This is a genomic window from Comamonas sp., from assembly GCF_036643215.1.
GTDB lineage: Bacteria > Pseudomonadota > Gammaproteobacteria > Burkholderiales > Burkholderiaceae_C > Comamonas.
In genome coordinates this window covers 1-54957 of sequence record NZ_JAVXSJ010000014.1, presented here as the reverse complement: position 1 = coordinate 54957, position 54957 = coordinate 1, and the positions used below count along the sequence as shown (strand labels likewise).

General features: G+C 60.2%; 58 protein-coding genes and 2 tRNA genes (1 of these 60 only partly in view). 31 read left to right on the top strand and 29 right to left on the bottom strand.

What is annotated here, in order from left to right:
- Together RSF91_RS11485 and RSF91_RS11480 are read left to right on the top strand one after the other, a co-directional pair.
- Positions 1-813, top strand: the 3' portion of a protein-coding gene (locus tag RSF91_RS11485) for a LysR family transcriptional regulator (protein WP_332568545.1). 120 nt of this gene lie to the left of the window's left edge; 813 of the gene's 933 nt are visible here — the last part of the coding sequence; its start codon lies beyond the left edge, outside the window; the stop codon is at positions 811-813.
- Positions 814-890: 77 nt separating this feature from the next.
- Complete coding sequence (locus RSF91_RS11480) at positions 891-1262, top strand: polyhydroxyalkanoate granule-associated phasin (protein WP_332568544.1); 372 nt, start codon at positions 891-893, stop codon at positions 1260-1262.
- A 16-nt stretch (positions 1263-1278) separates the two neighbouring features.
- Here RSF91_RS11480 and RSF91_RS11475 read toward each other — a convergent pair whose 3' ends face one another.
- Both RSF91_RS11475 and RSF91_RS11470 read right to left on the bottom strand, forming a co-directional pair.
- Entirely contained in the window at positions 1279-2754 is a 1476-nt protein-coding gene (locus RSF91_RS11475; protein ID WP_332568543.1) for a SulP family inorganic anion transporter, read from the bottom strand.
- A 91-nt stretch (positions 2755-2845) separates the two neighbouring features.
- A complete protein-coding gene (locus tag RSF91_RS11470) occupies positions 2846-3295 on the bottom strand; it encodes a MaoC family dehydratase (RefSeq protein ID WP_332568542.1) in 450 nt (149 codons plus the stop codon).
- A gap of 119 nt (positions 3296-3414) precedes the next feature.
- On the opposite strand from RSF91_RS11470, the gene RSF91_RS11465 reads away from it, so the two are divergent.
- A complete protein-coding gene (locus RSF91_RS11465) occupies positions 3415-3816 on the top strand; it encodes a hypothetical protein (RefSeq protein ID WP_332568541.1) in 402 nt (133 codons plus the stop codon).
- Between the two features lie 53 nt (positions 3817-3869).
- Here RSF91_RS11465 and RSF91_RS11460 read toward each other — a convergent pair whose 3' ends face one another.
- A complete protein-coding gene (locus tag RSF91_RS11460; RefSeq protein WP_332568540.1) occupies positions 3870-4130 on the bottom strand; it encodes a hypothetical protein in 261 nt (86 codons plus the stop codon).
- A gap of 63 nt (positions 4131-4193) precedes the next feature.
- Here RSF91_RS11460 and RSF91_RS11455 point away from each other — a divergent pair, with 63 nt between their 5' ends.
- Positions 4194-4640 (top strand): hypothetical protein, encoded by a 447-nt coding sequence (locus RSF91_RS11455; RefSeq protein ID WP_332568539.1) that lies wholly within the window; start codon positions 4194-4196, stop codon positions 4638-4640.
- Between the two features lie 129 nt (positions 4641-4769).
- On the opposite strand, the gene RSF91_RS11450 is transcribed toward RSF91_RS11455, so the two are convergent.
- The 3 genes from RSF91_RS11450 to panB all read right to left on the bottom strand — a co-directional run bounded on the left by RSF91_RS11450 (position 4770) and on the right by panB (position 7165).
- A complete protein-coding gene (locus RSF91_RS11450; RefSeq protein ID WP_332568538.1) occupies positions 4770-5132 on the bottom strand; it encodes a hypothetical protein in 363 nt (120 codons plus the stop codon).
- 246 nt (positions 5133-5378) lie between these two features.
- The gene (gene panC, locus RSF91_RS11445; protein ID WP_332568537.1) at positions 5379-6218 is read right to left on the bottom strand and encodes a pantoate--beta-alanine ligase; all 840 of its coding nucleotides are present in this window, start codon (positions 6216-6218) and stop codon (positions 5379-5381) included.
- 77 nt (positions 6219-6295) lie between these two features.
- Positions 6296-7165 (bottom strand): 3-methyl-2-oxobutanoate hydroxymethyltransferase, encoded by an 870-nt coding sequence (gene panB, locus RSF91_RS11440; protein ID WP_099735862.1) that lies wholly within the window; start codon positions 7163-7165, stop codon positions 6296-6298.
- Between the two features lie 208 nt (positions 7166-7373).
- Here panB and RSF91_RS11435 point away from each other — a divergent pair, with 208 nt between their 5' ends.
- The 6 genes from RSF91_RS11435 (at position 7374) to yiaA (ending at position 11750) form a co-directional block, all read left to right on the top strand.
- Positions 7374-8105, top strand: a complete 732-nt coding sequence (locus RSF91_RS11435; protein ID WP_332568536.1) for a Crp/Fnr family transcriptional regulator — start codon at positions 7374-7376, stop codon at positions 8103-8105.
- Positions 8106-8234: 129 nt separating this feature from the next.
- Positions 8235-8528: a DUF4148 domain-containing protein gene (locus RSF91_RS11430; RefSeq protein WP_332568535.1), complete on the top strand. Its 294-nt coding sequence runs from the start codon at positions 8235-8237 to the stop codon at positions 8526-8528.
- Between the two features lie 154 nt (positions 8529-8682).
- Positions 8683-9867: an aminodeoxychorismate synthase component I gene (pabB, locus tag RSF91_RS11425; RefSeq protein WP_332568534.1), complete on the top strand. Its 1185-nt coding sequence runs from the start codon at positions 8683-8685 to the stop codon at positions 9865-9867.
- 3 nt (positions 9868-9870) lie between these two features.
- Entirely contained in the window at positions 9871-10500 is a 630-nt protein-coding gene (locus RSF91_RS11420) for an aminotransferase class IV (RefSeq protein WP_332568533.1), read from the top strand.
- A 50-nt stretch (positions 10501-10550) separates the two neighbouring features.
- Positions 10551-11123 (top strand): DUF4274 domain-containing protein, encoded by a 573-nt coding sequence (locus RSF91_RS11415; protein ID WP_332568532.1) that lies wholly within the window; start codon positions 10551-10553, stop codon positions 11121-11123.
- 108 nt (positions 11124-11231) lie between these two features.
- The gene (yiaA, locus tag RSF91_RS11410; RefSeq protein ID WP_332568531.1) at positions 11232-11750 is read left to right on the top strand and encodes an inner membrane protein YiaA; all 519 of its coding nucleotides are present in this window, start codon (positions 11232-11234) and stop codon (positions 11748-11750) included.
- Positions 11751-11768: 18 nt separating this feature from the next.
- Here the strand turns inward: yiaA and RSF91_RS11405 are convergent, their stop codons facing one another.
- The 3 genes from RSF91_RS11405 to panD form a co-directional block, all read right to left on the bottom strand.
- The gene (locus RSF91_RS11405) at positions 11769-12449 is read right to left on the bottom strand and encodes a tRNA-uridine aminocarboxypropyltransferase (protein WP_332568530.1); all 681 of its coding nucleotides are present in this window, start codon (positions 12447-12449) and stop codon (positions 11769-11771) included.
- Between the two features lie 132 nt (positions 12450-12581).
- A complete protein-coding gene (locus RSF91_RS11400; protein WP_332568529.1) occupies positions 12582-12947 on the bottom strand; it encodes a 5-carboxymethyl-2-hydroxymuconate Delta-isomerase in 366 nt (121 codons plus the stop codon).
- A gap of 32 nt (positions 12948-12979) precedes the next feature.
- A complete protein-coding gene (gene panD, locus RSF91_RS11395; protein WP_099735871.1) occupies positions 12980-13360 on the bottom strand; it encodes an aspartate 1-decarboxylase in 381 nt (126 codons plus the stop codon).
- A 351-nt stretch (positions 13361-13711) separates the two neighbouring features.
- Here panD and RSF91_RS11390 point away from each other — a divergent pair, with 351 nt between their 5' ends.
- The gene (locus RSF91_RS11390; RefSeq protein ID WP_332568528.1) at positions 13712-14737 is read left to right on the top strand and encodes a porin; all 1026 of its coding nucleotides are present in this window, start codon (positions 13712-13714) and stop codon (positions 14735-14737) included.
- A gap of 188 nt (positions 14738-14925) precedes the next feature.
- On the opposite strand, the gene RSF91_RS11385 is transcribed toward RSF91_RS11390, so the two are convergent.
- The 5 genes from RSF91_RS11385 to RSF91_RS11365 all read right to left on the bottom strand — a co-directional run bounded on the left by RSF91_RS11385 (position 14926) and on the right by RSF91_RS11365 (position 17709).
- Positions 14926-15297, bottom strand: coding sequence for a 6-pyruvoyl trahydropterin synthase family protein (locus RSF91_RS11385; RefSeq protein WP_332568527.1), 372 nt, complete (start codon positions 15295-15297; stop codon positions 14926-14928).
- Position 15298: 1 nt separating this feature from the next.
- Positions 15299-15937 (bottom strand): 7-carboxy-7-deazaguanine synthase, encoded by a 639-nt coding sequence (gene queE / locus RSF91_RS11380; RefSeq protein WP_332568526.1) that lies wholly within the window; start codon positions 15935-15937, stop codon positions 15299-15301.
- 111 nt (positions 15938-16048) lie between these two features.
- On the bottom strand, positions 16049-16906 hold the full coding sequence (locus RSF91_RS11375) for a segregation and condensation protein A (RefSeq protein ID WP_332568525.1): 858 nt from the start codon (positions 16904-16906) through the stop codon (positions 16049-16051).
- Between the two features lie 72 nt (positions 16907-16978).
- Positions 16979-17185: a DUF3460 family protein gene (locus tag RSF91_RS11370; protein WP_332568524.1), complete on the bottom strand. Its 207-nt coding sequence runs from the start codon at positions 17183-17185 to the stop codon at positions 16979-16981.
- A 62-nt stretch (positions 17186-17247) separates the two neighbouring features.
- The gene (locus RSF91_RS11365; RefSeq protein ID WP_332568523.1) at positions 17248-17709 is read right to left on the bottom strand and encodes a hypothetical protein; all 462 of its coding nucleotides are present in this window, start codon (positions 17707-17709) and stop codon (positions 17248-17250) included.
- Between the two features lie 107 nt (positions 17710-17816).
- Here RSF91_RS11365 and RSF91_RS11360 point away from each other — a divergent pair, with 107 nt between their 5' ends.
- Both RSF91_RS11360 and RSF91_RS11355 read left to right on the top strand, forming a co-directional pair.
- A complete protein-coding gene (locus RSF91_RS11360; RefSeq protein WP_332568522.1) occupies positions 17817-18323 on the top strand; it encodes an outer membrane protein assembly factor BamE in 507 nt (168 codons plus the stop codon).
- 335 nt (positions 18324-18658) lie between these two features.
- Positions 18659-19342: a YitT family protein gene (locus tag RSF91_RS11355; RefSeq protein ID WP_332568521.1), complete on the top strand. Its 684-nt coding sequence runs from the start codon at positions 18659-18661 to the stop codon at positions 19340-19342.
- A gap of 71 nt (positions 19343-19413) precedes the next feature.
- On the opposite strand, the gene soxZ is transcribed toward RSF91_RS11355, so the two are convergent.
- The 11 genes from soxZ to RSF91_RS11300 form a co-directional block, all read right to left on the bottom strand.
- Positions 19414-19743, bottom strand: a complete 330-nt coding sequence (soxZ, locus tag RSF91_RS11350) for a thiosulfate oxidation carrier complex protein SoxZ (protein WP_332568520.1) — start codon at positions 19741-19743, stop codon at positions 19414-19416.
- Positions 19744-19906: 163 nt separating this feature from the next.
- On the bottom strand, positions 19907-20395 hold the full coding sequence (locus tag RSF91_RS11345) for a thiosulfate oxidation carrier protein SoxY (protein WP_332568519.1): 489 nt from the start codon (positions 20393-20395) through the stop codon (positions 19907-19909).
- Positions 20396-20619: 224 nt separating this feature from the next.
- Positions 20620-21972: an FAD/NAD(P)-binding oxidoreductase gene (locus RSF91_RS11340; protein WP_332568518.1), complete on the bottom strand. Its 1353-nt coding sequence runs from the start codon at positions 21970-21972 to the stop codon at positions 20620-20622.
- 425 nt (positions 21973-22397) lie between these two features.
- Positions 22398-23420 (bottom strand): YeeE/YedE family protein, encoded by a 1023-nt coding sequence (locus tag RSF91_RS11335; protein WP_332568517.1) that lies wholly within the window; start codon positions 23418-23420, stop codon positions 22398-22400.
- A 163-nt stretch (positions 23421-23583) separates the two neighbouring features.
- Positions 23584-24861, bottom strand: coding sequence for an NAD(P)/FAD-dependent oxidoreductase (locus RSF91_RS11330; RefSeq protein ID WP_332568516.1), 1278 nt, complete (start codon positions 24859-24861; stop codon positions 23584-23586).
- On the bottom strand, positions 24862-25212 hold the full coding sequence (locus tag RSF91_RS11325; RefSeq protein ID WP_369826789.1) for a c-type cytochrome: 351 nt from the start codon (positions 25210-25212) through the stop codon (positions 24862-24864). It lies immediately after the preceding gene.
- Between the two features lie 411 nt (positions 25213-25623).
- On the bottom strand, positions 25624-26082 hold the full coding sequence (locus tag RSF91_RS11320; protein ID WP_442878844.1) for a hypothetical protein: 459 nt from the start codon (positions 26080-26082) through the stop codon (positions 25624-25626).
- Positions 26082-28229 carry a methionine--tRNA ligase gene (gene metG / locus RSF91_RS11315; protein WP_332568515.1) on the bottom strand — a complete coding sequence of 716 codons (2148 nt, stop codon included), beginning with the start codon at positions 28227-28229 and terminating at the stop codon, positions 26082-26084. Before metG ends, RSF91_RS11320 begins: the two co-directional genes overlap by 1 nt.
- A gap of 218 nt (positions 28230-28447) precedes the next feature.
- Entirely contained in the window at positions 28448-30229 is a 1782-nt protein-coding gene (locus RSF91_RS11310) for a sensor domain-containing diguanylate cyclase (RefSeq protein WP_332568514.1), read from the bottom strand.
- A gap of 39 nt (positions 30230-30268) precedes the next feature.
- Positions 30269-31567: a patatin-like phospholipase family protein gene (locus tag RSF91_RS11305; RefSeq protein ID WP_332568513.1), complete on the bottom strand. Its 1299-nt coding sequence runs from the start codon at positions 31565-31567 to the stop codon at positions 30269-30271.
- A 63-nt stretch (positions 31568-31630) separates the two neighbouring features.
- Positions 31631-32200: a restriction endonuclease gene (locus RSF91_RS11300; protein WP_332568593.1), complete on the bottom strand. Its 570-nt coding sequence runs from the start codon at positions 32198-32200 to the stop codon at positions 31631-31633.
- 123 nt (positions 32201-32323) lie between these two features.
- Here RSF91_RS11300 and apbC point away from each other — a divergent pair, with 123 nt between their 5' ends.
- The 8 genes from apbC to RSF91_RS11260 all read left to right on the top strand — a co-directional run bounded on the left by apbC (position 32324) and on the right by RSF91_RS11260 (position 41626).
- Positions 32324-33415, top strand: a complete 1092-nt coding sequence (gene apbC / locus RSF91_RS11295; protein ID WP_332568512.1) for an iron-sulfur cluster carrier protein ApbC — start codon at positions 32324-32326, stop codon at positions 33413-33415.
- Positions 33415-34353 (top strand): LysR substrate-binding domain-containing protein, encoded by a 939-nt coding sequence (locus RSF91_RS11290; protein WP_332568511.1) that lies wholly within the window; start codon positions 33415-33417, stop codon positions 34351-34353. The genes apbC and RSF91_RS11290 overlap by 1 nt, the downstream gene beginning before the upstream one ends.
- 112 nt (positions 34354-34465) lie before the next feature.
- Positions 34466-36598, top strand: coding sequence for a formate dehydrogenase subunit gamma (locus RSF91_RS11285; protein ID WP_332568510.1), 2133 nt, complete (start codon positions 34466-34468; stop codon positions 36596-36598).
- 12 nt (positions 36599-36610) lie between these two features.
- Positions 36611-39511, top strand: coding sequence for a formate dehydrogenase subunit alpha (fdhF, locus tag RSF91_RS11280; protein ID WP_332568509.1), 2901 nt, complete (start codon positions 36611-36613; stop codon positions 39509-39511).
- Positions 39511-39747 (top strand): formate dehydrogenase subunit delta, encoded by a 237-nt coding sequence (locus RSF91_RS11275; RefSeq protein ID WP_332568508.1) that lies wholly within the window; start codon positions 39511-39513, stop codon positions 39745-39747. Before fdhF ends, RSF91_RS11275 begins: the two co-directional genes overlap by 1 nt.
- 115 nt (positions 39748-39862) lie before the next feature.
- Positions 39863-40795: a DMT family transporter gene (locus RSF91_RS11270; RefSeq protein WP_332568507.1), complete on the top strand. Its 933-nt coding sequence runs from the start codon at positions 39863-39865 to the stop codon at positions 40793-40795.
- Between the two features lie 126 nt (positions 40796-40921).
- Positions 40922-41158, top strand: a complete 237-nt coding sequence (locus RSF91_RS11265) for a DUF333 domain-containing protein (protein WP_332568506.1) — start codon at positions 40922-40924, stop codon at positions 41156-41158.
- 138 nt (positions 41159-41296) lie between these two features.
- Positions 41297-41626 (top strand): hypothetical protein, encoded by a 330-nt coding sequence (locus tag RSF91_RS11260; protein WP_332568505.1) that lies wholly within the window; start codon positions 41297-41299, stop codon positions 41624-41626.
- Positions 41627-41634: 8 nt separating this feature from the next.
- On the opposite strand, the gene RSF91_RS11255 is transcribed toward RSF91_RS11260, so the two are convergent.
- Together RSF91_RS11255 and RSF91_RS11250 are read right to left on the bottom strand one after the other, a co-directional pair.
- The gene (locus tag RSF91_RS11255; RefSeq protein WP_332568504.1) at positions 41635-42000 is read right to left on the bottom strand and encodes a hypothetical protein; all 366 of its coding nucleotides are present in this window, start codon (positions 41998-42000) and stop codon (positions 41635-41637) included.
- Positions 42001-42104: 104 nt separating this feature from the next.
- Positions 42105-43175, bottom strand: a complete 1071-nt coding sequence (locus RSF91_RS11250) for an adenosine deaminase family protein (protein ID WP_332568503.1) — start codon at positions 43173-43175, stop codon at positions 42105-42107.
- 107 nt (positions 43176-43282) lie between these two features.
- On the opposite strand from RSF91_RS11250, the gene RSF91_RS11245 reads away from it, so the two are divergent.
- From RSF91_RS11245 to RSF91_RS11225, 5 genes are all read left to right on the top strand, one after another.
- Positions 43283-45820 (top strand): ABC transporter permease, encoded by a 2538-nt coding sequence (locus tag RSF91_RS11245; protein ID WP_332568502.1) that lies wholly within the window; start codon positions 43283-43285, stop codon positions 45818-45820.
- Positions 45821-45958: 138 nt separating this feature from the next.
- Positions 45959-46363, top strand: coding sequence for a group II truncated hemoglobin (locus RSF91_RS11240; protein ID WP_332568501.1), 405 nt, complete (start codon positions 45959-45961; stop codon positions 46361-46363).
- A 94-nt stretch (positions 46364-46457) separates the two neighbouring features.
- Entirely contained in the window at positions 46458-48545 is a 2088-nt protein-coding gene (locus tag RSF91_RS11235) for a bifunctional 2',3'-cyclic-nucleotide 2'-phosphodiesterase/3'-nucleotidase (RefSeq protein WP_332568500.1), read from the top strand.
- 97 nt (positions 48546-48642) lie between these two features.
- A complete protein-coding gene (locus RSF91_RS11230) occupies positions 48643-49230 on the top strand; it encodes a LemA family protein (RefSeq protein ID WP_332568499.1) in 588 nt (195 codons plus the stop codon).
- A 3-nt stretch (positions 49231-49233) separates the two neighbouring features.
- Positions 49234-50262, top strand: a complete 1029-nt coding sequence (locus tag RSF91_RS11225) for a M48 family metalloprotease (RefSeq protein ID WP_332568498.1) — start codon at positions 49234-49236, stop codon at positions 50260-50262.
- Positions 50263-50329: 67 nt separating this feature from the next.
- Here RSF91_RS11225 and RSF91_RS11220 read toward each other — a convergent pair whose 3' ends face one another.
- Positions 50330-50986 carry a Smr/MutS family protein gene (locus RSF91_RS11220; protein WP_332568497.1) on the bottom strand — a complete coding sequence of 219 codons (657 nt, stop codon included), beginning with the start codon at positions 50984-50986 and terminating at the stop codon, positions 50330-50332.
- Positions 50983-51663, bottom strand: a complete 681-nt coding sequence (gene radC / locus RSF91_RS11215; protein WP_332568496.1) for a RadC family protein — start codon at positions 51661-51663, stop codon at positions 50983-50985. Before radC ends, RSF91_RS11220 begins: the two co-directional genes overlap by 4 nt.
- A 119-nt stretch (positions 51664-51782) precedes the next feature.
- Here radC and RSF91_RS11210 point away from each other — a divergent pair, with 119 nt between their 5' ends.
- From RSF91_RS11210 to RSF91_RS11190, 5 genes are all read left to right on the top strand, one after another.
- Positions 51783-52265 (top strand): FKBP-type peptidyl-prolyl cis-trans isomerase, encoded by a 483-nt coding sequence (locus tag RSF91_RS11210; protein WP_099735906.1) that lies wholly within the window; start codon positions 51783-51785, stop codon positions 52263-52265.
- A gap of 1 nt (position 52266) precedes the next feature.
- Positions 52267-53256, top strand: coding sequence for a 4-hydroxy-3-methylbut-2-enyl diphosphate reductase (gene ispH / locus RSF91_RS11205; RefSeq protein WP_332568495.1), 990 nt, complete (start codon positions 52267-52269; stop codon positions 53254-53256).
- 183 nt (positions 53257-53439) lie between these two features.
- Positions 53440-54756, top strand: coding sequence for a serine--tRNA ligase (gene serS, locus RSF91_RS11200; RefSeq protein ID WP_332568494.1), 1317 nt, complete (start codon positions 53440-53442; stop codon positions 54754-54756).
- Positions 54757-54787: 31 nt separating this feature from the next.
- Positions 54788-54877 (top strand) — tRNA-Ser (locus RSF91_RS11195).
- Positions 54878-54880: 3 nt separating this feature from the next.
- Positions 54881-54957 (top strand) — tRNA-Arg (locus tag RSF91_RS11190).

The following is a 54957-nucleotide window of genomic DNA, read 5'->3' as shown; positions in this document are numbered from 1 at the left end:
GTGAGCCGCGAATTGGCGCGTATCGAGCAACTGCTGGGTTACACCCTGTTTGAGCGGGTGCAGGGCCGCCTGCGTGCCAATGCACGGGCCTTGTTGCTGTGGGATGAAGTGCAGCGCAGCTGGCAGGGGCTTGAACGGGTGATTGACCGCGCGGTAGAGCTGGGCCGCCCGCAGGGCGCGCGCATCAGCGTGCTGTGTCTGCCTGCACTCAGCCACGCTCTGCTGCCTGGCGCGTTGGCCCGGCTGCATGCCAGTCATGGCACGGTGGCCGTGAGCGTGGCCACGCAAGAAGCACCGCTGCTGCAGGAATGGATGGCGGCGCAGCGCTTTGATCTGGGTCTGTCTGAACTGGCCGATGCCCCGCCCGGCACGCGCAGCCAGCCGCTGCCCGCCATGGATGAGGTGGCCGTGCTGCCAGCCAGCCACCGGCTGGCGCAAAAAATGCAGCTCACGGCGCAGGACTTTGAGGGCGAATCTTTTATCAGCCTAGCGCGAGACGATCCTTACCGCACGCAGATTGATGCCGTTTTTGCCAAAGCCGGTGTGCAGCGCCAGCTGAGTCTGGAGACGGCCAGCGCCGTGGCAGTGTGCGCCATGGTGCAGCATGGGCTGGGCGTGGCCGTCGTCAACCCGCTTACAGCGCGGGCCTGCGCCGGGCCGCAACTGGTGGTGCGGCCACTGGCGTTTTCCATTCCGTTTCAGGTGCACATGCTGCTGCCACTGCACCGCCCCGGCGATGTCGGCGTGCCTTGGCTGATGGAGGCGCTGCTCCAAGAAGCCCACGGGCAGACCTTGGCGGATAGTGGTTTATAAAGTGAGTGCATGCACTCATTTATGTTGCGGTGCACAATAAGTTGTTTTTTGAGTTGCGCTTTGAGCAAAAAACCTGCATGACCGAATCCGCCATTCCCCACCGTACCGCCAGCGAACTGCTGGAACTCAGCATGGCTGTGCCCCAGGTCATCAGCCACAGGCTTGCGCGCATGGCGCTCAGCGGCCCCGTGCTGTCCCAGCGCGATCAGCGTGAGTTCACGCGCATGGTGGTGGAAAAGCAGGAGGCCTTCAACCAGTCCTGGCTGACCATGGGAGCTGAGATGTTCAAGGTGCAGCAGCAACTGTGCCAGGCATGGCTGCAAAACCCCTGGACGCTGGGGCAGAAGCTGCCCGCCGTGGCAGACAAAGTGGCTGCCAAAAGTCTGGCCCCCATCCGCCGCAAGGCCGTGGCCAATGCCAAGCGCCTGTCTAAAACCAGCTTGAAATAAGGCCAGACCTTTGAGGTCAGACCTTCAGTCTTTCAATCAACCGCAGGCTGCTGTCATCCAGCCCGATCAGCTCCACGCTGCAGCCATGCTGGCGCAGGCGCTCCATCACCTTGTCCAGCGCACCGACGGCGGTGATGTCCCAGAAGTGCGCCGCGCTCACATCAATGCGCACAGGTTTGCCAGCGGCAGCGAGCACATCAAACGCCTCTATCAGCGCATCGGCTGAGGCAAAGAACACCTGGCCTGTCACTGTCCAGATATAGGTATCCTGCTGGAAATGGCCCTGCACCTTCAGCATATTGGCCACCTTGAAGGTAAAGAGCACGCCCGACAGCAGCACACCCGCAATCACGCCCATGGCCAGGTTGTGGGTGGCGATGGTTATGACCACGGTGACCAGCATGACCGAGCTGGACAGATGCGGGTAGCGCACCAGATTGCCCAGCGACTTCCAGTCAAACGTCGATACCGACACCATGACCATGATGGCCACCAGTGCAATCACCGGCACCTGCGACACCCAGGGCTTGAGGGCGACCATCAAAATCAGCAAAAACACCCCGGCAAACAGCGTGGACAGGCGACCCCGGCCGCCGTATTTCACATTGCCCACGGCCTGACCGATCATGCCGCAGCCCGCGATGCCGCCAAACAGGCTGGCCGCGACATTGGCCACGCCAAGGCCTGTGCATTCACGGCTCTTGTTGCTGGGCGTTCCCGTCAGATCATCGACTACGGCGGCGGTGAGCACGGACTCCAGCAGGCCCACCATGGCAATCGCCAGCGCGGGCAACGCGATGATGCGCAGGGTCTCAAGGCTGGCAGGGATTTCAGGCAGAGCAAAGAACGGCAGGCTGTCAGGCAGCTGGCCCAGATCAGCCACGGTCTTGAGCGGCAGACCCATGAAGCTGCTGAGCAGCGTCAGCAGCAGCACGCAGATCAGCGGTGAGGGAATGGCCGTCAGCGCTTTGAGCTGCAATCTCTGCCCCAGCCAGGGCAGGCCGTAGATCAGCGCCAGACCCAGGGCCAGCATGGCCCAAGTTGCCGTGTTGCCCCCTTGCAGGTGTGGCAACTGGGCTGAAAAGATCAGAATGGCAAGCGCATTGACAAAGCCCGTGCGCACGGAACTGGAGACAAAGCGCACCAGGCTGCCCATCTTGCACAGGCCAAAAGCGATCTGCATGGCCCCGGCCAGCAAGCCTGCCGCCAGCAAATATTGCAGCCCGTGTGATGCGACAAGAGGCGCAGCCACCAGTGCCACCGAGCCCGCAGCGGCTGAGATCATGGCCGGGCGTGCGCCAAACACTGCAATCACGATGCTGATGATGAAGGATGCGTACAGCCCCACAGCCGGGTCTACCCCCGCCACAAAGGAAAAGGCAATCACTTCGGGAATCAGCGCAAACGTGGCAACGGCACCGGCCAGCAGTTCACGCGGCACGCTGGGCGCCCATTCAGCGCGCAGACGGGTCAGCAGGGGGGATGGATTCATATCGCAGCAGCAAGTGATGCGCTGCCTCTGCAGAGGAGGCAACGCCAGTGGGCGATGTTACGCAGTGCCCTTGACTTTTGCTGCGCGAGGGTCAGGTCGGGCGTTTGAAGCAGACCATCTTGGGCCTGAAGCGCTGCAGCACCTCGCCGCGCTGGTTTTTGGTGTGGGCCAGAACGCGCACCAGAGCGCGATTGGGTTTGGACTGGGAGGGAATGATTTCCACAATCTCGGACTCCACCTGCAGCACATCGCCGGGGCGCGTGGGCTGGGGCCAGGCCAGCTCCTCCATGCCGCCGCCAATCACACCATCGGCCAGCGGAATGCTTTGCGTCACCAGCCGCATGCTGATCGCGGCCGTATGCCAGCCGCTGGCAGCAAGGCCTTGAAAGAAGGTGTTCTTCGCAGCCTCTGGATCGAGGTGAAAGACCTGGGGGTCGAACTGCTGAGCGAAGGCGATGATCTGCGCTTCATCCAGCGGGTAGCCCTCGCTCACAAACTTCTGACCTACATACAGATCGTCCAGATACAGCTTTTCGCTCATGCTCGCTTCCCCTTTTGTCTTTGCATTAGAGACGAAGCAGTATGCGCGGGCCTTTGCCAAGCAGGTGTTGCGCAGGTGCCAGCCAGCTCCCGTTCTTGCATCCCGTTATGCTTGGCTGCATGATTTTTGAGTTTGAAGATTCCGAGGTCGCCGAGGTCACGCAGCAGGGCGATGCGCTGCATATTCGCTTCTCGGCCGCCCGCTTATATGACGCAGGCCGCACCGGTGCAGGTCAGGGATTGTGGCAGCCTTTGCTATTGATTTGCAAGCAGGTAGCGCATGCCAATAAAGCGCCAGAGCCTCATTTTTCTGAAATATTGACCGCCATAGGCCGTGTGCATCGGGCGGAACTGTTACTGGGCAGCCAGCGCCTGCGCAGCCTGCCCATGCCGTTTGAAAGCGATGCGGCCTTTGCGCTGGAGCTGGAATTTGCCAGTGGCCTGTTTTGCGAGCTAAAGGGCAAAGGGCTGGAGTTGCGCTCGCTGCTCAGCCAGTGCTCCGTGGATTCATATCAGTGCTGACCAAGGCCGGGCGAGGGCCCTCTCGCGGCCGTAAGCCGCGACAGTTGGCGCGGCTAGCTACGGGTGTCTTTCAGTATCAAATATCCGAGGAAGGCGAAGCCTGAGCCAATCAAGATATCCAAACTCCTTTCAATGAAGTTTCCCATGATGGGATTAAAGACTTCGGAGATAAGAAGTCCAATTCCGCATATGGCTTTGCAGCTAGTCTGATTCGCTTGAAAGTCACCGCCAGCCCAAATGATGCAACTAATTGCAATGCTGGTGATACCAAGAATCAGCAGAAACCAGCCAACAAATTTTGCTTCACGGCGCATTTCTCAACCTACCCGGTTTATCGAATTTTCATTCTCCACCATGGCCTCTAAAAGAAGCAATGAGTGCCCGTCGCTGGCACAGTGATGCTTAAATATGGAGTCGATCTCATCAATCCGAACTTTGAAATGAAAATACTGCTTCTTGCAATCTCAGCGATTGCCTACTGTGGCGTTGCGCATGCTATGTCCTATTCAGAAGCAGTCCAAAAAATCCTGTATTTTGAGGTTGCTAGGCACAGCGCTGTGTATTGCGAGAAGCAAGGGGTATCTACGAAAAAGTCCTATGACAACTGGGCTAAAAAGAATAGCGGGGGCGCTTTTTCTGGAGCGCTGTTAGCGATTCAGAAGGATGCGAGCAAACACGCAGCATCAGAAGACGATCAGATAGTTGCCAGTGCGCTCATCGTTAAGGAAATATCTAATAGAGCGCAGGAGTACGTATCAAAGAGTGGAATTGCCTGCGCCAATTTCGATTCAATCTTGCTGGAGTATTCGCGCCTCTTGAAGTAAAGGTTTGGTTAGATCGTTGGATGCGTCAGCATCTACATAAAAGTACGCAGTGCTTGGGTGGCTTCTTCTGGCTGGCTCAGGCTGTCGCAGTTCGACCCTGAATAGACAGTCGCCAATAGACTAGCTGGGTTAGTTCTTCCTGAAGGCGCTTGGACTTTTTTCATGAACCCAAACCCGCCACGTGAACCCACAAGCGAAAATAAAGCCGATAGCGACTGATAGACAAGCACCAATGACTGATACCCATCCCAAGCCAATATCCCAAGCCGCGACCCAAAACACCGGGAAGGTTGAGTATAGGTAGTTGGCGAACAGGGTCACCGCCAGCCAAATTGGGAGCACTGATACAGCAAGGGCCAGCCAATAGATTGCGATGACCCCGAATGCGTTAACGCGTTGGGCCACTATCGTGGCAAGTAAACCGCGAAACAAGGCCAAAGCCAGCGCTGTAAATGCCAGTAGTCCAAAAATCAATGCACCCCAAGCAACCATAGATTCCTAAACAGATTTAGATACGACACTGCCGCTCGGATCACCGTCTACGACTAGCATACAGATCAATAGTTGAGTGACGGCTACTGGCAGATAGCAGGCTGCAGGCAATTTTTCATGGGTGCAGAGAGTCGTTCTATTTAAGGCAGTGCACCTACTTTGGTGCACTACGGCAGCGAAGATGTCGCCCCTCCCGCGAAGCGAGAGAGGGGAAAGGCGCAAAGCACCTCAAGGGGGGCCTGAAGTCTAGAACTCCAGGTTGTCGATTAGGCGAGTGCTACCCAATCGTGCCGCGCCCAGTGCGACCAAGTCGTCGCGGGTTGCGTCCGCTGGCGTCAGCAGGTTGCTGCGCTGGCGTACTGTCAGGTAGTCTGGCTCCCAGCCTTTGGCGCGCAGGTCGGCCATGGCTTGGGCTTCAAGCTCGGCCAGATTGCCGCCTTGGCGTGCGGCATCGGCCAGCGCCTTGAGTGCTTGCGACAGCGCCATGGCCTGCACGCGCTGCTCGTCGCTGAGGTAGCCGTTGCGTGAGCTGAGCGCCAGACCGCTACCCGCGCGGGTGGTGGGGCAGCCAATGACTTCAATGGGCAGCGCAAACTGCTGCACCATGCGGCGAATGACCATGAGTTGCTGATAGTCCTTTTGCCCGAACACGGCCACGCCGCCGCCGGTGGTGGCAAACACGACCTGAAACAGCTTCATGACCACGGTGCACACACCGGTGAAGAAGCCGGGGCGAAAGTGCCCTTCCAGAATGTCGGCCAGCTGGGCGTCGGGCTGAATCTTGAAGGTTTGCGGCTCGGGGTACAGGTCTTTTTCCTTGGGGGCGAAGACGATGTCGCAGCCTTGGGCTTCCAGCTTGGCGCAGTCCGCGTCAAACGTGCGTGGGTAGCTATCAAAATCTTCGTGCGGCAGAAACTGCAGACGGTTCACAAAGATGCTGGCTACGACCACATCGCCATGCAGGCGGGCTTGCTGAACCAGAGAGAGGTGGCCTTCATGCAGATTGCCCATGGTGGGCACAAAAGCAGGGCGGCCGCGGCCCGCAAGGGCTGCGCGCAGGTCGGCGATGGTGTGAACGATTTGCATGACTGAAACAGAAGTCGGGGAACAGAAGTCTAAAAGCAGAAAAAGTGAGCGCAATGCCCTTGAGTGGTGCCCTTGATTTACCAGGCGTGCAGCGCGTTGTCGGGGAAGCTGCCGTTTTTCACAGCCTGTACATAAGCTTCCATCGCGCCCTTGACGCTGCCAGCGTCGGCCATGAAGTTGTGGACGAACTTGGCCATCTTGCCCAGGTTCACGCCCAGCATGTCGTGCAGCACCAGAACCTGACCGGCCGTGCCGTTGCCCGCGCCAATGCCTATGGTGTGGCAGTCTTTCAGCTCTTCGGTGAGTTTGGCAGACAGGGCGGCGGGCACCATCTCCAGCACCAGCATGGATGCGCCAGCATCTTGCAGCTCCAATGCGTGCTGGCGCAGGGTGGCTGCGGCTTGTTCGTCCTTGCCCTGAACGCGGTAGCCGCCCAATGCGTGCACGGTTTGCGGTGTCAGTCCCAGGTGGGCGCAGACGGGCACGCCACGGTCGACCAGAAAACGAACGATGGGCGCAGTCCAGCCGCCGCCTTCCAACTTGACCATGTGGGCACCGGCCTGCATCAGCTCGCAGGCGTTGCGCATGGCTTGCTCGGGGCTTTCGGCATAGCTGCCAAAGGGCATGTCGGCAATCACCCATGCGGTGGCCTGAGCACGGTGCAGGCCGCGGGTCACGCTAGCGGTGTGATAGGCCATGTCGGCCAGTGTCACGCCCACGGTGCTGTGCAGGCCCTGGCAGACCATGCCCAGTGAGTCACCGACCAGAATGCACTCCACACCGGCGGCATCGGCCACGGCGGCAAATGTGGCGTCGTAGGCGGTGAGCATGGTGATCTTCTCGCCCGCAGCACGCATCTGCGCCAGGCGCGGCAGGCTGATGGGGCGGCGCTGGGGCTGGGGCGAAGAGGGAGGGATGGTGCCGTAAGGTGTTCCGGTGGCGGTCATGGTCTTGTCTCCTGATGATCTGTTTATGGTTCAGCGCGACAGACAAGTCTGTGTGCCAATTTGCCCGCGAGTCTATGCCATGCTGCGGTGCAGCGCCAAGTGCAAACTGGGTATGGCAGCCGTCAGCGCCCGTACTATGCTGGTCTGCTTGTGCATGGCGTAGCCGTGCGCGTTCTGCTGTTCCTATTTCATCCGCGCAAGGTAGTTCATGTCCATGGCCGAGTCCCCGTTTCCGTTCGCTTCTGCGCCTGCACCATCGGTGGCCTGGCAGGGGCTGCGCGGCGTCAGCTGGCTGGATTCGTTGTCTGACGAGAAACTGGCGGTGCTGGCCGGGCAATGTCGCTGGCACAGGCTGGAGGCAGGGCAGGTGTTGCAGGGGGCCTATACCGACCGGCGCATTTACATGTTGATCAACGGGCAGTTGAGTGTGGCAGGGCACAGCGTCAGCGGACGGGCCATGATTGTGGGGTATCTGGGGCCGGGCTTTTTCTTTGGCTCCTTTTCCGCGCAGCCGCCCCGCAATGTGGCGGTAGAGGTGCAGGCCACAGAGGCCAGTCTGGTCGCTTCGCTATCCAATGCAGAGCTAGAAGCGCTGATCATGAGCGACGTGCAGGTCATGCGCGCGGTGATTCAGCGGCTGAACGAGCTGACGGGCGTGCTGGCCCGGCGCGTGGTCAGTCTGGGGACTTTGTCGGTGCGTGGCCGTCTGCAGGCACAGTTGCTGGAGCGGGCCGAAACCGTGGGCGTTGATGACGATGAGGCGCTGCTGTCCCCAGCACCCCGGCAAAACGATCTGGCACTGATGCTGGGCACCAGCCGCGAGGAGGTGGCGCGCGAGATGTCGCGCCTGACACGCCTGGGCTTGCTGCAGCGCGAGGGGCGCAATCTGCGTATCTGCCGTGTTGATGGCTTGCGTGTTTTACTCGAAGAAACACGCTGACTTTCATATTGTGAAATTACCTTTTGCGTGAGAAAACGCACAGACGGCTCCTGGGGGTAGCACGCATAGTTCAGTGATACCGCTGCGAAGCCATCAAGCCTTGCAGCTCTTACGACTGAAAGGATTGATATGCGCTCCGCTACCCGTTTGTTGACTGCCCTTGTTCTGACCGCCAGCGCCGTTGCTGCCATGGCTCAGGGCATGCCCCAGACTGCTGCTGCCTCCAGCAAAAGCCGTGCCGAAGTGAAGGCTGATCTGGAGATGTACCAGCGTTCCGGCCTGGGCTACCTGCCCTCACCTGCGGCTTATATCGAAGTCGAGTCCAGCGCCGAATACCGCAAGGCTTATGCCGAATATCAGCGCCTGCTGGCAAGCCCTGCCTACAAAGAAGCGGTGGCCAAGTACCAGTCGGGCACCAAATAAGCCTGAGGCGATAGAGATCGTTACCTTGGTGGATGCGCGCTGAAGGCTTGATGTCTGCAGCGCGCTTTTTTATGGCGGCAATATCGCCCCAATGGATATAGCAAGTTTGATAGCATTCAGCGCATATTGATACTGCGCTTGCAGGCGATTTGACTTGAAAACCGTTCTTGACTTCACTGCACCCAGACAGGCCGATGCAGCCCGCCTGCAGCATGGCTTTGGTGCGCCTGAAAAAGTCCTGCAGGCGCACAGGCCTGAGGACGTACTCGCCGTGCTGGAGGCCGTGCAGCAAGCCGCCGAACAAGGCCAGTGGTGCGTGGGCTGGCTGGCGTATGAAGCTGCCAGCGCCTTTGATGGTGCCTATGCCCAGACTGTGCACAGCGCAGTGCCCGGTCAGCCACTGGCCTGGTTTGGTGTACATGCCGCCCCGCAGGCGGTGCAAGCCGCGTCAAAGCCCCTGCCCACCCCGCCCGTGCAGTGGCAAACCGCCCTGAGCCGCGAGCAGTTTGATGCGCATATTGCGCGTATTCATGCCGCCATTGCTGCCGGTGAGTGCTATCAAATTAATTACACCGCCCCCGTGTCTGCACAGCTTGCGGGGGGCGAGTCGCTCAATTCATCCGCGCTGGCGCAGGCCCTGTTTGCACGCTTGCAGCAGGCCCAGCCCGGCGGCTATGCCGCGCTGGTGGATAGTGGCGATATGCAGGTGCTGTCCGTATCGCCCGAGCTGTTTTTTGACTGGGACGGCGAGCAAATTCTGACCCGCCCCATGAAGGGCACAGCTGCCCGTGGCAAGACACCCGAGGCCGATGCGCTGGCTGCGCAGACCATGCGCGAGTCTGTCAAAGAGCGGGCCGAGAACGTGATGATTGTGGATTTGCTGCGCAACGACCTCTCGCGCATCGCAGAGCCGCATAGCGTGAAAGTACCGCAGCTGTTTCAGGTGCAAGCCCTGCCAGCGGTCTGGCAGATGACGTCTGACGTCGTGGCGCGCACCCGTGCAGGCGTGCGGCTGGTCGATGTGTTTGGCGCGCTGTTCCCCTGCGGCTCTATCACCGGTGCGCCCAAGCGCCAGGCCATGCGGCTGATCCGCGAGCTGGAGCCCCAGCCGCGCGGAGTGTACTGTGGGGCGCTGGGCGTGGTTCGACCAGGCTCTGCGCCTGGGCGCATTCATGCGACTTTCAATGTGCCCATTCGCACCGTGGTGCTGAAAGCCGGGCAGTTGAGCTGCGGTATTGGCAGCGGAATTACGGCCAGCGCCAACGCGGCTGATGAATGGATGGAGTGGCAGCACAAGCAGGTTTTTCTGCGCGGGCTGGAAGAGGCAGGCCAGGGGTAAAGCATGAATACGCATTTTGAAATTCTCGAAACTCTGGCCCTCAAAGATGGTCGCTGGCAGAACTGGCCGCTGCACTGGGCGCGGCTGCAGATTACGGCCCATCACTTTCGCTACCCGCTGATGCAAATGCAGCTGGAAAGCGATATGGCCCAGCTGGCACAAAAGCATGCTGAGGGGCACTGGCGTGTGCGGCTGGCGCTGTCAGTCACCGGTGCGGTGCAGTTCACGGTGGCGCAACTCTTGCCCAGCGCCGAGCCAGTGAAGCTGCAACTGGCACGCCAGCCCATCTTGAATGCAGTGGCGCAAAGTGATGTGGTGCGCTTCAAGACTTCCGTGCGCCACCATTACGAGGTGTTTGAGCCCAAAAGCGCAGAGGTGTTTGACACCGTACTGTTCAACGAAGACGGCCAGATCACCGAGGGCACACGCGGCAACATCGCCATGCAGCTGGATGGTCAGTGGGTGACCCCGGCTCTGCAATGCGGTCTGCTGCCGGGCGTGGGCCGCGCGCTTGCGCTGTCGCAGGGGCGGCTGGTTGAAAAAGTGGTGGTGATTGATGACCTGCGCCGCATTACAGGCTGGGCGTTTGTCAATAGCCTGCGTGGCTGGCTGGATGCACGTTTGATTGCATAGCCGGTGTTTGTTATCGTGGGTGCATCTGCCAACTGGGAGGAGTCTGAACCATGGAAGACGACGACTTTGATGCGCTCTATCTGGACTTGATGAAAGAGTTCCTGTCCACCGCCACTCCCATGCAGTGGCTGGCCGTAGTCACCACCATGAACTACGACAACGGCAGCGCGCTGCCGGACTGGATCAGCAAGTACCCCAAGCTGGAGCCCGCAGTGGCCAAGGCGCTGTACTGGTACCAGCAGCCTGGCTACTTTCAGCACTACGCATCGCAGGACAAGGTGCCCAGCATCAATCGCAAAGGCTGGGCGCGGGTGCAGGCCCTGAGCCAGCGCTTTGCCGACGGCAATCTGGCCCCTGCCACCATTGGCTGGGACCCGGCCAATGACCTGGCATCCCCCACCGGCAAAGAAAAGCATCCCGGCTATGACTGGACCAGCGAGGCCGTCAAGGGCGGCGATGCCATGTGGGCCATTCCCGCCATCATGTTTGAAGCCGTGCCCGGTACGCAGCCCGATATTTACGCATATGTCGACGAGCAAGGCTGGGAAGACGGCATGCCACCCCATGTGCAGGATGAGCTCAATGCCGCCATGGATGGGGAAGAGGAAGATCCTGAAGACTAGGCTGAAACTGTGCCTTTGGTATCTTTAAGCGATACTCATTAAGAAATATGGCTGGCTGATCGTTTGATTTTCATACTATCCATTCACCGCAACTTTTGAGGCAAGACCATGAACTCCCAAGCCGTTTCAAGCCACAAGCCTTCTTCTGCCTTTATCGGCGCTTCCTGGGCTGCGCTGCTGCTGGGCATCGCTGCCTTCATGGCCGGGTTGTGGAATGCCAATATGCAGCTCAATGAAAAAGGCTTCTATTTCGCCGTGCTGGTGCTGGGCTTGTACTCGGCCATCTCTTTGCAAAAGGTGGTGCGTGACCGGCTGGAAGGCGTCGCCGTGACTGGCATTTACTACGGCATCAGCTGGGTGGCGCTGCTGATTGCGGTGCTGCTGCTGGGCACGGGCTTGTTCAACGCCACGCTGCAGCTGAGCGAAAAAGGCTTTTACGGCATGGCTTTTGCGCTGGCCTTGTTTGGTGCCATTGCCGTGCAGAAGAACACACGTGACAACCTGGGTGCAGAGGATGAAACCTCAGGCTTCAAGCGCAGCAAGGGTGAACGCAACGGCCCTACGCTGGTGACCACAGACCCTGCCAAGCCTGCGGATGCGCAAGAGATAGCGGCCAACAACCGCTAAGCCGCTTCAGCCCTCCGCTTACCTCACCTTATCAGGCGCCGTAGTTGGCGCCTGATTTGCGTTTTGCTGCAGTATTTGACGGGCCACAAACTGCTCAAAGACTTGGGTGAGCGTTGAAGGGGCTGCCGAACCCGGCAGCCAGTTTTGCAGCTGTGCAAGGCCCAGCACAGCCGCCTCAAAGCTGGAGAGTTGGCCGGGCAGGTGGGCCTTGCGAATTGCGTAGCCAGAATCACCCACATCCTGCAGCGCCACACGTGGCAAGGTTTGCAGGGCAGGGTTGAGGTAGAGCATTTTTCGACTTTTGCGCCAGGTGCCGTCAATGATGACCAGTCGCAATTGCTTGGGCGGCAGCGGCCAGGGTTGGGGCAGGGCGCTGGCCTGCGCAAGGCCTAGCGTCGCATCTTGCTCGTGCGTGTCTGGGTAGAGCAGCAGGCTCTGGCGCGGGGCCTGTCCATCCCAGCTGCCTTGCAGGGCTTGCTGTAGCGCTTGCGTATCAAACTGCTCGCCCACCAAGACCCGGCTATGGGGCAGGCACAGGTGCAGCAAATGACCTGTGCCTTTGGCCTCATGGACTTCCATGGGGTGCATGAGGATGAGCACTTCGACCTGATGCTCTACGGGCCGTGCCAGCGCGCAAATGCAGGTGTGCAGCGCACGGTGGCAGTTGGGACAGCGAGGGCGTTGGTCAGTTTTGCTCATAATTTGAGAGCGTCTTGCGCTTGATAGATATGCGGTAGAGGCCGTTTTTACCTTAAATTAATGCCCCTGAAACAACAACGCCCGCAAGCGCAGGCTGCGGGCGTTGGCTTGAAGCGGGCAGGGCTTGGAGCTTTACAGGCGGCCCTTGAAGTAGGTGGCCTTGTCCATGTCGGCCACGTCCACGCTCAGCTGCACATCCAGGCCAGCAGGCTGGGGCACGAGGCGGCGCAGCACTTCGGCGATGCCGTCGGACATCTGCTTTTTGGCTTCTGTACTGCGGCCGGCCATCAGTTGCAGATGCACGTGCACAAAGCCGCGGTTATCGGGCTGGTTGCCGATGTAGACGTTGTTCATGTTCAGGCGCGCAATGCGGGACTTCACATCAGCTTCGTCGGTCACGGTGGGGTGAGCACAGACCACGGCGTTGACTTCGCGCATCAGCTCGCGCTCGTTCAGGCCGGTCAGGTTGTCGGTGTATTCAATATGCAGATGAGGCATGGTGTTCTTTCACTCAAAAACGGGTGCCGTGTTTACAGCATCTGGGTCGGTACTTTATGGCGCAGCTCGACTTGCTTGTTGCTGTCGTCCACAAACACCAGCTGGGGCTGGTGCTCGGCCACGTCTGTTTCATGTACCTGGGCGAAGGCGGCAATGATGAGCAAGTCGCCCACGCTGGCGCGGCGCGCTGCGGAGCCGTTGACAGAGATCATGCCGGTACCGCGCTCGCCCTTGATAGCGTAGGTCACAAAGCGCTCGCCGTTGTCGATATTCCAGATATGGACTTGTTCGTTTTCGACAATATTGGCGGCGTCCAGCAAGTCTTCATCAATCGCGCAGGAGCCTTCGTAGTGCAGCTCGCATTGCGTAGTCTTGACGCGGTGGATCTTGGATTTGAGCAGGGTGCGGAACATGGGTTTGTCTCTCTGGGTCGCTTTGCGCGTTTTGAATGGTGCAGGCCTGTGCTTGCAAAAAACCACGCAAGTCTAAATGCGATCGGGAAAACCCATGTAGTCCTCTGAGGTCATTGACAGAGAAATGTCGCCTAACTGCATTCCCGTTGTCGATAGCGGTGGCAACGGTCTGCGAAGACCGGTGCAACAACTGCTCATGAAATTGTTGTTTTGTTGCAAACCTCAGGGTTGTAACTAATGTTTCATCTTCGCTTTGTTTAATGACTTCAGTCCCGGACGGGGTCGAGCTTTGAAGCCTGACATTTCCCGCACTGCAAGGACTTTCTCATTTTCATAAACACAGTAAACAGCATGAAACGAACATTCCTCGCCCTTGCCGCTTTGACCGCCTCTGCCGGTGCCATGGCCCAATCTAGCGTCACCGTCTTCGGCGTGGCCGATGTTTCGGTGGCTCATATCTCCACCTCCACCAAAAGCGTGTCCGGTCTGGCCAATGGCGGCAACTCCAGCAGTCGTCTGGGCTTTCGCGGTGTGGAAGATCTGGGTGGCGGCCTGAAGGCTGGCTTCTGGCTCGAGGGCAGCTTGAGCGTGGATGACGGTACGGCTTCCGGCTTCAAGTTTGACCGCCGCTCTACCGTCAGCCTGCTGGGCAACTTCGGTGAGCTGCGTCTGGGTCGCGACAAGACGCCGGCCTACCAGAACCTGGAAACCTTTCACGCTTTTGGCGACACCGGCATGGGTGCCATCAACGGCCACAACCTGATCACCAGCACTGGCGGTACCGCCGAAGGCTCCAACCCCAAGCGTGTCTCCAACGGCATCAGCTATCTGCTGCCCAAGCTGGGCGGCGTTTACGGCCAAGTGACGCACAGCTTCGGCGAGCAGTCTGGTAGCAGCAGCCTGGCCAGCAACACCGGCCTGCGCCTGGGCTATGCCAACGGCCCCGTGAATGTGGCCGCAGCCTACGAAATTTCCCGAGGTGGTAGCGCCGCAGCTGGCGTGGACTACAAGACCTTCAATATCGGCGCCTCCTACGACTTTGGCGTAGTCACTCCCATGCTGCTGCTGGCATCTGATCGCGGCAACGACAAGCGTGTGGATCTGTACAGCGTGGGCGTGAAGATGCCTCTGGGCGCTGGCGAGTTGCGTGCCGCCTACACCTGGTACAAGGACAAGAAGCAAAGCGATGTCGACTCTCAGCGTCTGGCGCTGGGCTATGGCTACAAGCTGTCCAAGCGCACTGAAATCTATGCGGCAGTGGCACGCATGAGCAATGACGACAAGGCCAGCCGCAAGCTGGGTTCTTCGCTGAGCCCCACGCCAGTGGTTGGCAAGAGCCTGACAGGCTACGAAATCGGCCTGCGCCACAACTTCTAAGCGCGTCAGCGTTGCTGAGGTTGCTGCAATCGATGCAGCGGCCTCTCATGCACGCAGAGCTTGCAGAGCTTGCAGAGCTTGCAGGGTTTGGCCTCCGGGTGGGGAAGCCTTCAGACTCAAGCAAGCGGCCCCGCATCAGCGGGGCCTTTTTTTATGGAGACGATGCCGCGCTTGGCTGCGTCGCTCTCTCAATCCGCGCGCAGATCCAGCACACAGCCGTCGCCAATGCTGTCGCGCCAGACGCGGATTCTGCTGGGGGCGGGTTGCAGATCAGACAGGGCGTTGGCGATGAAGAGGCAGAGGTTCTCCAGCGTGGGCTTGCCCAGACCGGGAATTTCGTCGAGAAAGTGATGGTCGAGCTGGTCGCGCAGCAGCTCAAGGCGCGCGCGCAGGTGGCCGAGGTCGATGACCATGCCGTTGTCGGCATTGCGGGGCCCCGTCACGCTGACTTCGGCGTGATAGGTGTGGCCGTGAATGCGGCGGCTGCTCTCGGTCTCGATAGCGCGCTCCAGCGTATGGGCCGCATCAAAGAAAAAACGCTGGTGAACGGTAAATTGCATTTCAGCGAATTCCAGTGAGCTTGTGAGTCTGAAGACTCAGACGCCATTTGGGACGCTGCATGCTTTGCTCAATACATGTGGCGATATTGCTGGCCTGCTGGACGTTGTCCATGGGCTGCAGAAAGTAATGGTTGAATTGGGTGCTGGCCTCAATGGCTTCCAGATCAAACGTGGGCTGGGGCCAGACCAGTTTCAGCTCCTGACCGCTGCGCTGAATCCAGTCGGCACCGGCCTTGGGGCTGATGCACAGCCAGTCAATGCCTTGCGGTGCAGCCACCGTGCCATTGCTTTCAACAGAGATGCGAAAGCCGCGTGCGTGCAGAGCGGCAATCAGCGCTTCATCGACTTGCAGCAAAGGCTCGCCGCCGGTCAGTACCACCATGCGGTGCTGGCTGTCGCTGGCGGGCCACTGGGCCAGAATGCGCTCGGCCAGCTCATCGGCTGTCGTGAACTTACCGCCCAGCGTGCCGTCGGTGCCGACAAAGTCGGTATCGCAGAACTGGCAGATGGCGCTGGTGCGATCTTGCTCACGGCCAGTCCACAGATTGCAGCCTGCAAAACGGCAGAACACGGCAGGCGTGCCAGCCTGGCCGCCTTCGCCTTGCAGGGTATAGAAAATTTCTTTGACGCTGTATGTCATCGTTGGATCCAAAATTCGCACACCCCAAGTCAGAAACGCCAGGCAAGAGCCGCTTTGCGGCAATGGCGTTGTCTCCCTTGGGGGAAGCGGCACAGCCGCTCAAGGTATCAATTACACCGGGGTATAGGCCAGACGCACGTAAATAGGGGCATAGGCCTCGGCCTGGGTGATCTCGATCAGCGTTTCCTTGGCCAGCTCCAGCATGGCGATAAAGGTCACGACCAGCACGGTCGAGCCTTTTTCGGGGTTGAAGATGCGCTCGAACTCCACAAAGCGCTGGCCTTGCAGCTGCTTGAGGATCTGGCTCATGTACTCGCGTACGGATAGCTCTTCACGCGTGATCTTGTGGGTCTGCACCAGCTTGGCACGCTTCAAAATGTCGCGCCAGGCTGCTTGCAGCTCTCCGATCTCCACATCCGGAAAGCGCGGCTGCAGGCTTTGCTCAATATGAACCGTGGCCTTGAGAAAGTCGCGTCCATACGTGGGGACTTGGCCCAGTTGCTGGGCGGCGAGCTTGATCTGCTCGTACTCCAGCAGGCGGCGCACCAGCTCGGCGCGGGGGTCTTCGGCTTCTTCGCCGCCTTCCTGCTTCTTGGGCGGCAGCAGCATGCGAGATTTGATCTCGATGAGCATGGCGGCCATCAGCAGGTATTCAGCGGCCAGCTCCAGATTGCGACCGCGCACCTCATCGACATAAGCCATGTACTGGCGCGTGACGTCCAGCATGGGAATGTCGAGGATGTTGAAGTTCTGCTTGCGGATCAGGTAGAGCAGCAAGTCCAGCGGGCCTTCAAAGGCTTCGAGAAAGACTTCCAGCGCTTCCGGCGGGATATACAAATCCTGCGGCAGCGCAAACAGTGGCTCGCCATACAGGCGTGCCAAAGCCACCTGGTCGATCACCGAAGGTGTCGAGTCAAGTGTGTCCGGGCCTTGGCCCGGCAACAGTGCCTGGTCTTCAGCCTCGCTCATTGCTTGCTATGAAATATAGAGCTGAGAGCGCTTGATGTATAAGCGCAAGAGGCTGGTTTCATTGAAGAAGAATCAGGAGTGGTTGGTCTGGTAGACGTAGGGGTTTTGCTCCACGCGGCCAGCGCGCAGATCATCCCAGACCTCGGCGCTGATGTTCTTGTCCCACAGCAGGGCGCGGCCAGCCAGCTGTTGCTGCTCCAGCTCGGGCTTTTGCTTCTTCAGGTCGTTGATGAAGTTGGTGGTGTCGGAACGGTAGTCGGGGCGACGGAAGAAAGACATATTCGTAAAACCTCTCAGATCCTTGGATTTTAGCCGGTCGCGGGCGAAAGCCGCTTGAGCGGCTATTTCAGATCGTTGAGGCAGACCTGTGCGAACTCCTTGCAGTCGTCGGAAGCCAGCGGCGAAGCGATTATTTTCTTCAGCACGGCGGAAAATTCGCCCGGTCCGACGGGGCTGGGGTCGCCGCGCTGAAAGTCTTCGTCCACGCCCATGGTGCGGTCCAGCCAGCCGATCACCTGGACGCTTGGCTGGCGCTCCAACGATGCCAGCAAGGCTGGGGTGTAAGCCGCCATGGGATGCTCCTCGATCAGGCTGCCGAACGGACCCGGACCGCCGTAGTCCAGCTCGGGATAGGTTTCAATCAGCGCCAGGATATGGGGCAGAACCTGCTCCAGCGCAGCGGCCTGCAGGGTCTCCAGATGCTCATAGACGGGGTCGATGATCAGCCACTTGTCTTGTTGCTCATGGGCGGCCTGGGCGGCGCGGGTGAATTGAGAAAACAGTTGCTCGATGGTTGTGCTCACGAGGGATGGCTCCGTTTTTGACAAGCGTTTACGAAAGCGTGTGCAGCACGGCTGCGCATGCTGTCAGAATTCGCATTCTGTCTGGCAATCGTGAATGATTCATGCCCATGAAACTATTTTCCCGTGTGACTGCTGCGCTAGCTGCTGCTGCGATCAGCGCTCTGGCCCTGGTCGGCTGCGATGAGCAAAAGATCAAAGAGCTGGAAGAAGGCCTCTCCACCGAAGCCGATGTGCGCGCCCAGTTTGGCGAGCCCGAGCGCGTCTGGAGAGAAGAGGATGGCTCGCGCACCTTTGAGTACAACCGCCAGCCAGCCGGTGCCAAGAACTACATGATCACAATTGGCACTGACGGCAAGATGAGCGCTCTGCGTCAAGTGCTGGCCCCGCATGTCTTTGCCAAAATTGTGCCGGGCATGGATGAAAACGCGGTGCGCCGCATGCTGGGCAAGCCCGCCAAGATGATGACCTTCAAGCTCAAGCAGGAAACGGACTGGGACTGGAACTACATCGATCCGCCCACCCGTGAGATGCAGTTCACCGTCACCTTCGGCCCCGATGGCCGGGTGTTGCGCAAGCTGAACCGTGAGCGCCTGCCTGACGAGCCGCGGGGCTGATCAACGCTGGCCGTTTGCCGTGGCTGTCCCAGCCATTGCCCAAGCCATGTCTGCGTGATTGCAGCCATGGCTTTTTTCATGGTCTCGCCATGCGCGATGCTTTGATTTTGATAGCTGCTAGCGCTTTATGCGTAAGCACCAGACAGCTAAAAAGCTTGAAAAAACCATAAGAAAGTCAGTCGAGAAAGTCCTTAAAGAATTGTTGCGTTGCAGCAAATGATGAGCGCAGAGCATGGCTTCATTCGTAAAATTAAGGGGTTACCCGGTGTTATCCGCGCCGGTTGGCCTCTGGTCTTTATCGAGACTCTGGGCGCTTATTTGCTGTCTTATCTGACATGTCCACACCGCTATCTTCCCCCGCCCGCTCAGGCCTGGTCAGCAGCGTCGATGCTGCTGCTGCTGCTGCTGCCGCCGCCTCAGGCCCAACTTTGCGCCATGGCCGCTTTGAGGATGCGCAGGCACTCTTCACAGGCTCGCTGTTTGTCTCCATCACCATGATGCTGTTTGCCCAGGCGGGACTGCTGACGGGCAGCACGGCGGGCATTGCGTTCTTGCTGCATTACGTGACGGGGCTGCCGTTTGGTGCGACTTTCTTCGTCATCAATATTCCGTTTTACTGGTTCGCGTGGAAGCGCATGGGGGCAGAGTTCACGATCAAGACCTTTATCTCGGTCGCCATGCTGGCGCTGATGGCTGACGTGGGGCCGCGCTTTATCCATATCGACTACCTGAACCCGCTGTATGCCGCCGTGGCCGGTGGCCTGCTCATGGGCTCGGGCTGCCTGTTTCTGGCGCGCCACCATTCCAGTCTGGGCGGAGCGACCATCGTGTCGCTCTATCTGCAAGACCGCTACGGCATTCGCGCCGGCAAGGTGCAGATGATGATTGACTGCACCGTGGTGTTGCTGGCGCTGGCCGTGGTGCCCTTAGAGCGCGTGGCGTACTCGGTGCTGGCGGCAGTCATCATGAGTATGTTTCTGTGGATCAGCCACCGCCCCGGTCGTTATCAGGGCAATTGAGCTTGCAGGCTCTCAAACAAAAGCCCCGCCACGGTGCCAACCGGGCGGGGCTTTTTTGTGACCGGCGGATATCAGGCGACGGTAATCGTCTTCTGTGCGCTCAGCGTCTGACCTTGCTCATCTTTCCAGAACATGTTCAGCTCGCCGCTTTCACGGGCGAGAAAGGTGAACTCGATATAGGGGTTCTGAGCAATCGAAATACCGGGCTCCCAGCTGAACAGCAAGGTGTTGCCCAGCTTGGCTTCAAAGCGGTTGACGATATTGCGGGGACGTACTTTGCCAGTGGCAGGGTCGGTGCGCAGGCCGCTTTCCATCACATGTTCCATCTGTGCGCGCACGCGCAGCACTTCGCCCTTCTTGGGGTTGGCGTTGCTGACCCAGACGCGAGGGGGTTTGCTCATCTAAATTCCTTTTCGTTCGTGCATCCGTTGTGATTCGGGTGTCGCTATACCTGAAACCATAGTGGGCCTGAAGCCAGCAAGCGCCGCGCAAAGGCCGCCCTGCTGCGCTGGCGCTGTCCCCCTCTGGGGGAAGGCGCGAAGCGACTCAGGGGGAGTCGTTGGTTTACATGCCGCAGCCGCTGGCGGCTACGGTAATTGCCTGCTTGGCGACCAGTACTTTGCCGCTCTTCATGCGTGCCATGGCGTGCACGGTTTGCGACTGCGACAGGCGAATGCGGATCGCCGCCTCAGCCGTGCCTGCCGCTGCCGTGAACTGCATGCGGCAGGACAGGGGCGAGGGGTTCAGCTCGGCTAGCACTACGATTTCTTCGCACCAGTCCTGCTCTGTGATGGGCAGTGTCACCTTGACCTTGACGGGCACGGCGCTGGGGTTGTCGGCCAGCACGGGGACATCCAGCAGCAGGCCTTCGGATTGCGGCGTGGCCTTGCCGGTGAACTGGGCGATCTGTTTTTGAAACTCGACTGGGTTAGGGGCCAGAGGCCCGACCAGCGGCGCCTTTGCCTGCGCCAGAGCCGTCGCAGGCAGGGCCAGAGTGGCTCCTGCGGCCGCTGCGCCCAGAACCAGACTTCTACGGGTGGTGTGGTTGAACATGTCTCTTCTTTTATCGAATGCCGCTTGCAAGCAAACAGCGGTTAAAACTGGCGCTCGTACTTAAGAGGCGTTAACTCCACCCAGTAAACCGAAGGTTTACGGTTCAGACGAGGCGTGAAGCCGCAGGCAGTACAAGCGTACGACAAGGCGAAACAACGACGTCTCAAGGGTGGTGTTAGCGTCTCCAAGAGGAGCGAGCCAGAGCCGCGTAGCGGCTCAGCAGATCAAGTGCCTAAGAAGTCACTGAACTTGCTATTGATCCAGGCAAAGTCTTCCTTGACCAGATCAGGCGTGCGTACATCCATGTCGATCTGGGTCTGGTTGACCTGACCGTTGGTGTCCACCTCGTATTCAAACTTGACCGAGATTTCTTCCTGCGGGTCGCCGTTGACCATCATGTAGCAGAGGTTGTCGGGCAGGCGGGCCACGACTTCCTTGCCGGACACGCGCTCGGCAATGTTCTGGGCAACGATCTTGCCGATGAAGTTGGCCACATGGCCGCTTTTGGGGTAGTGGCCGAACTGGGGTGAGATGGCACCCATCAGGTCACCGACAAAGTACACGCGGTCATCGCTCTTGGCGTGGAACAGGCGGTTGTGCATGTCGGCCCAGCCTGTGGGCTTGCCGGTGGTGGCGTCTTTGCCAATCAGGTCGGCCTTCCAGACCATGTCCGCCGCCTGGTGCGGTGGCATGAGGATGGCGTCGTCAAACTTGAAGTCACCGGCAGCCGTCTTAATCTGCTTGTTGAAGGGGTCGACTTCCTTGACGCCTGCATTGGGCACGTGGGTGATGATGTCCGGGTACAGCTCTTCAAAGGCCTGCTTGTAGCCCACGCCGATGGGCGCTAGCTTGGGCTTGGGGTCGAGGATGACGATCTTGCCGGGGATCTTGTTTTTCTTGATGTGCCAGGCGATCAGACAGGCGCGCTCATAGGGCGAGGGCGGGCAGCGCTGGGGTGGTGGTGGCAGCGTCATCACCAGTGTGCCGCCCTTGAAGTTCTTGACCTTCTGTTTGAGCGACAGCATCTCCTGATTGGGGATGTAGGCGTTGGGGAAGTGCGTGCGCGTGTACTCAATGGCGCGCTGGTCGTTGCCAAACCAGGCCTCGTAGTCATTGCGAATGCCGCCCGACAGAATCAGAAAGTCGTACTCGATCAGGCCGTGGCCGGTGCGCACCAGCTTCTTGTCGCGCTCAAAGCCCATCACCTCGGTCTGCAGCAAGGTGTAGCCGTACTGGTTGGCAGGGTGCAGCATGTCGCGGTTCACAAAATCGGTGCCCACGATATCGACCAGCCATTTGTTGCTCATGGGGCCGGACCAGAATGTGGCATTGCGCTCCAGCAGCACCACATCAGAGTTCGGGATCAGCTCGCGCAGATAGCGCGCAGCCGTCATGCCGCCCCAGCCACCGCCGCAGATGACGATGCGCGGGCCTTTGCCTTTGCGCGGCAGTATAGGCGACTGGCTGCTGATGATGCCTGGCGCGGCCATGGCAGAACTGGTCAGAGTGCCCAAGGCACCGGCTGCGGTACCCAGTGTCAGCGCGGAAGGGGTTATCAAAAAGTGGCGACGTTGCATGTCGTAAGACTCCTTATGGATGAGCACCTGCAGGCGACGAGGTAGTGCTGATGGCACGGCATAGCCTCGCTTGGGGCGATGGTTAATGAAGACAAACGCATGCCTGCGGGCAGCTGGCGCAGAGCTTGCGGCAGCCAGGATGTGCAAGAAAAAAGAGTCTTTCTGAGCCGTCACGCGGCATCAGCAACAGCGGGTGTCTTACAAATTGTAGGGGGCAATGTTATGGGGCAGACAAGGCATAACCCAGTGCTGCACTGCAGTGAAGTTGCAAAAAGCTAGCGTTCAGCGCTTTATCTGCATGAAAAATCAGGCCAAAGCATTACGAAATCAATGCATGAATAGCGCATGCAGCTCATGTTTTTGATGGATCGAACGATCCGGGACCGCCTCTACCGAGCAGAAGTAGTGGCCAATTAACAGTGCGCTCAGGCCCGGCGGCCCAAGGTCAGCATCAGGACGGCACCCAGCACAATGCCTGCGATGGCTGGAAAACTGGCCCATGCCAGTGTGCTAAGTCCCGTCAGGCCCTGACCAATCGAGCAACCGGCTGCCAGCACGCCGCCAAAGCCCATCAGCAAACCGCCACCCGCGCTGGCTCCCAGGCGGCCGGTGGATTCAAAACCTTCCCAGCGAGTGGTCCGGCTCACCAGGGCTGCGATAAAAGCACCGGCCAGTACGCCTGCCGTGAGCGCCAGGCCAATACCGGCCTCGCGGCCCACCGACAGTTGCAGGTACAGCATGCTCTCGGCAATCGGGCCGATAAAGCTCAGCGATGTGAGCTTGGCCGGCTCGAACTCGTCCACACCGATATGCGCGGTAATCCACCACCCAGCAGCCACCAGCAGGCCGATGAGTACTGCGCTGATGAGTTGTACCGGGCTTTGGCGCAGTGCTGGCCGCAGCAGTGCAAAGATCGTCAGCAGCACGGCGGGCGCAAGCGCCAGCAGCAATCCATTCACAGAAGAAAGATAGGCGGGCAAGGTGGAGTGAACCAGCGTGATGGGCGCAAGCGCCTGCAGCCACAGGCGCACAGGCGTCAGCACACCCGTCATCGCCAGCTGCGCGCCCAGCGCCAGAAACACGAGGGTGACCAGAGAACGCAGGTTGCCGCCCGCCAGCAGTACCAGTGAACGTGCACCGCAGGCACGGGCCAGTACCATGCCCGCGCCAAACAACAGGCCGCCGACCAGCACCGCAATCACGGAAAATCCGGGGCGTGCAATGGCCGCTAGGCCCAGGTCCACCATGCCCAGCGCCTGCAGCCCTTGCGATGCGAGCAAGGCCACGGCCAGTGCGAGCGCAAAAGCCTGCAGGGCGGGCGCTGTGCCGGCGGCAACCTCAGAGTCTTGCCTCAGTTGCTGGCGCAGCCCGCGCAGCAAACAAAACCGCCCCAGCCGCGCAGCCACGCCAAACGCCATGCCCAGAAAAAAGATAGACCACAACAACATATGAGTTGAAATTTAGTTGCACAAAGCATCGGCAGATGCTTGCAATGGGCGTGCTACATGTAAGGGCCAACAAGCAAGGGCCGCCCCGCAGCGATGTTGGCGTCCCCCTCCCGCGAAGCGAGAGAGGGGGGAAGGCGCGTCAGCGCCTCAGGGGGAGCCTCAGTCACCCACCCCAGATATCCGCACTGATCGCCTTGTACCAGGCCGATCCGTAATCGGCCTCGGCCTTGCGGAAGGCGGCATTGCCATCGATGGGGCTGACGCCGCCAGAGTCGGGCACTTCGATCAACTTGCCTTCTTGCGACCTGTAAACACCGGCGACCGAGATGCCGTAGTCATTGCCAATCAGGCTGTAGCAGGTGTTGGCATAGGCCGCAATGGGCAGGGGCTGGCCCGTCAGCTCGGCAGCGATGGCGGCAGCTGCCACCTTGCCTTGTGTGTTGGCGGCAAAGCCGGACTTGGGCATGGGTGCAGCAATGGTGGCATCGCCCAGCACATAGACATCCTTGACCAGAGTGGACTCAAACGACTCGGGCTTGATGGGCACCCAGCCGCTGGCATTGGTCACGCCTGCACGGTCGGCAATAAAACCGGCCTTTTGCGGTGGGATGACGTTGAGCACATCGGCCTTGTGCTTGGTGCCAAAGGCGGTTTCCACTTCCAGATTCTTGGCGTCCACACGCGTGACTTTACCGTCATCGGCCTGCTTGACCCACTCGATCATGTCGCCGTACAGCGCCTTCCAGCCCTGAATGAACAGGCCTTGTTTGGAGAACGCGTCCTTGTCGTCCAGCAGCAAAATTTTGCTCTTGGGCTTATGGGCCTTCAGGTAATGCGCCACCATGGCTGCCCGCTCATACGGGCCGGGTGGGCAGCGGAAGGGATTGGCGGGGATCACCATCACAAACTTGCCGCCGTCTGGCATGGCTTCCAGCTGCTTCTTCAGCAACTGGGTCTGCGGGCCGGCCTTCCACGCGTGGGGTGCCAGTTGTGATACAGCCTCGTCATAGCCTTCGATCGCATTCCAGCGCATATCGATACCGGGCGACAGCACCAGCTTGTCATAGCTCAGCACCTGGCCGTTCGACAGCAGCACGCGGCGAGAATCCGTCAGCACATTGTCGGCACGCGCATGCACCACGTTCACGCCCGCTTTGCGCAGGCCGTCATAGCCGTGACCGATGCTTTCCCAGCTGCGCAGGCCAGCCAGATACAGGTTGGAGAAGGGGCAGGTGTAGAAACGCTCGGCAGGCTCAACCAGCGTGACTTGAACATGGGGCGCAAACTGGCGCAGATAGCGCGCGGCGGTGGCGCCACCAAAGCCGCCCCCGACGATGACTACATGGGCCGAGGCAGCCTTGGCCTGAACGAAGGAAGGCAGAGCCAGGCTGGCAGCACCCGCAGCCGCGCCACCGATGATTTGACGACGATTGATCTGCATTTAGCGGCCCTTCTTGCTGAACCACTGGGCCAGCGCTTTGAGTTGTTCATCGTCATAGCCCTTGGCCAGACGGGTCATCACGGTGGCATCCTTGGCGGTGCCGGCCTTGAAAGCCTGCAGTCGCTGCAGCAGGTGTGCTTCAGGCAAGCCACGCAGCGTGGGAATGCCGCCGGTAGATCGGCCATCAGGCCCGTGGCAGTTGGCGCAGCTGGCTGCCAGCACAGCGACATCCTGCGCACGCAAAGTGGTTGTGGGCGTGGCAGAACTTGCCAGTGCTGGCAGTGGTGCAGCCATGGCTAGCGCCAGCCAGAGCACGGGGCGTGCAGAGGTAAGCAAAGATTTCGATCGCATGGGGCCTCCCTGTTTTCTGCGCAGGTGGCGCAGGATTATTTAGAACCGCTGATACGACCCGGTAAACCCTGAAGGCGTGCGCGTGAGACACGACCTATCAAGAGTCGTTTCAGCGGTTCTTGTGAGCTCGATGCTTGTGTGTGGCCATTGTTGTATGTAGTGAATGCAGGGCATTCTTTGGGCCAGGGTGCGGCAAGCACAGTGAGTTGAGCTGGATTCTAGAAAGCTCAGCGGTTTTGAACAGCGCTATATCCCACTGGTGTAACAGGAAGTTGTTGGTTATTTAGTTATGCCAGCCGCTTGTGCTTGTGTATGCCTCGTCTATGCGTACAGCAGGCATGAAAAAACCGCATAATGCTATTAAATAAGTAGCTTAATGCGGTTATTTTGAATGGGCTACAGCCTGTTTTGTCAAAATTCAGGCTGAATGACAGAAGGCGGAGCAACCGGCGTTACTGTGGCCGCTGGTGCCGGTGTTTCCGCAGGCATTGCAGAAGAATTGGCCGAGTCGCGGTAGCGAATATTCACGCCGCTGCTGTCACTGATACCGGGCTTGTCGTCATCCATCAGCGCATCTGCCGCTTTGCCAACGCCCTTGCCCACTATTTTGGCCGTGCCAATGGCGGCATCGGCTGCCAAACCCACGGCGCCCGCCGTCACGCTGACGGCCGCACTGGTGACGGCCACGACAGCACAGCCCGACAGCGACATGCACAAAAAAGCGCCTGCAAACAAGGTGCCAATGGAGCTTGGTAAGGCGCGAACCAACGCCGGGACGGCACGCAAGGGCCGCCCCGCAGCGAGGCTGTCGTCCCCCTCCCGCGCAGCGAGAGAGGGGGAAGGCGCAAAGCGCCTCAGGGTGTGTCGCATCAATGAATCCGCATGCCGGGCTGCGCGCCGGGGAAGGGTTCCAGCACATAAATGCCGGGGTGGGCCTTCTCATCCGCGTGGCTGGCAGCCAGCACCATGCCTTCAGACATGCCGAACTTCATCTTGCGCGGGGCCAGATTGGCCACGGTCACAGTCAGCTTGCCCACCAGTTGCTCGGGGCTGTACATGCTGCTGATGCCGCTGAACACATTGCGGGTCTTGGGCTGGCCGTTTTCGTCCTTTTCGCCCACGTCCAGCGTCAGCTGCAGCAGTTTGGTCGAGCCTTCGACGGCCTTGCATTCCAGAATCTTGGCAATGCGCAGGTCGATCTTCATGAAGTCGTCAATGCCAATGGTTTCAGCCAGTGGCTCGCCACCAGGGGCGTTGGGGTCGATCACGGGCTCGGCCTTCTTGGCGGCTTTTTTCTCGGCCTTGACGGGCTCGGCTGCGGGAGCGGCTTGGCCTGCCGGTGGCTCAAACAGTGATTCCAGCTGCTTGGGGTCCACGCGCTGCATCAGGTGCTGGTACACGCCGATCTGGTGGCCTTGGCCCAGGGGCTTGACCACATCGGCAAAGCTCTCGGGCGGCACGATGAGGAAGTTGGCCACTTCGGCGGCCACGGCAGGCAGGATGGGCGACAGGTAGATGGTCAGAATGCGGAAGGCTTCGATGCAGGTCGTGCACACATCGTGCAGGCGTGCGTCCATGCCTTCCTTCTTGGCCAGTTCCCAGGGCTTGTTGGCGTCCACATAGCTGTTGACCTTGTCGCACAGCGACATGATGTCGCGCGCAGCACGGGCGGTGTCGCGGGCTTCGTACGAAGAGACGATGGAGGCTTGCTGCTCGCGCAGCGCGGCCAGCAAGGTCTGGCCGTCTTCGGAAACCTGGCCCAGCTTGCCTTCAAAGCGCTTGCTGATAAAGCCTGCGGCGCGGCTGGCGATGTTGACGTACTTGCCGATCAGGTCGGAGTTCACGCGCAGCATGAAGTCTTCGGCCGTGAAGTCGATGTCTTCGTTCTTGCCGTTGAGCTTGGCGCCCAGGTAGTAGCGCAGCCACTCGGGGTTCATTTGCAGCGACAGATACTTGAGCGGATCCAGGCCGGTGCCGCGGCTCTTGCTCATCTTCTCGCCGTTGTTGACGGTCATGAAGCCGTGCACGCAGATCTTGGTCGGCGTCTTGCGGCCGCTGAACTTCAGCATCGCAGGCCAGAACAGCGTGTGGAAGGTGATGATGTCTTTGCCGATGAAGTGGTACTGCTCCAGATCGGGGTCGGCCATATAGGCGTCAAAGTTCTCGCCACGCCGGGTCAGCAATTCCTTGAGCGATGCCAGATAGCCCACGGGCGCATCCAGCCAGACATAGAAGTACTTGCCCGGCGCATCGGGAATCTCGATGCCGAAATAGGGCGCATCACGGCTGATGTCCCAGTCGTCCAGGCCTTCGCTGGTCGATCCATCGGGGTTGGTGCGCACGCCAAACCATTCCTTGATCTTGGCGGCGACTTCGGGTTGCACATGCTTGCCGTCTTGCGTCCACTCGGTCAGGAACTCCACAGCGCGTGGGTCGGACAGCTTGAAGAAGAAGTGCTCGGACGACTTCATCACCGGCGTGGCACCTGACAGGGCCGAGAACGGGTTGATGAGGTCGGTGGGCGCGTAGACCGAGCTGCAGACTTCGCAGTTGTCGCCGTACTGGTCTTTGGCGTGGCAACGGGGGCACTCGCCCTTGATGAAACGGTCGGGCAGGAACATGTTCTTCTCGGGGTCGAAGAACTGCTCGATGGTGCGGGTTTCGATGAAACCGGCCTTTTTCAGGTCCAGATAAATCTGCTTGGACAGCTCGTGGTTAGCCGGGCTGTCGGTGTTGCTCCAGTTGTCGAAGGCGATGTGAAAGCCGTCGAGGTAGGGCTTGCGGCCAGCCGCAATGTCGGCCACAAACTGCTGGGGCGTTTTGCCGGCTTTTTCAGCGGCAATCATGATGGGGGCGCCGTGGGCATCATCAGCACCCACGAAGTTGACCGCGTTGCCCTGCATTCGCTGCGCACGCACCCAGGTGTCGGCCTGGATGTATTCCATGATGTGGCCGATGTGGAAATTGCCGTTGGCGTACGGCAGGGCGGTGGTAACGAAGAGTTTGCGTGCGGTCATGAGGGAACAGCTTTCACAGAGAACCTGCCATTCTAAAAGGGCTTGGCTCCAAGCTGCGGGAATGGGGTTTGCGGATGGGCTGGATGCCAATGGCTGGCACCCCGAATACTTTTATTTTGATAGCTTCTAGCACTTGATTTCATTGGGTTTCAGGCTGAAATCAATCTGATTTCTATGAATATCAGGCGCTAGCCGCTTTTATTGAGATAGCGCCGGCATCAACGTACCGATGGCCCTTTGTTGCGGTACATGTCTTGATCGGCCATTTTGAGCAGGCTCTGGGCATCCTGCGCATCGCGCGGGTAGATGGCCTGACCAATGGATGCGCCGACGGTGACGGCTTCGCCTTCGGGAAGGTCTTGCAGCGTGGTCAGCGGCTCTTGCAGCGCCAGGTCAATCTTCAGGCGCACAGCCTGTACCTGCTCTTCATCAGAGACTCCGCGCAGGATGATGACGAATTCATCACCCCCCAGGCGCGCGACCACATCGTCGGGGCGCAGCAGGTTGCGCATGCGCAGTGTGACTTCGGCCAGGGCCAGGTCGCCGTTGTCATGGCCCCAGCGGTCGTTGAGGGGCTTGAAGCGGTTCAAGTCCACAAACAGCAGGGTGAACGGGGCGGCGTGTTCCTGGCCCGGCAGGGGGCGGGTGAGGGTGCTCAGAATATGCTGCAAAGCGCTGCGGTTGCTGGCGCCGGTCAGCGGATCGGTGAACAGGCTGTGGCGCATGCGGTGGAAGTTGTGGGCCAGCTCTCCAATCTCATCGCGGCGCTGCACTTCAATGGGGGTGTCGATTTCGCCCTGGCCCACGCGGCGCACGGCGCGGGTCAGCGAGCGCATATCGTTGGCCACGGCGCCAAAGATGCGGGTGCCGATGAAGGCCGCCACGATCAGCGCCAAAAGGCCCAGACCGCCCACCAGCATCATGTGGCGGTATACGCCGGCCAGCATGTCTTTGTGCGGCACGGCGACCACGGCTATCCAGTCCTGACCGGGCCCATTGCTCAGGCGGCGGTAGGCGATGCGGATTTTGTGGTTGTCGGCATCTTCCAGCAGGGCCGTGCGGGGGACATCGTCAGGGGTGCTGGTGTGAAAGACGTCCTGAATTTTTTCATAAACGGCCTGAATCAGCGGGTCCTGGCTGTTGGCGGCGCTCATGCGCTCCATCTTGCCGTCGGGGCGACGGTGGATGTTGGGCATGCCGGTGGCGGCGATCAGGGCGCCATCGGCTTCAATGATGAAGGCTCGGCCGTGCTTGCTCAGGTGCAGCTGGTCTACAAAGTCATTGAGGGCTTTGAGTGAGATGTCAGCGGCCACCACGCCTTCGAGCTTGCCGTGGGGCGAGAGAATGCGGCGGGCGCGGGTCAGCACCAGGTCTTGAGCGCTGAAGTCGATGTAAACCGGCGTCCAGATGGAGCCGGCAGATTCGGCGGCGAGCTTGAACCAGAGGCGCTGGCGGGGGTCGAAGAGTGTGCTTTCGGTGTATTCGTAGACGGGCTTGGCGTGGCTGCCGGTCACCTTGAAATAGCTGCGGTGGTCGTTGGCCAATGTTTTGAGACGCAGCTGCCCCAGCGCTGGCTGCAGGCGCTTGAGGGCGATGCCCTGACCTGCCACGTTGCCGTAGTAGACATAGTCATTGGGCTGGGTGTGCAGCGAAGTGGCCATCCACAAGCGTGAGACCAGCGGCTGAACATGCTCGCTGATGTCTGAGTACACCGGCTGGCCGCTGGGGAAAGCCGCCTCAAGCACGGCGCTTGAGCTGTGCAGGTGCCTGTCCACAATGAGGGCGATGCGCTCAGCTTTTTCCTCCATCACCTGCTCGGACAACGCGGACACCGTGTTGCTGCCCGTCCAGTACCAGAGCATGCCCAGCGCCGAGGTCAACAGCGCAATCAGAGCAATAAAAGGCAGGATGAGCGAGAGCTTGAGCGATGAGGAGCCGCGAATGGGCTGAGGTGGCGTGGTCACTGGGAAGGTGGGGTGTATGTCATAAAAGTGAAACAAAGTGTCTCACACATAATTTGCAGGCTACAAGACGGGTTCTCACGCGGTTGGCTGCGCTTGCGCCCAGCCAAAGAATCGGGCGATATCTTCCCTGCGGGCCATGGCATCTTTGCGGCCCAGTGCCATCAGTTCACGGGTGTAGCCCTGCTCAAATAGCAGGTAGCTGGCCAGCGCGCCATCGCGCAAAGGGGCTTCAGGGCTTGATCCTGCGCTCATGCGTACGCCCAGCGTGGCCAGCAAGGTGCGCACGGGAAGGGGCAGTTTGTCGATGTGGCGGGTGGCAATGTCGTCAATGCGCTCGCTGGGGGTGATGGCCAGCACCTCAACGGGGCGCAGGCGGCTGTGGATGCGCTCGGCTGGTGAGATCAGGCTCAAGGTGTGGTTGATGCGCTCGGCACGTTCAATATCTACTGCCAGGGTGTCCAGAAAAATGCTGGACAGGGCATGCCCGGCCACCTGGGCCAGCGTGGGGTAGCTGGCATCGGCCTGCGGCGGGCTGGTGGTGGGCTCATGCCGACGGCCCGCACCGACGACCAGCAGTTTGTTGGCCCCCAGATGAATCACGGGCGCGAGGGGCGCGGTCTGGCGCATGGATCCGTCGCCAAAGTATTCAAGATGCCCATCCATGGGCAGCGGCATGGCCGGAAAGATAAAGGGCAGGGCCGATGAGGCCAGCAGGTGATCGCCGGTGAGCAGGGTCTGCACGGCCTTGCGCTGGTCGCGAATCCAGGGGCTCAGGCACTCGCGGGTCTGAAAAAAGGTGATGTGCTGGCCGCTGCTGTAGCTTGATGCCGTGATGGCCAAGGCATGCAGATGGCCGCTTTCTATCAGTTGGGGAATGCGCTCGAAAGGCATGAGATCGCCGCTCATCAGCGCTTTGAGCGGGCTGTTGTCCAGCAGCGAGCGGGGGCGCATGCGGCTCCAGCGGGCCAAAGCCCAGCCCAGCGACAGCAGCGTCAACCAGTGTGCGCCGCTGCGCAGCACGCTCAGCGAGTCGGCTTTGTAGATCTGTTCGGTGTGCATGTGGCCCCAGACATGGGTCATGCGCCGCACGGCGGTGTCAAAGGCATCGGCATGGCAAGCGAGTGCTGCAACATTGATAGCGCCTGCCGATGTTCCCGCAAGCACGGGGAAGGGATTGGGGCCATGTTGCAGGCCCTGTTCACGGCGCAGGGCGGCAATGGCTTGCAGCACGCCCACCTGATAGGCGGCGCGGGCCCCGCCACCGCTGAGCAACAGCCCGGTCGGCCCGATGCTGGACGCCGGGCCTGTGGAGTTTTGCCGATCGACGTCGGCAAGACTGGGAGGGAAGGTGGGTGAGAACTGCTCTGCCGCCATGCCTGCAGTGTGCCCGGATTGGGCTGCAGGCGGTAGACCGGGGTGGCAGAGCCAAGTGCGGTGTTAGCTCTTCTTGCGGTTTTTGGCGATCAAGGTTGCCATGGATTTACCGTTCAGCACCACCACCTGGTTCTGCGCAGCCCAGCTGGATGCTTTGTCGCCCAGCGGCTGCAGCGCCACATAAATGGCCAGATCGGCCTGTTGCTTGGCTTGTGCCGCCTGCAACTCGCGCAGCGGCTCCACGCCATGGGTGGCGGCCTTCCAGCGGCGGGCGCTGACCACGCTGGTCTGGCCGTTGCGGCTCAGCAGCAAGTCTGCTCCGGGCAGGTTCAGGCGCTGCACTTCATATCCCTCGGCTTGCCATGCGGTTTGCAGCTGGGCGCTGAAGTCGGCCCAGCTCTGCGCGGCAATGACTTGCTGGATCTCTTCCATCTGCGCCGGGCTGGGCGCGTTGATCTGTCTGTAGAAGGCGATACAGCCCACGACAAAAAACGGAAATGCGCCCAGGGCGGCAAAGGGCGATATGTCCTTGGGGAATAGCGCTAGCGACGCCAGCACCACAGCGGCGCAGATCGCAAAGCTGATCCACCAGCGCGAGCGCATCAGGACTGCAAACAGGGAGTTTTCGGCCATCTTCAGTTTCACGGGCTGTCTCTCAAATTTTTGGCAAAGGGTTGCATTGTCTCTTGTGCGCAGGGGTTGGGCGGCTTCGCTAGACTATCCGGCATCGAAGAAACCTCTGGAAAACTGAAACCCATGGCTGTTACAGAACAAGCGCTGCTGAGCGCATTCGCTGGCGTGCTCGATCCGCACACAGGCAAGGACTTTGTGAGCACCCGTGCCCTGCGCAACCTGCAGATCGTCGGAGATGACGTCTCGTTTGACGTGGAAATGGGCTACCCCGCCCAAAGCTTGCACGCAGCCCTGCGCAGCGCGTTCATCGCCGCGGCCAAGTCCGTGGCCGGTGTGGGCAATGTTTCGGTCAACATCACCACCAAGGTGGCATCGCATGCCGTGCAGCGCGGTGTGCAGCTGCTGACGGGTGTGAAGAACATCATCGCCATCTCGTCCGGCAAGGGCGGCGTGGGCAAGAGCACGACCACCGCCAATCTGGCGCTGGCGCTGGCCGCCGAAGGCGCGCGCGTGGGCATTCTGGATGCCGACATCTACGGCCCCAGCCAGCCCATGATGATGGGCGTGTCGGGCAAGCCCGAGAGCCATGATGGCAAGACCATGGAGCCGCTGGAGAACTACGGCGTGCAGGTCATGTCCATCGGTCTGCTGGTCAACAACGACCAGGCCATGATCTGGCGCGGCCCCATGGCCACGCAGGCGCTGGAGCAGATGCTGCGCCAGACCAACTGGAAGGATCTGGACTATCTGTTCGTCGACATGCCACCCGGCACGGGCGACATCCAGCTGACCCTGGCCCAGCGCGTGCCCATGACCGGCGCCGTGGTGGTGACCACGCCCCAGGACATCGCGCTGATCGATGCCAAAAAAGGCGTGCAGATGTTCGAGAAGGTGGGCGTGCCCATCCTGGGTCTGGTCGAAAACATGGCCGCTCACGTTTGCACCAACTGCGGCCACGTGGAGCACATTTTTGGCGCCGACGGCGGCAAGAAGATGGCTGGCGAGCAGAACATCGACTATCTGGGCGCGCTGCCTTTGTCGCTGCAGATTCGCCTGCAGGCCGACAGCGGTAAGCCCACCGTGGTCGCCGAGCCCGAGAGCGAAGCTGCGCTGGTCTACAAAAAGGTCGCCCGCGATCTGGCGGTGAAGGTGGCGCTCAAGGCCAAGGACTTCTCCAGCAAGTTCCCCACGATCACGGTGAGCAGCAACACCTGATGAACCTGCTGACCTCCCTGCGTTATCTGGTGGCACTCAATGAGCACCGCCATTTCGCAAGGGCGGCGCAGGCTTGCCATATCACGCAGCCTGCACTGTCCAACGCGCTCAGGGCGCTGGAGGCCGAGTTTGGCGCGGTCATCGTCCGACGTGGCCGCGTGTTTGGCGGGCTGACGCCTGAAGGCGAGCAGGTGCTGGCCACCGCGCTGTCCATGCTCAAGGCCGAAGAGGCTTTGCGCCAGGACCTGAGCGTGGGGGCCGGTCAGCTCAAAGGCAAGCTGCGCATGGCCGCCGTGCCTACGGCCATGCCCATGCTGACGCGCTTTGCCGCGCTGCTGCGTGCCCAGCATCCGGGCATCACGCCCATGGTGCTGTCCATGAGTTCGCTGGAAATTGAAACCGGGCTGGAAGACCTATCGCTTGATTTGGCGCTTGGGTACAGCGACCGTTTGCTTGCGCGGGAGAGTGCCCGAATTACCGTCTGGCCACAGTACCAGGAGCATTATTTTCTGCTCAGCCTTGCGACTGAAAAATCAAGCCAAAAAGCCGTCAAGTGGGCGCAGGCCGCCAAGCTGCCGCTATGCCTTTTGACGCCTGATATGCACAACCGCCTGATCGTGGACCAGAGTTTCAAGGTGGCAGGCTGCGAGGTCAGCGCCGCCATGGAAACCAATTCCGTGCTCAGCCTGATGATGGCCGTCAGCGATGGCGGCCTGCACAGCGTGCTTCCCGGGGCACTGGTCGCAACCTTGCCAGAGGCCGCTGCACTGCAGGTGCGGCCATTGATAGCGCCCCAGGTGCATACGGCGATTGCCTTTTTGACGCAGCCCAAAGAAACCGCCACCCGCGCCCTGTTGGCGGCCATGGCCCTGCTGGAAACCACGCAGTGGCATGAGCAATGTACGCGCTTTGCCGGGGCTGTGCGGGACCGCGCTTGATTCACAGAATGAATCAGCGCATAGCGCTAATGAATTTGACGGGGTAAGCGCTGGGGGCTGAAATAGGGCCAGAGACAAAGGCGCTGCAGCGCCTGCATAAAAAGGCCACCCCATGCCCCATGAAAAAACCGTGCCGCTGGCCCAGCTTGCGCCGCAAAAGCTAAGCACCCAACAAGCTGAAGCTCTGAACCACGCGCTGGCGCGTTATGCCAGCGAACCCGGTGGCCTGCTGCCCTTGCTGCATGCCGTGCAGCACTCGCTGGGCTTTATTCCGCGCGCCGCCGTGCCGCTGATTGCCGACGCCTTCAAGCTCTCGCGGGCCGAGGTGCATGGCGTCATCAGTTACTACCCCCATCTGCGTGAGCAGCCCCATGGGCAGACCCTGATTCAGATCTGCCGCGCAGAATCCTGCCAGTCACGCGGCGCTGATGCCTTGCTGGCCTATGCCGAAGCCGCGCTGGGCTGCAAGGCTCATGAAACCACCGCCGATGGCTGTGTGACGCTGGAGCCCGTGTACTGCCTGGGTCTGTGCGCCCAGTCGCCCGCACTCATGGTCAATGAGGTGGAGGTTCATGCCCACCTCACGCCGTTTAAGCTGGATGCATTGCTGCAGGATTTAAAGTCAAAATCGGATGTAGCGCTTATGGATAAAGCGCATGCAGCTATTGAATCAGGAGTGGAAGCCGTACGCATCTATGTCCCGCGCGATGCCGCTGCGCTGGCCGTAGGCGCTGACGAGGTAGCCCGCGTGCTGGCCGAGGAATGCGCGGCGCGCGGCCTGCCTGTCGAGCTGGTGCGCAATGGCTCGCGCGGCCTGTTGTGGCTGGAGACGCTGATCGAAGTGGAAACCGCGCAAGGCCGCGTGGCCTATGGGCCGGTGACGGCCGCCGATGTGCCGGGCTTACTGGATGCCGGCCTGCTGCAAGGCGGTGCGCATGCGCTATGCCATGGCTTGACCGAGAAAATCCCCTATCTGGCGAATCAGGAACGCCTCACTTTTGCCCGCGTGGGAGTGATTGATCCGCTGAGCCTGGCGGACTATGCGGCCCATGGTGGCTGGCAAGGTCTGAAGGCCGCCGCAGCCATGGCGCCCGAAGCCGTGGTGCAGCAGGTGCTGGACTCGGGCCTGCGCGGGCGCGGTGGCGCGGCGTTTCCCGCTGGCATCAAGTGGAAGACCGTGGCCGCTGCCAGCGGTGCGCAGAAATACATTGCCTGCAATGCCGATGAAGGCGATTCCGGTACTTTTGCCGACCGCCTGCTGATGGAGGGCGACCCGTTCTGCCTGATCGAAGGCATGGCGATTGCTGCGCTGGCCGTGGGTGCGACTCAGGGCTATATCTATGTGCGCAGCGAGTATCCGCATGCCATTGCCACGCTGAAAGAAGCCATTGCCCGCGCCAGCGCTGCGGGCTGGCTGGGTGGCAATGTGGCGGGCAGCGGGCGGGCGTTTTATCTGCAGGTTCGCAAAGGTGCGGGCAGCTATGTCTGCGGTGAAGAAACCGCGATGCTGGAGAGCATCGAAGGTAAGCGCGGCATTGTGCGGGCCAAGCCGCCGCTGCCGGCCATCGAAGGTCTGTTTGGCCAACCCACGGTGATCAACAACGTGATCACGCTGGCCACCGTTCCCGTCATTCTGGCCAAGGGCGCGGTTTTCTACCAGGGCTATGGCATGGGCCGCTCGCGCGGCACGCTGCCGTTCCAGATCGCGGGCAATATTGCGCGCGGCGGACTGGTGGAAAAAGCTTTTGGCCTGAGCTTGCGCGCGCTGGTCGAAGATTTTGGCGGAGGCACGGCCACGGGCAGACTGGTCAAGGCAATACAGGTGGGTGGGCCGCTGGGCAGCTATGTGGCACCCGGTGACTGGGACGATTCGCTGGACTACGAAGCCTATGCTGCCAAAGGCAATGTGGTAGGCCATGGCGGCCTGGTGGTGCATGACGATGCGGCCAATATGGCCCGGCTGGCGCGCTATGCCATGGAGTTCTGCGCTATCGAATCTTGCGGCAAATGCACGCCTTGCCGCATAGGCTCCACACGTGGGGTGGAGGTGATCGATCGCATCACCACCAACACCGGCGCCGTGCATGCCGCCAATGTCGCCTTGCTGGAAAGCCTTTGCGACACCATGGTTAACGGCAGCATGTGCGCCATGGGCGGGATGACGCCTTATCCGGTGCGCTCGGCGCTCACCCACTATCCGCAGGACTTCGGCATCGAGTCCGCGCCAGCAGTCATGCCCGTCTGAGGAGAGAACACCATGTTGGAACATCTGAAAAATACCGATTTTGGGACTCCTGCCAGCCTGTCTGAAGAGCTGGTCACGCTGCAGATTGACGGACGGGAAGTCACTGTGCCCAAGGGCACGTCGCTGATGCGTGCCGCCGTGGATGGCGGCATCAAAGTGCCCAAGCTCTGCGCCACGGATTCGCTGGAGCCCTTTGGCTCCTGCCGCCTGTGTCTGGTGCAGATCGAGGGGCGCAAAGGCTATCCGGCTTCCTGCACCACGCCGGCCGAAGCCGGCATGAAGGTGAAAACGCAAAGCCCGCAACTGCAGGAGCTGCGCAAGGGCGTGATGGAGCTGTATATCTCCGACCATCCACTGGACTGCCTGACCTGTTCGTCCAATGGCGACTGCGAGCTGCAGGACATGGCGGGCGTGGTGGGCCTGCGCGAGGTGCGCTATGGCATGGACGGTGACAATCACTTCAAGGGCGAAGCCAAGGCGGAGGTTGATACTTCCAACCCCTATTTCAATTACGACCCCAGCAAATGCATTGTCTGCAACCGCTGCGTGCGCGCTTGCGAAGAGACGCAGGGTACGTTTGCGCTGACGATCACGGGGCGCGGCTTTGAATCACGCATTACGGCAGGACAGGGCGATGGCTTTATGGCCAGCGACTGCGTGAGCTGCGGTGCCTGCGTGCAGGCCTGCCCCACAGCCACGCTGCAGGAAAAGACCGTGGTGGAACTGGGGCAGAGCGAGCACAGCGAGATCACTACCTGTGCCTATTGCGGCGTGGGCTGCGGCTTCAAAGCCGAGATGAAGGGCGAGCAGGTCGTGCGCATGGTGCCGTGGAAGGATGGCAAGGCCAATGAAGGCCATGCCTGCGTCAAGGGACGCTTTGCCTGGGGCTATGCCACGCACAAGGACCGCATCACAAAGCCCATGATTCGCGCCAAGATCAGCGACCCTTGGCGTGAAGTGAGCTGGGAAGAGGCCATTGGCCATGCGGCCAGCGAGTTCCGCCGCATACAGGCAAAGCACGGCAAGGATTCGATTGGCGGCATCACCTCATCGCGCTGCACCAATGAAGAAACCTATCTGGTGCAAAAGCTGATCCGTGCGGCCTTTGGCAACAACAACGTTGACACCTGTGCACGTGTCTGCCACTCGCCCACGGGCTATGGGCTGGGTCAGACATATGGCACATCGGCGGGCACGCAGACCTTCAAGTCCGTGGATCAGTCCGATGTGATCATGGTCATTGGCGCCAACCCTACGGCGGCCCATCCGGTTTTTGGTTCGCGCATGAAAAAGCGCCTGCGCGCAGGTGCCAAACTCATCGTGATCGACCCACGCGAGATTGAACTGGTCAGCTCGCCCCACATCAAGGCCGACTATCACCTGCAGCTCAGGCCCGGAACCAATGTGGCCATGATTACCGCGCTGGCCCATGTGATCGTGTCCGAGGGACTGTTGGCTGATTCATACATTGGCGAGCGTTGCGATGCCAAGTCATTCGTGCAGTGGAAAGAGTTTGTGGCCAGACCCGAAAACTCCCCAGAAGCCACGGCAGAAATTACCGGCGTCGCCCCCGATCTGGTGCGTGGTGCAGCCCGCCTGTATGCGCTGGGCGCACACGATCATCCAGCAGGTAAGCCAGTTAATGCCGCCATCTATTACGGCCTGGGTGTGACCGAGCATGCACAGGGCTCGACAATGGTCATGGGCATTGCCAATCTGGCCATGGCCACCGGCAATGTGGGGCGTGAAGGTGTGGGCGTGAACCCGCTGCGCGGCCAGAACAATGTGCAGGGCTCTTGCGATATGGGCAGCTTTCCGCATGAGCTGCCCGGCTACCGCCATATCTCGGATAGCACGACGCGCGCCGAGTTTGAAGCAGCATGGGGTGTGCAGTTGAACCCTGAGCCCGGTCTGCGCATACCCAATATGTTTGAAGCGGCACTGGGTGGCAGCTTTCTGGGTCTGTACTGCGAGGGCGAAGACATTGTTCAGTCCGACCCCAACACCCAGCATGTGACGGCCGCGCTGGCTGCCATGGAATGCGTGGTGGTGCAGGACATCTTCTTGAACGAAACCGCCAAGTACGCCCATGTGTTTTTGCCCGGCTCGTCCTTCATGGAAAAAGACGGCACCTTTACCAATGCCGAGCGCCGCATTTCGCGCGTGACCCAACTCATGCAGCCGCTGGCCGGCTATGCCGACTGGGAAGTGACGCAGCTGCTATCGAATGCGCTGGGCTACCCCATGAACTACGGTCACCCCCAAGAAATCATGGCCGAGATTGCCGCACTCACGCCCACGTTTGCAGGCGTGAGCTATGAAAAGATCGAGCGACTGGGCAGTGTGCAATGGCCGTGCAACGAGGCCACCGAAGAGGCCGGTACGGACATCATGCACAAGGATCAATTTGTGCGTGGCAAGGGCCGCTTCATCATCACCCAGTATGTGGCGACGGAAGAGAAGGTCACTCAGCGCTTTCCGCTGCTGCTGACCACTGGGCGCATCCTTTCGCAGTACAACGTGGGGGCGCAGACGCGGCGCACGGCCAACAGCCAGTGGCATAGCGAAGACAGGTTGGAGATTCATCCGCATGATGCCGAAGATCGCGGTGTGCGTGACGGCGATTGGGTGGGTATCGAAAGCCGTGCCGGTCATACGGTGCTGCGCGCCACGGTGACCGAGCGCATTCAGCCCGGCGTGGTCTACACCACCTTCCACTTCCCCGAATCGGGTGCCAACGTGATTACCACCGACAGCTCTGACTGGGCCACCAACTGCCCCGAATACAAGGTGACGGCGGTGCAGGTTCTGCCTGTGGCTCAGCCATCGAGCTGGCAGCGTGGCTATGCGCAGTTCAATGATGAGCAACTAAGCCATTTGGCGGCCGCTCAGGTCGAGGCAGGAGCGCTGTAATGGATGTGAGCAACCTGATCCGCATGGCGAACCGTATTGGCGAATTTTTTGTCTCCATCCCTGATCGTGAGGAGGCGCTTGAGGGCATTGCACTGCATATCCAGAAGTTCTGGGACCCGCGCATGCGGCTGCGTCTTCTGGATGCGCTGAGCGATGAGCAGCAGGCGCAGCAGTTGTTGCCCTTGGTCCGAGAGTCCTTGCAGCTGCACGACCAGCAACTCCGGCCAAAACCTTAGTCACGCGGGTGCCTGCCCGGGCAGATCGCTGCAGGTATATTGCCCGCTATCTCCCTTTCAAAGCCGCTGACTGGCTCTGCCCAGTGCTGCGGCTTTTGTGTTCTTACGTTCTCGCATGACTTCCAAAACTCCCGCTAACGCCCAGATGGGCTCGCACTTACGTCTGCTGGGCATGGCTTTGCTCTGGGGGGCTTCATGGCCTGCGGGGCGCATTCTGGCGCTCAATATGTCGCCGCTGGCGGCGTCCGGTTTGCGCTTTGTGCTGGCCGCGAGTTTGCTGCTGCCATGGCTTTACTGGTCGGGTGGTTTTCCGGCGATCAAAAAATGGCCACTCAAGACCTGGCTGGGCATGTTTGCCGCTGGTGCTACCGGCGTCTTTGGCTACGCCGCATTTTTCCTGAGCGGGTTGCAGCATCTGCCTGCGGGCAAGGCGGCGCTGGTGATTACGCTTAACCCTGTGGTGACCTTGCTGCTGGCCGTGTGGCTGTTCAAGGAGCGGATCAACGGTGTGATTGCCCTGGGTATGGCATTGGCTGCCTGCGGTGCGGTTATGGTGATTACGCATGGCAAGCCGCTGGAGCTGCTCAATGGCACGGTAGGCATTGGTGAGATGCTGATTCTGGGCTGCGTCGCCTGCTGGGTTTGCTACACGCTCATCGGGCGCGCCATGCTGGCAGGGGTGGATGCACTGGCTGCCACCACGGTTACCGCCATCTTTGGTGCCGTTCTGCTGCTGGCCACCAGTCTGTTGGTTGAAGGGCCGCAGGCTCTGGTCTCAGCCTTTCATGCCAGCAATCAGGCGTGGGTGGCCATGATCTTCATGGCCTATGGCTCCACCGCCATTGCTTACGCCTGGTACTTTGCGGGCGTCAAAACACTGGGGGCGGGAGCCGCATCGGGCTACATCACACTGGTGCCGGTGATTGGCGTGATGCTGTCAGCCCTGTTGCTGGGTGAGAGCGTGGATGGCTCCATGCTGCTGGGCGGTGCCATGGCGATTGCAGGCACGGCCGTGATGAACTGGGGGCGCAGGCAGGTGGTTGCTTAGAGATCGTAAACACGCTCTTAGTGCTATAGGTTCGCGTCATGTGAGTCTGAGGGCTGGGCGGCCGGTGCAGACCTTCAGCCCTGAAAATCCCACCGCAGCGGGCTGGTGTTTTGATACATTGGGCCCATGAAACATGCACTAGGTATCGCTGGGGCTGTCATTGCAGCCGCAACCATGGTCAGCGGCTGCGCTCAGTCGGTCTCCATCAATATGGGGAGCCCTGCAGCAGCTCAATGCAGCAAGTTTGGCGGCAAGTTACGCATAGAAAAGACTCCGGAAGTCGATCGCAGTATCTGCGTATTGCCGGACGGCTCGACCTTTGAAGAGAGCGTGCAGCGCCACAAGACGTCAGCCAGCCAATGAGCGTTGAAGGGCTGTAATTCACAAGCTTTTTGAAAGTTCCAGTGCGGTTGGGCTGGGAAATGAGTCAGTTCTCTTGCTTACACATTGAATACCAGTAAGTATTTGAATAAATTAGACTTATTGCTATGAAAAAGATACTTGGAGTTTCTGTCTTCGCGCTATTCCTGTCAGGGTGCTATGCGCACCATGGTCATGGGCATCGCCCTCATGGCGGTTATTACGGCGGCGGGTATTACGGGCAAGGCCATGGTCATCAGCACGGTCACAAGCACCAGGGTCATCGGCCCGGAGGGCATGGTGGTCATAAGGACCATGGTGGGCGGGGGCACGGCAGACGCTGAGACCGGCTCTCAGCCAGCAGCCTTTCCCATCAGTCAAAACAAACAAGCCACCTCATCGGGTGGCTTGTTTGTTTGGGGCTCAGTGGCTGGCTTGGAGATGAATAAAGCGGGGCGTTTCAGACCCTAGCCTTTTGTTTATGCATTCTTCGATGCCGCTTGATGTTCTGCCAGCTTGGTTTCCAGCCCGCTGATCTGAATTTTGAGCTGGCGCATGCTGCTTTGCATGGTCACGCCCAGCAGGCGGCGCATGGCTTCAAAAAACAGCGCCATGAAGAGCACGCTGGGCAGTACGCCCCAGCGCAGCCAGCCCGAAGCATGATTGACCCACGAGACTGCGCAGACCACCACGGCCATGGCGATGGCAAAGTAGTTCCACTTTCTGGAGCTTTGCATCTTCTTGGCGTACTTTTCAGCGGTGGCTTCGAGCTGCTGCTCTGTGATTTTGAGCTTGGCGATAGATGCCTGAATTTCTTCAAGGCTGGTGGGCTGGTCTGAGGGCATGAGGCAGAAACGAAGAATGAGAGGTCACGCAAGCGCTGAGCTTTTGTGATTGAAAATTGATAGCTTTAAGCGTTTGGTGCGTAAGCGCTATAGCCATTTTTTACTTAAATATTGATTGAGCTGCGCAGCGCATCAAACTCTGCGCTCCACTGCTGGCGCAGCGCTCGTTTTTCGCCGTCATCAATCCACGCCGCATCAATGCCGTTAAGCATGAATCCTTTGAGATCTGCGATGGAAAAGCCAAATTCGCTGACCATCTTGGTCCACGCGCCCGTGGGGTCGATATGGTGCAGCGTGGGGTCGTCGGTGTTGGGATGGACGCGAAGGCCCAAGGCGGGCATCTGGCGGATGGGGTGGTCCAGTGCCCAGCGCTCTGGCGCAAGTGTGCGCAGGTAGTAGGAATTGCTGGGAACGACGGTGAACACAATGCCCAGATCGGCACAGCGCTGGGCCAGCTCGGGGTTGTCGATGACGGTGTAGCCGTGGTCCACGCGGTCTACCTTGAGCAGCTCCACAGCGGTTTGCAGATTGTTCCAGGGCAGACCAAACTCGCTGGCATGGGCCGTGGTCTTGAGTCCGTTTTTGCGGGCCAGTGCATAGGCCTCCAGAAACAGCTCGGGCGGGCGTTCGTTTTCGCGGTAATCGATGCCGATGCCGGGCACGTCATCGTGGCGGTTCTCCAGCATCCATTGCACCATCTGCACAGCGGCTTCGGGCGGGGCTTCGCGGTCAATCGATGGAACCAGTCGTCCACGGATGCCGCAGTCTTTTTGTGCTGCCGCAGCGCCTGCAAGAATTGCTTGCTGGGCTGTGGCGTAGCTCATGCCAGAGCATTCAACGGTGCCCGTGGGGTTCCAGAAAAATTCGGCGTAGCGCACGTTGTGTGCGGCGGCATCTTGCAGGTATTCGTAGGTAATGCGCTCCAGATCGGCGGGCGTCTGCAGCAGCCACTGGTCAAGGGCGCGCAGCACACGCAGCACGCCCACGGGCTTTTCGCCCCGGGTGTAGAAGGCTTCGATCTCTTCCAGCGTCAGCGGTGCTTTGGAGCGCTGTGTCAGCTCGATAAACGTGTTTTTTCGAACGGTGCCCAGCAGGTGGCAGTGCAGCTCCATCTTGGGGATGGCATGGGCAAAGGCGGTCAGTTCAGGGGTAGGGGCAGTCGGCGCGGCATTCATGGCGCCGATGGTAGTGATTTGCCATCATCCCTGCGCTCAAGTGGTTTGCACGGGTCTTGTCTGGGCGCTTTTGTTGTGCCTTTGGCAGCTGCGCTATTGTTCTGACCATGCAAGCATCATCTGTCTGGATTCTGGGGCTGCGCAACCTCTGGCGCGATTTGCGTGCGGGAGAGTTGCGCCTGATTATTGTGGCTGTGCTGCTGGCGGTGGCAGCATTGACTTCGGTGGGTTTTTTTGCGGATCGTCTGCAGGCCGGCTTGCAGCGCGATGCACGCCAGTTGCTGGGCGGCGATGTGGTGGTGGTCAGCGACAACCCCACGCCTGCGGCTTTTGTCGATCAGGCGCAGCAGCAGGGTTTGCAGACGGTGGCCACGGCCAGCTTTCCGACTATGGCTCGCGCTGATCAGGCCCAGGGCGGTGCTAGCCGCCTGGTGGCGCTGAAAAGCGTAGAGCCCGGCTATCCGCTGCGCGGCGTGATTCAGCTCAATCAAGGCGCTGGCCAGCCTGTGCAGGAAGTGAGGGCGATTCCTGAGAGCGGTAACGTCTGGGTCGATGCGCCGCTGCTGGAGGCGCTAGGTTTGAAACTTGGCGATGCGCTGCTGCTGGGGGATTCCAGCTTTCACATCTCTCACATCATCGTGGTTGAGCCAGACCGCGGCGCAGGCTTTATGAGCTTTGCGCCGCGCGTGATGATTAATAGCGCTGATCTGCCCGCGACAAGACTGGTACAGCCTGCAAGCCGCATTACTTATCGCCTGGCGGTCGCTGGAGCCAGCGATGCGGGGCGCAGCGGTGAGCAAGCCGCGCAGCGCTACCTGACCTGGGCGCAGGAGCAGGCCAAGACCGAACATGGCGTGCGTATTGAGTCGCTGGAAAGTGGCCGCCCCGAGATGCGGCAGACGCTGGATCGGGCCGAGAAATTTCTGAGCCTGGTGGCGCTGCTGTCTGCATTGCTGTCTGCCGTGGCCGTGGCGCTGGCTGCGCGTGCGTTTGCCAACAGTCATCTCGATGCATCGGCCATGCTGCGCGTGCTGGGCCAGAGCCAGCGGCGCATTGCATGGGCCTATGTGGTGGAGTTTGTCTGTATCGGTCTGGCCTCCAGCCTGGCAGGCGTGTTGCTGGGCTGGGGCGTGCACCATGTCTTTGTCTGGTTGCTTGCCGGGCTGGTGGATGCGGCCTTGCCCGCCGCCAGCATCTGGCCGGCCTTGCTGGGCATGGGCATGGGTTTGACCTTGCTACTGGCCTTTGGGTTACCGCCTGTGCTGCAACTGGCACAGGTGCCGCCGCTGCGCGTAATGCGTCGTGATCTGGGGGCGCTCAAGCCTGCTTCATGGCTGGTGCTGGCTGTCGGTGTGGCAGGCTTTGCGGCTTTGCTGCTGGCGGCCAGTCGCGACATTAAGCTGGGGCTGATTGCGGTGGGCGGCTTTGCGGCTGCTGCGCTGCTGTTTGCGGGGCTGGCCTGGCTTGCGGTCAAACTGCTGCGCCGCGTGGTCAATGAAGCCACGGCACCGCGCTGGATGGTGATGGCTACGCGCCAAATATCAGCCAAGCCGGTGTATGCGGTGGTGCAGGTCAGCTCGCTGGCCGTGGGCTTGCTGGCGCTGGTGTTGCTGGTGTTGCTGCGCACTGACTTGATCGCCAGCTGGCGCAAGGCCACGCCGGTCAATGCGCCCGATCGTTTTGTCATCAATGTGCAACCCGATCAGGCACAGGACTTTCAGGCCGCGCTCAAAAAAGCGGGCGTGCAAAGCTATGACTGGTACCCCATGATTCGCGGCCGCCTGATTGCCATCAATGGCAAGGAAGTGCGCCCCGATGACTACGCCGAAGACCGAGCCAAGCGGATGGTGGACAGAGAGTTCAATATCTCCGCCGCTGAAGCCATGCCCGAGCACAACCAGATTACAGGCGGCCGCTGGACTGCGGGCGAGCAGGGCGCCATCAGCATGGAAGAAGGCATTGCCAAGACGCTGGGCCTGAAGCTGGGCGACACGCTGCGCTTTGATGTGGGCGGCGAAGAAAACGAGGCCCGCATTACCAGTCTGCGCAAGGTGGACTGGAGTTCTATGCGCGCGAACTTCTTTGTCATCTACCCGGTGCAGCATCTGGACAACGTGGCCGTCACCTATCTGGCCGCCTACCGTGCGCCTGCGGTGCAGGGCTTTGACAATGCGCTGGTCAATCAGTTTCCCAACATCACCAATGTGGATCTGAGCAGCACGCTGGCGCAGGTGCAGAAGGTGATGGATCAGGTCATCCGCGCGGTGGAGTTTTTGTTTGGCTTCACCTTGGTGGCCGGGTTGGTGGTGCTGTTTGCATCTGTCACCGGCACGCGTGAGGAGCGGGCGCGTGAATACGCCATCATGCGCGCCGTAGGCGCAAGGTCTGGGCTGCTGCAGCAGGTGCAAAGTGCAGAGCTGGCGGGTGTGGGGCTGATGGCCGGTTTTCTGGCCAGCTGCGTGGCGCTGGCTGTGGGCTGGGCGCTGGCACGCTGGGTATTTGACTTTGAATGGAGCGTGCTGTGGTGGGTGCCGCTGGTGGGGGCGGTGGCCGGAGCGGTGCTGGCCTGGCTGGCCGGCTGGTGGGCACTGCGCGAGGTGGTGAACCGCCCGGTGATGCAGACGCTGCGGCAGGCTCAAGAATGAGTGCTATCAAAATTGATGGCTGCTTGCGCTTGTACTGATTGGGCTTGATGCCTTTTGAATCGATAAATTGCCTTGCGTCAGCGCAGGTGAAACCGCGCCAAGGACAATTGAGTCATTACGCCGCAACCGACTCACACCATGCAGATTGAAGAAAAGCCACCGTTTGATACGCCCTATGAATGGATGGGTGGAGAAGAAAAAGTCCAGCAACTGGCTGCCCGCTTTTATGACCTGATGGACCTGGAGCCGGGCTACAAGGAACTGCGCGCGGCGCATGGCAGCACGCTGGACGATGCACGCCAAAAATTGTTCTGGTTTCTCAGCGGCTGGCTGGGCGGCCCCGACTATTACCAGGAGCGCTTTGGTCACCCGCGTCTGCGCATGCGCCATATGCCGTTTTCCATCGGTATTCAGGAGCGCGACCAGTGGGTGGCCTGCATGGATCAGGCCATGGGCGAAACCGGTGTACCTGAAGCCCTGCGCACCCGCCTTAAAGCCAGCTTCATGAATACCGCCGACTGGATGCGCAACCGCGGCGCCTAGTTTTTTGCCGCTTGTTTCAAAACGTCAAATTACCTTCATGACGCTGTAAAAAGAGCTGCCGACACTGCTTGCACTTCAACAAGCAGGGTCAACCATGCAGGATTTCGATTTGTCTGGCGCAAAGCTGTGCGCAGACGGTTTCTTTTCGACATTGAGGCATCGTCGCCATGTGCTGACGGCCGTGGGCTGTGCCGCATTGCTGGCCGCCTGTGGCGGCAGCGATGACAGCAGCGCGCCCGTCGCCTCCCAGCCCGCGACCGCCATGCTGGCCGTGCTGGAGACCACGGATCTGCACTTCAATGTGCGCAGCTATGACTATTTCAAGCTGGCCGAAGACAAGAGCTATGGCTTTGAGCGCACAGCTACGCTGATTCGTCAGGCGCGCAAGGAGTTCGCCAATACGCTGCTGGTGGACAACGGCGACACCATCCAGGGCACGGCCTTGGCCGATTACGAAGCCGAGATCAAGCCCATCGCCTGCACACAGCAGCTTTCCATGTACAAGGCCATGGGCGCGCTGAGCTTTGACGCGGGCACGCTGGGCAATCATGAGTTCAACTACGGCCTGCCTTTCCTGAATCAGGTGCTGGGTGGTGGTTTGGATGTGGAAGGCGTGAACGCCAGCCAGAAATGTGTGGGCAATGGCTATCCGGCTGTGCTGGCCAATGTTTACAGCAGCAAGACTAAAAAGCCGCTGGTTCAGCCCTATGCCGTGCTGGAGCGCACCATGGTGGCCAAAGGCAGCGACGGCAAGGAAGTCAAGCTGCCCATCAAGATTGGCGTGATCGGTTTCACCACGCCGGGCATCATGAACTGGGACAAGCGCTATCTGGAAGGCAAGGTCTACACCGAGGGCGCGGTGGAAGCGGCCAGCAAATATGTGCCCGAGCTGCGTGCCAAGGGTGCGGATGTGGTGGTGGCTCTGCTGCATGGCGGGTTGGATGGATCGGCCTATGCAGCCTCCATGGAAAACCCGGGTCTCTACCTGTCCAAGGTGGCTGGCATTGATGCCATGGTCATGGGTCACCAGCACAGCGTCTTCCCCGATCTATCGGCCAAGTCTGCTTTCAGCCAGAGCGGCGTGGATAACAAGGCCGGCACCATCAACGGCGTGCCTGCTGTCATGGCTAATTCCTGGGGCAAGGCGCTGGGCGTGATTCAGCTGCCGCTGCAGTGGGATGGCAAGAAATGGAGTGTGGCAAAGGCCGGTAGCAAGAGCGAGCTGCGCAATATCCAGAACAAGGATGCGGCAGGCAGCGCAGTGGTTGTCGATGCTGACCCTGCGATCGCACCGCTGATTGAAACCCAGCACCAAGCGGCCATCAGTTATGTGAAGACGCCGATTGGCAGCACGGACTTCCGCATGAGCACGCTGTTTGCCGATGTGGGTGACCCCGGTGCGATACAAATCGTCAACCAGGCGCAGCAGGCCTACGTGGGCAACTACATCAAGGCCAATCTGCCGCAATACGCCAGCCTGCCCGTGCTGTCGGTGAGCGCGCCGTTCAAATCGGGCTTTCAGGGTGGCAAGGACTTCACCGATGTGGCTGCTGGCCCGCTGGCTATTTACAACGCTGCCGACCTGTATCTCTATCCCAACACCGTGTATGCGGTAAAGGTCAATGGTGCGGACATCAAGAGCTGGCTGGAGGCGGCGGCCAAGCGCTTCAACCAGATTGATGTGAACAAGATGGCCGAGCAGCCGCTGATCAGCAGCTTCCCGGGCTACAACTTCGACATGTTCACCACGGCGGACATGCAGTATGAGATCGACGTAACCCAGCCCGTGGGCAGTCGTATCAAGAACCTGAACTATCTGGGCAAGCCCATCGATACAGCGCAGGAGTTTGTGATCGCCACCAACAACTACCGCGCCACCAGCGGTGCCAGCTTTATTCCCAAACTCGACGGTTCGTCCACTATCTGGGCCTCGCCTGATGCGAACCGCGATGTGGTGATTGAGTATGTGCGCAAGAATCCGCAGATCACCAGAGCGATCAACGGTGCGGCCAAGAGCTGGCGCTTTACCAAGGTGACGACGGCTGGCCCGGTGGTGTTCAACTCGGGTATCGGGGCGTTGAGCGTGGCCCAGGCAGCCGGTCTGAACGGGGTGACGGTGTTGATGGCCGATGATGGATCGGGCAAGGACACGAGCAAGTATCAACTCGACCTGTCCAAATAAATTTCGGACTTAACCCAGGCCGCCGTGGCAGCAATGACCACGGCGGCTTTTTTGATGTCTGGCTATGATGCGACAAATTATTCAGGGAGAAGAGGGTATGACGGCATATATCGCCTTGGCTGCAGTTGTGGTGATCGTTATCTGGGCGGTAGCCATCTATAACCGTCTGCGCACGCACAAAAATCAGGTGGAGAACGCCTTTGCGCAAATTGATGTGCAGCTCAAGCGTCGCCATGACCTGATCCCTAATCTGGTGGAAGTGGCGCGCGGCTATATGCAGCACGAGGCTCAGACGCTGGAGGCGGTGATTCGTGCACGCAGCACCGCCGTCAGCGCGGCAGACAAGGCGCGCCAGTCACCTGGGCAGGCGCAGGCCATGGGCGCGCTGATGGTGGCTGAACAAGCGCTGGGTGGCCAGATGGGGCGACTGATGGCGCTGGCCGAGGCCTATCCCACGCTCAAGGCGGATGCGCGCATGCAGCAGCTCAGCGAAGAGATCACCAGCACTGAAAACCGCATTGGCTTTGCGCGGCAGGCCTATAACGATCAGGTGCTGGATTTCAACAATGAAGCAGGTCAGTTCCCTGATCTGATCGTGGCGCGTCTGGCGGGTTTTGCGCATATGGAAATGCTGCAATCCACCCAGAACGAGCAAGAGCGCGCAGTCCCTCAAGTCAAGTTCTAAACCATGCGTTTCTGGGAGAGACAGCGCGAGGCACGGCGCAGCACGCGCTGGCTGCTGCTGGTGTTTGGGCTGTGTGTGCTGGCCGTGGTGGCATCGGTGCATCTCGGGCTGATGCTGGCCTGGTGGCTGGGAACTATGCTTTTTGGCGGCTGGGACTACCCCACGGGATTTGCCGCCGTGAATATCGGCGTGACCTTGCTGCTGGTGCTGGGCGGCAGCTGGATTGAGCTTGATCAGTTACGCCACGGCGGGCGCAAGCTGGCAGTACGCGTAGGGGCGAGAGAAGCCCGGCCCGGCGGATCGCTGGCCGAGCAGCAGTTGTGCAATATCGTCGATGAAATGTGCATTGCTGCGCACTGGCCTGCGCCGCAGGTCACGGTGCTGGCGCGGACCGAAGCCATCAATGCTTTTGCGGCTGGCTGGGATGCGGAGGACGCCATCATCGCTGTCACGCAAGGCGCGCTGGATCAGCTCAATCGCGAAGAAATGCAGGGGCTGGTGGCGCATGAGCTGTCTCATCTGCGCGAAGGCGATACGCGACTGAACATGCAGCTGGCCGGCATGGTTTATGGGCTGGAGCTGATTCACAACTTTGGCCAGAGCCTGCGTGAGCGCGACAGCATTTTTACGCAGTGGTTTGGCATGTTCATTCAGGCCTCGGGCTTTGTCGGCTGGCTGTGTGGCCAGTTGCTCAAGGCGGCGGTATCGCGCCAGCGTGAATATCTGGCCGATGCCCGTGCCGTGCAGTGGACGCGCAGCAAAGATGGCTTGGGTGGCGTGCTGCGCAAGGTGCTGACCCAGCGTGCGCTGGCGCAGCAGCAATACGGCAGCTGGCAGGCCGATGCGCGCAGCCACGTGGGGCTGGACCACCGCACCGTGCAACACATGCTGCTGACGGAGACCCCGCATGCCAGCCGCCTTGAAGACTGGCTGGAGTCACACCCCACCGTGCCTGAGCGCATACGCCGCATCTATGGGCGCGATATGCAGCCCCTGCCTTTGCCGTCTAACACCGTGCCTCAGGCACTTTAGTGGTCTTTTAAGACTGAGCCTTAATGTGGATAAGCGCAGGTAGCTATCAAAACAGAAGTTTTGACGGCTAAAAAAGCTTGCGCTTTCCCGGCTGCAGCAGCACGACCAGTGCACCTGCGCCGCCCTCTGCAGGGCGAGCTTGAACGAAGGCCAGTACTTCCTTCTTTTGCACCAGCCAGCTATGGACCTTGCCCTTGAGAACGGGCGTGCGACCCGGTGATCCAAGCCCTTTGCCATGCACGACACGCACGCAGCGCACGCCTGTGCGGTGCGAGAGTCGAATGAACTGGCCCAGCGCCTCGCGGGCTTCGTCAGAGCGCAGGCCGTGCAGATCCAGCTGGCGCTGAATGCTCCAGTGGCCGCCGCGTAGCTTGCGTGTCACATCAAGGCCGATGCCAGTGCGGCGAAAGCTCAGCTGGTCATCCACATCCAGCAAGGTGCTGACGTCAAACTCGTCACTCATGGCTTCGCGCAGCACGTTTTGTTCGTCAAGAACCAGTTGCAGCGGTAAGGGGGAGGGCGGAGGCTCCTGAAAGCTGACCTCGTTGCGTGCGCGCAGCGGTGTGACTTTGCCGATGCTGAGTGCGAACAGATTGCGCTCGCGTTCGCGCGCGGCGCGTGCTTCGGCCTGCGCGCGGGCCAGGGCTTCGGCTTGCTCACGGGCTAGCTTGAGGTGGCGCGACACGCCCGCCAGATCTTGCAAAGAGCGGTGGGCGTGGTTCATAACTGCCCCTCTTCGGCCATGGAGTGGGCCACGCCCGGGGCCACGATGATGTGATCAAGCACGTGGACATCGATCAGTGCCAATGCGGCTTTGAGCGTTGCGGTCAGTGATCGGTCGGCATGGCTGGGCTGCACGCTGCCACTGGGGTGGTTGTGAGCCAAGATGACCGCGCCGGCCTGATGGTGAAGGGCGCGCAGCACGACTTCACGAGGGTAAACGGAGGTTTGCGTCAAAGTACCGCGAAACATTTCTTCCAGAGCCAGCAGGCGGTTCTGACTATCTAAAAACAGCACGGCAAACACTTCATGGCGTTTGGCTGCAAGGTGCAGCTGCAGATAATGTTTGACGGCTTCGGGCGATGAAAACACTTCTCGCGCGCGCAACTGCTGCGCGGTGGCGCGGCGAGCCAGCTCCAGCACGGGCATCAGCTCGGCGCGCTTGGCGGGGCCAAGCCCCTTGACGCTGCTCAGCGCCTTGTAATCGGCGGCCAGCAGACCCGCCAGACCACCGGTGCCGGGAAGCTCCAGCAGCTCTTGTGCCATTTGCAGCACGGATTTTCCGGCCATGCCCGTGCGCAGGATGATGGCCAGCAGCTCGGCATCTGAGAGCGCAGCCGCACCCCGCTGAGCGAGCTTTTCGCGCGGCTGGGCGTCCAGTGGCAGGTCTTTGATGGGCATGGGTGTTGTGGCAGCTAGCGAAAAGCGAGGAATCTTAGGGGCGAGCCGGCAATCTCAACGCAGCAGCGAAGAGGTTATCGGTGCGCTCTTACAATGAAGCCCAGTTTATCGGGACTTTCATGACCACAAGCGCAACCCCCACCGTCGCTGCCGCGGACCTGCCCGTCGTGCAGGCAGGCTCATTTCTCACGCTGCATTACCGTCTGGCCGGCCCGGCGGGCGATGTGATCAACACCTTCAATGAAAAGCCAGCAACCCTGTCGCTGGGCGCGGGTGAGCTGTCTCCTGCCATGGAAGACAAGCTGATTGGCGTGGTTGAAGGCACGCACACCACTTTCGAGCTGGCTGCTGGCGAGGCTTTTGGCGAGCGCAATCCGGAAATGATGCAGTGGGTGGCACGCAAGCTCATGAATGAGCTGGGTGACCCCTATGAGAAGTACACCGCTGGCGATGTGGTGCAGTTCCCCACGCCTGATGGCCTGGGCAGTTACGCCGGTGCAGTGGTGCAGGTGCGCGAAGATGGCGCCGTGCTGTTTGACTTCAACCACCCGCTGGCTGGCCAGCCCGTGACGTTTGAAGTGAAGCTGATCGGGGTACTCTGAAGTGCTGGGCGGCAAAGAAGTTCTGCTGGCCGAGCCGCGCGGCTTTTGCGCCGGCGTGGACCGCGCTATCGAAATCGTCGAGCGTGCGCTGACCAAGTTCGGCGCGCCCATCTATGTGCGCCACGAGATCGTGCACAACACCTTTGTGGTCAACGACCTCAAGGCCAAGGGTGCTATCTTTATTGAAGAGCTGGACGACGTACCTGAAGGCGCTACGCTGATTTTTTCGGCTCACGGCGTCTCTAAGGCTGTCCAGCAAGAGGCAGTGCGCCGCGGCTTTTCCATCTTTGATGCGACTTGTCCGCTGGTCACCAAGGTGCACGTCGAAGTCGCCAAGCTGGCCAAGGAAGGCTACGAATTTCTGATGATTGGCCACAAGGGCCACCCGGAAGTCGAAGGCACCATGGGGCAGCTGTCCGAAGGCATTCATCTGGTTGAGGATGAAGCGGATGTTGCCAAGGTTGCGCCGCGCCAGACAGAAAAGCTGGCCGTGGTCACGCAGACCACCTTGTCGGTGGATGATGCAGCAGGCATCAAGGCTGCGATTCGCGCCCGCTTCCCTAGCGTGCGTGAACCCAAGCAGCAAGATATTTGCTACGCTACCCAAAACCGCCAGGACGCCGTGAAGATTCTCGCGCCCCAGGTGGATTTGGTCATCGTCGTCGGCAGTCCCACCAGCTCCAACAGCAACCGCTTGCGCGAACTAGCGGCCCGTCTGGGCACGCCCGCCTATATGGTGGACAACGCGGGCGAGCTCAAAGAAGAGTGGTTTACCGATACTGCTCGCGTGGGCTTGACTGCGGGTGCCTCGGCGCCAGAAGTGCTGGTCAATGACGTTATTGCCCGCATCAAGCAACTGGGTGCCGTGGCCGTGCGCAAGATGGACGGTATTGAAGAAACCGTCAAATTCCCTCTGCCCAAGGGCCTGAAAATCGACGAGGCCACAGGCCTTGAGATCGAAGTGCGCAAGGCACCGGAGACCGGACGCTAAGCCTTCAGCACACTGATTGCTTTTTATTTCATAGCGCCTTGCGCTGGCTATCTGAAGGTTTGAGGTGATATTCATCCAGAACTCTATGAATAGCTAGCGCAAGGCGCTTTGCTTTTAATAGCGAACCTTCGCAAGCCCCTGAGCGCAAGCCGGAGGCGGCCAGTCGCTCTAAAATCTCAATCTATGCTCGACATTCAACTTCTCCGCAAAGATCTGGACTCGGTCGTCGCCCGACTGCAGACCCGCAAGAACCCCCAAGCCTTCCTGAACGTGGAAGCCTTCAAGGCACTGGAATCCGAACGCAAGTCCATCCAGACGCGCACGGAGGAGCTGCAGTCCAAGCGCAACCAGCTCTCCAAGCAGATCGGCATGCTGATGGGCAAGGGTGAAAAAGACGCTGCTGAAGCCGCCAAGGCCGAAGTTGCCGCCATGAAGAGCGAGCTGGAGCAATCCGCTACGCGCCTCGATCAAATCCAGACCGAGCTGCAAGCCATGCTGGTGGCTGTGCCCAACCTGCCGCATGAATCCGTGCCGGTGGGCGCAGACGAAGAAGGCAATGTGGAAGTGCGCCGCTTTGGCACGCCCAGTACCTTTGACTTCGAAATCAAGGACCACGTGGACCTGGGCGCACCCATCGGTCTGGACTTTGAAGCCGGTATCAAGCTGACAGGCTCGCGCTTCACCGTCATGCAAGGCCAGATCGCCCGCCTGCACCGCGCGCTGGCCCAGTTCATGCTGGACCTGCAGACCGAGGAGCACGGCTACACCGAATGCTACGTGCCCTATATCGTCAACAGCGATTCGCTCAAAGGCACAGGCCAGCTGCCCAAGTTTGAAGGCGACCTGTTCGCTGCCAACAAGGGTGGTCAAGACGCCGAACCAGTGCCTGACACTGCAGCGCTGTACCTGATCCCCACAGCCGAAGTGCCGCTGACCAATCTGGTGCGCGATGAAGTGCTGGCTGAAGATCGCCTGCCCATCAAGCTCACAGCGCACAGCCCCTGCTTCCGCTCCGAAGCCGGCTCCGGCGGCCGCGACACGCGCGGCCTGATCCGCCAGCACCAGTTCGACAAGGTCGAGATGGTGCAAATCGTTCATCCCGAAAAGAGCTACGAAGCGCTGGAAGAAATGACCGGCCACGCTGAGGCCGTGCTGCAAAAGCTGGGCCTTCCTTACCGTGTGATGAGCCTGTGCACCGGCGACATGGGCTTTGGCGCGGCCAAGACCTATGACCTGGAAGTCTGGGTGCCTGCGCAGGGCACCTACCGTGAAATCAGCTCGGTCTCCAACTGCGAAGCCTTCCAGTCCCGCCGTATGCAAGCCCGCTTCAAGAACGCACAAGGCAAGAACGAACTGGTTCACACCTTGAACGGTTCCGGCCTGGCCGTGGGCCGCACACTGGTTGCTGTTCTGGAGAATTATCAGAACGCAGATGGCTCGATTTCTGTGCCTGAAGCACTGATTTCGTACATGAGCGGAAAAACTTTGCTGAAGGCCTGATTTTTCAGGTTAGAATAGATGCTTCGACACAGGAGAGGTGGCAGAGTGGTCGAATGTACCTGACTCGAAATCAGGCGTACGTGCAAACGTACCGTGGGTTCGAATCCCACCCTCTCCGCCAAATGCGGCTGTAGCTCAGCTGGATAGAGTACTTGGCTACGAACCAAGGGGTCGTGGGTTCGATTCCTGCCAGCCGCACCA

Excerpts from the sequence above, each read along its gene's own strand:
- RSF91_RS11420 (WP_332568533.1), top strand. The coding sequence starts at position 9,871 with ATGAATACGCATTTTGAAATTCTCGAAACTCTGGCCCTCAAAGATGGT.
- RSF91_RS11290 (WP_332568511.1), top strand. The coding sequence starts at position 33,415 with ATGAACCTGCTGACCTCCCTGCGTTATCTGGTGGCACTCAATGAGCAC.
- RSF91_RS11470 (WP_332568542.1), bottom strand. The coding sequence starts at position 3,295 with ATGAGCGAAAAGCTGTATCTGGACGATCTGTATGTAGGTCAGAAGTTT.
- RSF91_RS11465 (WP_332568541.1), top strand. The coding sequence starts at position 3,415 with ATGATTTTTGAGTTTGAAGATTCCGAGGTCGCCGAGGTCACGCAGCAG.
- RSF91_RS11245 (WP_332568502.1), top strand. The coding sequence starts at position 43,283 with ATGCAAGCATCATCTGTCTGGATTCTGGGGCTGCGCAACCTCTGGCGC.
- panB (WP_099735862.1), bottom strand. The coding sequence starts at position 7,165 with ATGACCGCCACCGGAACACCTTACGGCACCATCCCTCCCTCTTCGCCC.
- RSF91_RS11390 (WP_332568528.1), top strand. The coding sequence starts at position 13,712 with ATGAAACGAACATTCCTCGCCCTTGCCGCTTTGACCGCCTCTGCCGGT.
- RSF91_RS11225 (WP_332568498.1), top strand. The coding sequence starts at position 49,234 with ATGCGTTTCTGGGAGAGACAGCGCGAGGCACGGCGCAGCACGCGCTGG.
- RSF91_RS11210 (WP_099735906.1), top strand. The coding sequence starts at position 51,783 with ATGACCACAAGCGCAACCCCCACCGTCGCTGCCGCGGACCTGCCCGTC.
- RSF91_RS11360 (WP_332568522.1), top strand. The coding sequence starts at position 17,817 with ATGAAACTATTTTCCCGTGTGACTGCTGCGCTAGCTGCTGCTGCGATC.
- RSF91_RS11415 (WP_332568532.1), top strand. The coding sequence starts at position 10,551 with ATGGAAGACGACGACTTTGATGCGCTCTATCTGGACTTGATGAAAGAG.
- RSF91_RS11230 (WP_332568499.1), top strand. The coding sequence starts at position 48,643 with ATGACGGCATATATCGCCTTGGCTGCAGTTGTGGTGATCGTTATCTGG.
- RSF91_RS11405 (WP_332568530.1), bottom strand. The coding sequence starts at position 12,449 with ATGAGCAAAACTGACCAACGCCCTCGCTGTCCCAACTGCCACCGTGCG.
- RSF91_RS11400 (WP_332568529.1), bottom strand. The coding sequence starts at position 12,947 with ATGCCTCATCTGCATATTGAATACACCGACAACCTGACCGGCCTGAAC.
- RSF91_RS11430 (WP_332568535.1), top strand. The coding sequence starts at position 8,235 with ATGCGCTCCGCTACCCGTTTGTTGACTGCCCTTGTTCTGACCGCCAGC.
- serS (WP_332568494.1), top strand. The coding sequence starts at position 53,440 with ATGCTCGACATTCAACTTCTCCGCAAAGATCTGGACTCGGTCGTCGCC.
- panC (WP_332568537.1), bottom strand. The coding sequence starts at position 6,218 with ATGCAAATCGTTCACACCATCGCCGACCTGCGCGCAGCCCTTGCGGGC.
- RSF91_RS11240 (WP_332568501.1), top strand. The coding sequence starts at position 45,959 with ATGCAGATTGAAGAAAAGCCACCGTTTGATACGCCCTATGAATGGATG.
- RSF91_RS11305 (WP_332568513.1), bottom strand. The coding sequence starts at position 31,567 with ATGGCGGCAGAGCAGTTCTCACCCACCTTCCCTCCCAGTCTTGCCGAC.
- RSF91_RS11340 (WP_332568518.1), bottom strand. The coding sequence starts at position 21,972 with ATGCAACGTCGCCACTTTTTGATAACCCCTTCCGCGCTGACACTGGGT.
- metG (WP_332568515.1), bottom strand. The coding sequence starts at position 28,229 with ATGACCGCACGCAAACTCTTCGTTACCACCGCCCTGCCGTACGCCAAC.
- RSF91_RS11220 (WP_332568497.1), bottom strand. The coding sequence starts at position 50,986 with ATGAACCACGCCCACCGCTCTTTGCAAGATCTGGCGGGCGTGTCGCGC.
- RSF91_RS11300 (WP_332568593.1), bottom strand. The coding sequence starts at position 32,200 with ATGGCCGAAAACTCCCTGTTTGCAGTCCTGATGCGCTCGCGCTGGTGG.
- RSF91_RS11355 (WP_332568521.1), top strand. The coding sequence starts at position 18,659 with ATGTCCACACCGCTATCTTCCCCCGCCCGCTCAGGCCTGGTCAGCAGC.
- RSF91_RS11250 (WP_332568503.1), bottom strand. The coding sequence starts at position 43,175 with ATGAATGCCGCGCCGACTGCCCCTACCCCTGAACTGACCGCCTTTGCC.
- RSF91_RS11330 (WP_332568516.1), bottom strand. The coding sequence starts at position 24,861 with ATGCAGATCAATCGTCGTCAAATCATCGGTGGCGCGGCTGCGGGTGCT.
- RSF91_RS11375 (WP_332568525.1), bottom strand. The coding sequence starts at position 16,906 with ATGAGCGAGGCTGAAGACCAGGCACTGTTGCCGGGCCAAGGCCCGGAC.
- RSF91_RS11335 (WP_332568517.1), bottom strand. The coding sequence starts at position 23,420 with ATGTTGTTGTGGTCTATCTTTTTTCTGGGCATGGCGTTTGGCGTGGCT.
- soxZ (WP_332568520.1), bottom strand. The coding sequence starts at position 19,743 with ATGAGCAAACCCCCTCGCGTCTGGGTCAGCAACGCCAACCCCAAGAAG.
- RSF91_RS11265 (WP_332568506.1), top strand. The coding sequence starts at position 40,922 with ATGAAACATGCACTAGGTATCGCTGGGGCTGTCATTGCAGCCGCAACC.
- RSF91_RS11255 (WP_332568504.1), bottom strand. The coding sequence starts at position 42,000 with ATGCCCTCAGACCAGCCCACCAGCCTTGAAGAAATTCAGGCATCTATC.
- RSF91_RS11235 (WP_332568500.1), top strand. The coding sequence starts at position 46,458 with ATGCAGGATTTCGATTTGTCTGGCGCAAAGCTGTGCGCAGACGGTTTC.
- RSF91_RS11270 (WP_332568507.1), top strand. The coding sequence starts at position 39,863 with ATGACTTCCAAAACTCCCGCTAACGCCCAGATGGGCTCGCACTTACGT.
- RSF91_RS11325 (WP_369826789.1), bottom strand. The coding sequence starts at position 25,212 with ATGCGATCGAAATCTTTGCTTACCTCTGCACGCCCCGTGCTCTGGCTG.
- RSF91_RS11385 (WP_332568527.1), bottom strand. The coding sequence starts at position 15,297 with ATGCAATTTACCGTTCACCAGCGTTTTTTCTTTGATGCGGCCCATACG.
- radC (WP_332568496.1), bottom strand. The coding sequence starts at position 51,663 with ATGCCCATCAAAGACCTGCCACTGGACGCCCAGCCGCGCGAAAAGCTC.
- RSF91_RS11320 (WP_442878844.1), bottom strand. The coding sequence starts at position 26,082 with ATGCGACACACCCTGAGGCGCTTTGCGCCTTCCCCCTCTCTCGCTGCG.
- RSF91_RS11370 (WP_332568524.1), bottom strand. The coding sequence starts at position 17,185 with ATGTCTTTCTTCCGTCGCCCCGACTACCGTTCCGACACCACCAACTTC.
- fdhF (WP_332568509.1), top strand. The coding sequence starts at position 36,611 with ATGTTGGAACATCTGAAAAATACCGATTTTGGGACTCCTGCCAGCCTG.
- RSF91_RS11480 (WP_332568544.1), top strand. The coding sequence starts at position 891 with ATGACCGAATCCGCCATTCCCCACCGTACCGCCAGCGAACTGCTGGAA.
- RSF91_RS11460 (WP_332568540.1), bottom strand. The coding sequence starts at position 4,130 with ATGCGCCGTGAAGCAAAATTTGTTGGCTGGTTTCTGCTGATTCTTGGT.
- apbC (WP_332568512.1), top strand. The coding sequence starts at position 32,324 with ATGGCTGTTACAGAACAAGCGCTGCTGAGCGCATTCGCTGGCGTGCTC.
- RSF91_RS11475 (WP_332568543.1), bottom strand. The coding sequence starts at position 2,754 with ATGAATCCATCCCCCCTGCTGACCCGTCTGCGCGCTGAATGGGCGCCC.
- panD (WP_099735871.1), bottom strand. The coding sequence starts at position 13,360 with ATGTTCCGCACCCTGCTCAAATCCAAGATCCACCGCGTCAAGACTACG.
- RSF91_RS11345 (WP_332568519.1), bottom strand. The coding sequence starts at position 20,395 with ATGTTCAACCACACCACCCGTAGAAGTCTGGTTCTGGGCGCAGCGGCC.
- RSF91_RS11435 (WP_332568536.1), top strand. The coding sequence starts at position 7,374 with ATGTCCATGGCCGAGTCCCCGTTTCCGTTCGCTTCTGCGCCTGCACCA.
- RSF91_RS11285 (WP_332568510.1), top strand. The coding sequence starts at position 34,466 with ATGCCCCATGAAAAAACCGTGCCGCTGGCCCAGCTTGCGCCGCAAAAG.
- yiaA (WP_332568531.1), top strand. The coding sequence starts at position 11,232 with ATGAACTCCCAAGCCGTTTCAAGCCACAAGCCTTCTTCTGCCTTTATC.
- queE (WP_332568526.1), bottom strand. The coding sequence starts at position 15,937 with ATGACATACAGCGTCAAAGAAATTTTCTATACCCTGCAAGGCGAAGGC.
- RSF91_RS11450 (WP_332568538.1), bottom strand. The coding sequence starts at position 5,132 with ATGGTTGCTTGGGGTGCATTGATTTTTGGACTACTGGCATTTACAGCG.
- RSF91_RS11275 (WP_332568508.1), top strand. The coding sequence starts at position 39,511 with ATGGATGTGAGCAACCTGATCCGCATGGCGAACCGTATTGGCGAATTT.